The 57,671-nt window shown below is 35.3% G+C and carries 53 protein-coding genes (2 of these 53 running past the window's edge); 22 read left to right on the top strand and 31 right to left on the bottom strand.

Features of this window, described 5'->3' with window-relative positions:
• Nucleotides 1-2,857, bottom strand: the 5' portion of a protein-coding gene (locus G551_RS0105440; RefSeq protein WP_027884599.1) for an AAA family ATPase. Its footprint begins 164 nt before the window's first position; only the first 2,857 of its 3,021 coding nucleotides appear in the window; its start codon is at nt 2,855-2,857; the stop codon falls past the left edge of the window.
• Between the two features lie 152 nt (nt 2,858-3,009).
• Entirely contained in the window at nt 3,010-4,221 is a 1,212-nt protein-coding gene (locus G551_RS0105435; RefSeq protein ID WP_027884598.1) for an exonuclease SbcCD subunit D C-terminal domain-containing protein, read from the bottom strand.
• Nucleotides 4,222-4,360: 139 nt separating this feature from the next.
• On the opposite strand from G551_RS0105435, the gene G551_RS0105430 reads away from it, so the two are divergent.
• The 3 genes from G551_RS0105430 to G551_RS16650 are packed head-to-tail and all read left to right on the top strand — an operon-like array spanning nt 4,361 to nt 5,191.
• Nucleotides 4,361-4,657 carry a type II toxin-antitoxin system HigB family toxin gene (locus G551_RS0105430; protein WP_027884597.1) on the top strand — a complete coding sequence of 99 codons (297 nt, stop codon included), beginning with the start codon at nt 4,361-4,363 and terminating at the stop codon, nt 4,655-4,657.
• A gap of 10 nt (nt 4,658-4,667) precedes the next feature.
• A complete protein-coding gene (locus G551_RS0105425; RefSeq protein ID WP_027884596.1) occupies nt 4,668-5,036 on the top strand; it encodes a helix-turn-helix domain-containing protein in 369 nt (122 codons plus the stop codon).
• Nucleotides 5,036-5,191, top strand: a complete 156-nt coding sequence (locus G551_RS16650) for a hypothetical protein (protein ID WP_169558810.1) — start codon at nt 5,036-5,038, stop codon at nt 5,189-5,191. The genes G551_RS0105425 and G551_RS16650 overlap by 1 nt, the downstream gene beginning before the upstream one ends.
• On the opposite strand, the gene G551_RS0105415 is transcribed toward G551_RS16650, so the two are convergent.
• Complete coding sequence (locus G551_RS0105415) at nt 5,188-5,712, bottom strand: 1-acyl-sn-glycerol-3-phosphate acyltransferase (RefSeq protein ID WP_036243365.1); 525 nt, start codon at nt 5,710-5,712, stop codon at nt 5,188-5,190. The two genes, G551_RS16650 and G551_RS0105415, sit on opposite strands and share 4 nt — an antisense overlap.
• Nucleotides 5,713-5,802: 90 nt before the next feature.
• Nucleotides 5,803-8,418, bottom strand: coding sequence for an ATP-dependent chaperone ClpB (gene clpB, locus G551_RS0105410; RefSeq protein ID WP_027884594.1), 2,616 nt, complete (start codon nt 8,416-8,418; stop codon nt 5,803-5,805).
• Between the two features lie 169 nt (nt 8,419-8,587).
• Here clpB and ytxJ point away from each other — a divergent pair, with 169 nt between their 5' ends.
• Nucleotides 8,588-8,986 (top strand): bacillithiol system redox-active protein YtxJ, encoded by a 399-nt coding sequence (ytxJ, locus tag G551_RS0105405; RefSeq protein WP_027884593.1) that lies wholly within the window; start codon nt 8,588-8,590, stop codon nt 8,984-8,986.
• A gap of 68 nt (nt 8,987-9,054) precedes the next feature.
• On the opposite strand, the gene fahA is transcribed toward ytxJ, so the two are convergent.
• A complete protein-coding gene (gene fahA / locus G551_RS0105400; protein ID WP_027884592.1) occupies nt 9,055-10,335 on the bottom strand; it encodes a fumarylacetoacetase in 1,281 nt (426 codons plus the stop codon).
• Between the two features lie 107 nt (nt 10,336-10,442).
• On the opposite strand from fahA, the gene glyA reads away from it, so the two are divergent.
• A complete protein-coding gene (gene glyA, locus G551_RS0105395; RefSeq protein ID WP_027884591.1) occupies nt 10,443-11,720 on the top strand; it encodes a serine hydroxymethyltransferase in 1,278 nt (425 codons plus the stop codon).
• A gap of 10 nt (nt 11,721-11,730) precedes the next feature.
• Entirely contained in the window at nt 11,731-12,138 is a 408-nt protein-coding gene (locus G551_RS0105390; protein ID WP_027884590.1) for a DUF2059 domain-containing protein, read from the top strand.
• Nucleotides 12,139-12,183: 45 nt separating this feature from the next.
• On the opposite strand, the gene uvrB is transcribed toward G551_RS0105390, so the two are convergent.
• The 7 genes from uvrB to G551_RS0105355 all read right to left on the bottom strand — a co-directional run bounded on the left by uvrB (nt 12,184) and on the right by G551_RS0105355 (nt 25,679).
• Nucleotides 12,184-14,193 (bottom strand): excinuclease ABC subunit UvrB, encoded by a 2,010-nt coding sequence (gene uvrB / locus G551_RS0105385; RefSeq protein WP_027884589.1) that lies wholly within the window; start codon nt 14,191-14,193, stop codon nt 12,184-12,186.
• 102 nt (nt 14,194-14,295) lie between these two features.
• Complete coding sequence (locus G551_RS0105380; protein ID WP_027884588.1) at nt 14,296-16,647, bottom strand: T9SS type B sorting domain-containing protein; 2,352 nt, start codon at nt 16,645-16,647, stop codon at nt 14,296-14,298.
• An 81-nt stretch (nt 16,648-16,728) separates the two neighbouring features.
• Nucleotides 16,729-18,384 (bottom strand): choice-of-anchor L domain-containing protein, encoded by a 1,656-nt coding sequence (locus tag G551_RS15480; protein ID WP_051191284.1) that lies wholly within the window; start codon nt 18,382-18,384, stop codon nt 16,729-16,731.
• Nucleotides 18,385-18,468: 84 nt separating this feature from the next.
• Nucleotides 18,469-20,847 carry a T9SS type B sorting domain-containing protein gene (locus G551_RS0105370; RefSeq protein WP_027884587.1) on the bottom strand — a complete coding sequence of 793 codons (2,379 nt, stop codon included), beginning with the start codon at nt 20,845-20,847 and terminating at the stop codon, nt 18,469-18,471.
• Nucleotides 20,848-20,885: 38 nt separating this feature from the next.
• Entirely contained in the window at nt 20,886-23,897 is a 3,012-nt protein-coding gene (locus G551_RS16195; RefSeq protein ID WP_051191283.1) for a gliding motility-associated C-terminal domain-containing protein, read from the bottom strand.
• A gap of 38 nt (nt 23,898-23,935) precedes the next feature.
• The gene (locus G551_RS0105360) at nt 23,936-24,772 is read right to left on the bottom strand and encodes an ABC transporter permease (RefSeq protein WP_027884586.1); all 837 of its coding nucleotides are present in this window, start codon (nt 24,770-24,772) and stop codon (nt 23,936-23,938) included.
• 1 nt (nt 24,773) lies between these two features.
• A complete protein-coding gene (locus G551_RS0105355) occupies nt 24,774-25,679 on the bottom strand; it encodes an ABC transporter ATP-binding protein (protein ID WP_027884585.1) in 906 nt (301 codons plus the stop codon).
• A 91-nt stretch (nt 25,680-25,770) separates the two neighbouring features.
• Here G551_RS0105355 and G551_RS0105350 point away from each other — a divergent pair, with 91 nt between their 5' ends.
• Nucleotides 25,771-26,838, top strand: a complete 1,068-nt coding sequence (locus G551_RS0105350) for a hypothetical protein (RefSeq protein ID WP_027884584.1) — start codon at nt 25,771-25,773, stop codon at nt 26,836-26,838.
• Nucleotides 26,839-27,381: 543 nt separating this feature from the next.
• Here the strand turns inward: G551_RS0105350 and G551_RS0105345 are convergent.
• The 9 genes from G551_RS0105345 to G551_RS0105305 all read right to left on the bottom strand — a co-directional run bounded on the left by G551_RS0105345 (nt 27,382) and on the right by G551_RS0105305 (nt 36,728).
• A complete protein-coding gene (locus G551_RS0105345; protein ID WP_027884583.1) occupies nt 27,382-28,440 on the bottom strand; it encodes a nucleoid-associated protein in 1,059 nt (352 codons plus the stop codon).
• 157 nt (nt 28,441-28,597) lie between these two features.
• Nucleotides 28,598-29,110, bottom strand: a complete 513-nt coding sequence (locus tag G551_RS0105340; RefSeq protein ID WP_027884582.1) for an IS1096 element passenger TnpR family protein — start codon at nt 29,108-29,110, stop codon at nt 28,598-28,600.
• A gap of 27 nt (nt 29,111-29,137) precedes the next feature.
• Nucleotides 29,138-30,160 carry a COX15/CtaA family protein gene (locus G551_RS0105335; protein WP_027884581.1) on the bottom strand — a complete coding sequence of 341 codons (1,023 nt, stop codon included), beginning with the start codon at nt 30,158-30,160 and terminating at the stop codon, nt 29,138-29,140.
• Entirely contained in the window at nt 30,153-31,595 is a 1,443-nt protein-coding gene (locus G551_RS0105330; RefSeq protein ID WP_027884580.1) for a CCA tRNA nucleotidyltransferase, read from the bottom strand. The genes G551_RS0105335 and G551_RS0105330 overlap by 8 nt, the downstream gene beginning before the upstream one ends.
• A 1-nt stretch (nt 31,596) precedes the next feature.
• A complete protein-coding gene (locus G551_RS0105325; protein ID WP_027884579.1) occupies nt 31,597-32,157 on the bottom strand; it encodes an L-threonylcarbamoyladenylate synthase in 561 nt (186 codons plus the stop codon).
• 342 nt (nt 32,158-32,499) lie between these two features.
• The gene (locus tag G551_RS0105320) at nt 32,500-33,555 is read right to left on the bottom strand and encodes a glycosyltransferase family 4 protein (RefSeq protein WP_027884578.1); all 1,056 of its coding nucleotides are present in this window, start codon (nt 33,553-33,555) and stop codon (nt 32,500-32,502) included.
• A 13-nt stretch (nt 33,556-33,568) separates the two neighbouring features.
• Entirely contained in the window at nt 33,569-34,432 is an 864-nt protein-coding gene (locus G551_RS0105315) for a glycosyltransferase (RefSeq protein ID WP_027884577.1), read from the bottom strand.
• 5 nt (nt 34,433-34,437) lie between these two features.
• Complete coding sequence (locus tag G551_RS0105310) at nt 34,438-35,616, bottom strand: glycosyltransferase family 4 protein (RefSeq protein WP_027884576.1); 1,179 nt, start codon at nt 35,614-35,616, stop codon at nt 34,438-34,440.
• Complete coding sequence (locus tag G551_RS0105305; RefSeq protein ID WP_027884575.1) at nt 35,616-36,728, bottom strand: glycosyltransferase family 4 protein; 1,113 nt, start codon at nt 36,726-36,728, stop codon at nt 35,616-35,618. The genes G551_RS0105310 and G551_RS0105305 overlap by 1 nt, the downstream gene beginning before the upstream one ends.
• Nucleotides 36,729-36,819: 91 nt before the next feature.
• On the opposite strand from G551_RS0105305, the gene G551_RS0105300 reads away from it, so the two are divergent.
• The gene (locus G551_RS0105300) at nt 36,820-37,584 is read left to right on the top strand and encodes a lipopolysaccharide kinase InaA family protein (RefSeq protein WP_027884574.1); all 765 of its coding nucleotides are present in this window, start codon (nt 36,820-36,822) and stop codon (nt 37,582-37,584) included.
• A 9-nt stretch (nt 37,585-37,593) separates the two neighbouring features.
• Here the strand turns inward: G551_RS0105300 and G551_RS0105295 are convergent, their stop codons facing one another.
• On the bottom strand, nt 37,594-38,352 hold the full coding sequence (locus G551_RS0105295; protein ID WP_027884573.1) for a glycosyltransferase family 2 protein: 759 nt from the start codon (nt 38,350-38,352) through the stop codon (nt 37,594-37,596).
• A gap of 172 nt (nt 38,353-38,524) precedes the next feature.
• Here G551_RS0105295 and G551_RS0105290 point away from each other — a divergent pair, with 172 nt between their 5' ends.
• Nucleotides 38,525-39,349, top strand: a complete 825-nt coding sequence (locus G551_RS0105290) for a glycosyltransferase family 2 protein (protein WP_027884572.1) — start codon at nt 38,525-38,527, stop codon at nt 39,347-39,349.
• On the opposite strand, the gene G551_RS0105285 is transcribed toward G551_RS0105290, so the two are convergent.
• Complete coding sequence (locus G551_RS0105285) at nt 39,344-40,429, bottom strand: glycosyltransferase family 9 protein (protein ID WP_027884571.1); 1,086 nt, start codon at nt 40,427-40,429, stop codon at nt 39,344-39,346. The genes G551_RS0105290 and G551_RS0105285 overlap by 6 nt on opposite strands.
• Nucleotides 40,430-40,505: 76 nt before the next feature.
• Nucleotides 40,506-41,321: a 2,3,4,5-tetrahydropyridine-2,6-dicarboxylate N-succinyltransferase gene (locus tag G551_RS0105280; RefSeq protein WP_027884570.1), complete on the bottom strand. Its 816-nt coding sequence runs from the start codon at nt 41,319-41,321 to the stop codon at nt 40,506-40,508.
• A gap of 166 nt (nt 41,322-41,487) precedes the next feature.
• Between G551_RS0105280 and ruvX the strand changes: the two genes are divergently transcribed.
• The 5 genes from ruvX to mazG all read left to right on the top strand — a co-directional run bounded on the left by ruvX (nt 41,488) and on the right by mazG (nt 44,507).
• The gene (gene ruvX, locus G551_RS0105275) at nt 41,488-41,892 is read left to right on the top strand and encodes a Holliday junction resolvase RuvX (protein ID WP_027884569.1); all 405 of its coding nucleotides are present in this window, start codon (nt 41,488-41,490) and stop codon (nt 41,890-41,892) included.
• Between the two features lie 17 nt (nt 41,893-41,909).
• Nucleotides 41,910-42,278 carry a four helix bundle protein gene (locus G551_RS0105270; protein WP_169558809.1) on the top strand — a complete coding sequence of 123 codons (369 nt, stop codon included), beginning with the start codon at nt 41,910-41,912 and terminating at the stop codon, nt 42,276-42,278.
• 25 nt (nt 42,279-42,303) lie between these two features.
• The gene (gene def / locus G551_RS0105265) at nt 42,304-42,894 is read left to right on the top strand and encodes a peptide deformylase (protein ID WP_027884567.1); all 591 of its coding nucleotides are present in this window, start codon (nt 42,304-42,306) and stop codon (nt 42,892-42,894) included.
• A 57-nt stretch (nt 42,895-42,951) separates the two neighbouring features.
• A complete protein-coding gene (locus G551_RS0105260) occupies nt 42,952-43,383 on the top strand; it encodes a DUF5606 family protein (protein ID WP_027884566.1) in 432 nt (143 codons plus the stop codon).
• Nucleotides 43,384-43,733: 350 nt separating this feature from the next.
• On the top strand, nt 43,734-44,507 hold the full coding sequence (gene mazG, locus G551_RS0105255) for a nucleoside triphosphate pyrophosphohydrolase (RefSeq protein WP_027884565.1): 774 nt from the start codon (nt 43,734-43,736) through the stop codon (nt 44,505-44,507).
• 95 nt (nt 44,508-44,602) lie between these two features.
• Here mazG and G551_RS0105250 read toward each other — a convergent pair whose 3' ends face one another.
• The 3 genes from G551_RS0105250 to G551_RS0105240 form a co-directional block, all read right to left on the bottom strand.
• Nucleotides 44,603-44,815, bottom strand: coding sequence for a PLDc N-terminal domain-containing protein (locus G551_RS0105250; protein ID WP_027884564.1), 213 nt, complete (start codon nt 44,813-44,815; stop codon nt 44,603-44,605).
• A 241-nt stretch (nt 44,816-45,056) separates the two neighbouring features.
• Nucleotides 45,057-45,635: a hypothetical protein gene (locus tag G551_RS0105245; protein ID WP_027884563.1), complete on the bottom strand. Its 579-nt coding sequence runs from the start codon at nt 45,633-45,635 to the stop codon at nt 45,057-45,059.
• Nucleotides 45,632-46,276, bottom strand: coding sequence for an alpha/beta hydrolase (locus G551_RS0105240; protein WP_027884562.1), 645 nt, complete (start codon nt 46,274-46,276; stop codon nt 45,632-45,634). The genes G551_RS0105245 and G551_RS0105240 overlap by 4 nt, the downstream gene beginning before the upstream one ends.
• 106 nt (nt 46,277-46,382) lie before the next feature.
• Between G551_RS0105240 and G551_RS0105235 the strand changes: the two genes are divergently transcribed.
• The 5 genes from G551_RS0105235 (at nt 46,383) to G551_RS0105210 (ending at nt 51,717) form a co-directional block, all read left to right on the top strand.
• A complete protein-coding gene (locus tag G551_RS0105235) occupies nt 46,383-46,808 on the top strand; it encodes a PaaI family thioesterase (protein ID WP_027884561.1) in 426 nt (141 codons plus the stop codon).
• A gap of 196 nt (nt 46,809-47,004) precedes the next feature.
• Nucleotides 47,005-48,129, top strand: a complete 1,125-nt coding sequence (locus G551_RS0105230) for a chorismate-binding protein (RefSeq protein ID WP_027884560.1) — start codon at nt 47,005-47,007, stop codon at nt 48,127-48,129.
• 356 nt (nt 48,130-48,485) lie between these two features.
• Complete coding sequence (menD, locus tag G551_RS0105220; RefSeq protein ID WP_027884559.1) at nt 48,486-50,228, top strand: 2-succinyl-5-enolpyruvyl-6-hydroxy-3-cyclohexene-1-carboxylic-acid synthase; 1,743 nt, start codon at nt 48,486-48,488, stop codon at nt 50,226-50,228.
• Between the two features lie 174 nt (nt 50,229-50,402).
• Complete coding sequence (locus G551_RS0105215; protein ID WP_027884558.1) at nt 50,403-50,741, top strand: DUF2853 family protein; 339 nt, start codon at nt 50,403-50,405, stop codon at nt 50,739-50,741.
• Nucleotides 50,742-50,874: 133 nt separating this feature from the next.
• A complete protein-coding gene (locus G551_RS0105210; protein ID WP_027884557.1) occupies nt 50,875-51,717 on the top strand; it encodes a CvfB family protein in 843 nt (280 codons plus the stop codon).
• Here G551_RS0105210 and G551_RS0105205 read toward each other — a convergent pair.
• From G551_RS0105205 to G551_RS0105195, 3 genes are all read right to left on the bottom strand, one after another.
• Complete coding sequence (locus G551_RS0105205; protein ID WP_027884556.1) at nt 51,702-52,241, bottom strand: hypothetical protein; 540 nt, start codon at nt 52,239-52,241, stop codon at nt 51,702-51,704. The two genes, G551_RS0105210 and G551_RS0105205, sit on opposite strands and share 16 nt — an antisense overlap.
• Before the next feature lie 136 nt (nt 52,242-52,377).
• Complete coding sequence (locus G551_RS0105200; protein WP_027884555.1) at nt 52,378-52,752, bottom strand: biotin/lipoyl-containing protein; 375 nt, start codon at nt 52,750-52,752, stop codon at nt 52,378-52,380.
• A 76-nt stretch (nt 52,753-52,828) separates the two neighbouring features.
• Nucleotides 52,829-53,194, bottom strand: a complete 366-nt coding sequence (locus tag G551_RS0105195; protein ID WP_027884554.1) for a hypothetical protein — start codon at nt 53,192-53,194, stop codon at nt 52,829-52,831.
• Between the two features lie 83 nt (nt 53,195-53,277).
• Here G551_RS0105195 and G551_RS0105190 point away from each other — a divergent pair, with 83 nt between their 5' ends.
• Genes G551_RS0105190 through G551_RS0105180 form a run of 3 tightly spaced genes read left to right on the top strand, consistent with a single transcriptional unit; the run spans nt 53,278 to nt 56,169 of the window.
• On the top strand, nt 53,278-54,117 hold the full coding sequence (locus G551_RS0105190) for a 1,4-dihydroxy-2-naphthoyl-CoA synthase (RefSeq protein WP_027884553.1): 840 nt from the start codon (nt 53,278-53,280) through the stop codon (nt 54,115-54,117).
• Nucleotides 54,105-54,635 (top strand): PH domain-containing protein, encoded by a 531-nt coding sequence (locus G551_RS15465; protein WP_051191281.1) that lies wholly within the window; start codon nt 54,105-54,107, stop codon nt 54,633-54,635. Before G551_RS0105190 ends, G551_RS15465 begins: the two co-directional genes overlap by 13 nt.
• A complete protein-coding gene (locus tag G551_RS0105180; RefSeq protein ID WP_027884552.1) occupies nt 54,628-56,169 on the top strand; it encodes a PH domain-containing protein in 1,542 nt (513 codons plus the stop codon). The genes G551_RS15465 and G551_RS0105180 overlap by 8 nt, the downstream gene beginning before the upstream one ends.
• 27 nt (nt 56,170-56,196) lie before the next feature.
• On the opposite strand, the gene G551_RS0105175 is transcribed toward G551_RS0105180, so the two are convergent.
• Nucleotides 56,197-57,671 carry the 3' portion of an alpha-ketoacid dehydrogenase subunit alpha/beta gene (locus G551_RS0105175; RefSeq protein WP_027884551.1) on the bottom strand. It continues 937 nt past the right edge of the window, so only the last 1,475 of its 2,412 coding nucleotides appear in the window; its start codon lies beyond the right edge, outside the window — the gene reads right to left on this strand; it ends in the stop codon at nt 56,197-56,199.

Below are 57,671 nucleotides of genomic sequence, written 5' to 3'. Positions count from 1 at the left end.
GGTCTAAAGTTCCAAAACCTTCATCGATAAAGAGACTATTAATTTCTATATTTCTAGAAGCCAGATCAGAAAGTGCTAAAGCGAGCGCTAAACTTAAAATAAAGGTTTCGCCACCCGAAAGCGTTTTAATAGAACGCCGTTGTCCGCCCATATGCTCATCGATCGCAACTAAACTATCATCTTCTTCATCGGTTGGTTGATCGATGCGATAACGGTCGCTTAAGTTTTCTAAACGTTTATTAGCAAGCAGAAGTAGTTGCGCTAAGGTTAAATCTTGTGCGAAGTTATTGAATTTATTTCCTGTAGAATCTCCAATTAATTCGTTTAAAATTTGCCAATGCTCCGATTGTTTAAGCTGTTTTCCTACTTCATTTTGCAGTTTTTCAATTTGTTTTAAGTTGTCTTTTTGGTTTTCTAAAAGACGAGAAACCGTATTAAACTCAGTTTCATTTGCTTGCAGTTTTTCTTTTCCCTGCTGAAATTGCTCTTGCAGCTTTTCAAGACTTGTTTCGTTATCTTTTTCTTGTAGCTTTTTGATTTCGTCCTGTAATTTTTTCTGAAGTGTTTTTAACTCAATACTTTTTTGTTGAAGCTGTTCTCGCTCTTTTTGCCAAGCCTGAGCTTCTGTAGCGGTAAGTCGTAATGATAAAGCCTGTTCAATACTTTGGTAGCCTTTTTCGGTAAGTTGGGCAGTGAGCGTTCTGGTTAATTTCGCTAATTTCTCGTTTACTTCAGCAAGCGATTTTTCTGTAGTTTCAAGTAATTTTTGCTGCTGAACAATATTTTGTTCATTTCTATTCCAAGAAGTTTCTACAGTGCTGATTTCTTTTTCAAACTCTTTTCCTTTAAAAAGTGTCTCAATCGCTTCACTTTTAGCTTTTCCTTTAGCGATCAACTCCGCTAATTCTCTAGATTTTTTTGCTAATTCTTGAAGTTTAGTTAAGCTTTCTTTGAGTTCTTTAGCTTGATCTAATTCTTTTAAATTTGTTTCTAGTTTCGTTTCCATTTCAGCAAAAGATTGCTCTTTTCTCTGCTGAAGAATTACAGCGAAATTTTCTTGAAAAGCATTTTCTTTTTCAGCTAATAAGCTTTCAGTTGGTTTAATTTCTTTTTCAAGCTTTTCTTGTTGCTGCTGAAATCGCTTCCAGTCGGATTCTTCTCGCGTATGCTGTAGTTGTAATTGCTGAATTGTTTTTTGCAACTGTTCAACTTCTGTTTTTAAGTGATTCTTAACTTCTGGATGCGCTGAAGCAAACGGATGATGCGTCGATCCGCATAACGGGCAAGGTTCATTTTCAACCAAATCTTTACGAAAATCTTCTAGCTGTTTTTGCAATTGCTCAACTTCTAAGGTTTTTTGTTTAGCCTCGAGCTGCGCATTTTTCAGTTTTAATTCTTGCTGAATTTTTTCTACTTGTTGTGGTAAATTTTTTAAAGAATCATTGATTTTTTTAAGCTCTTCCGATTTTTGGTTGAGGTCTTTTTTTAACTGATGTTGTTGAAAATCCTCTTTTTCAGCAGCACGAGTTAGTTTTAATTGCTGCTGAATTTCTTCTTGCCAAATAGCAACCGATTTTTCTTCAAGCTGAAATTTCTTATTCAACTTTTCGAAAGCGCTAGATTTTTCGTGTTGCTTTTCTTTTAATTCTTGCTGAAAAACGACAGTATTTGAAGGCTTTGAACTAAACTGAAAGTCTTTTAGTAGACCAGAAATATGTTGTTCTGAAGTTCTGTAAACCGATAATAATTCACTTCGCTCTGCAATTAAAGTTCTAACTTTTTCTTTATAGTTATTTAATTTTTCTGAAGCATTTTGTGGACTAATTTCCAGCTGAAAAGTTGAAGAAAACTCCGTTTGTAAATGCGTTCGTTTTTCCTGAAAATCTTTTAAATTCTGCTGAATTTCTTCAATTTGCGTTGAGTTATTTTTTTGCTCTTTTTGAAGGTTTTGCCAAGCATTCAAATCTTCAGCGAAAAACTGAATTTCTTCGTGTTGCTTGAGTTTTTTTCCTTTTTCTTTTTCAAATTCAGCAGTAGAAGCTTTAATTTGTGTAATCTGTTTTTCGGTAGCTAGAAGTTCTTTTTGTTGATGCTGTAAGTTTTCTTTCAACTTAATCGCTTCCGAATTTTTTTCAATAGAAAGGTTGAAGTTTTTCTTTTCGAGTTGCAGCTTTTCAGACTGAGTTTGCTTTTCGACATAAACTTCTTTAGCTAATAATTGCTCTTTAAAAGTTTCAATTTTAAGTCGCTTTTCTTCGGTGTCTTTTTTTACCTGATTGTATTTTACATAAGCCTCTTGACCAATTCTGCGGTAAATTTGGGTTCCGGTGATTTTTTCTAAAAGTGCACCGCGTTCTTTTTTAGGTACTTGTAAGAATTTGGCAAATTCGCCTTGCGCCAATACCACAGATTTGATAAATTGATCGTAGTTTAAGCCAATTAATTCTTCGTTTTTACCGGGAACATCAGACTTTTTTAAATCTAAATGTCCGCTTTCTACATTTGCCAATTCCATATGATAATCGCGTAGATTACCGGTTCTGGCAGTAGAAATTTGCCAAGTTGAAGCGAAAATTCCCTGTTTACATTCGTAGGTAATTTTGGCGTAAGCTTCTTTTTGATTACGCGTAAGAATTGCACCTTTTTTTAAAACTTCAGAAGTACTCAATTTTCCCAATCGCGGCACTTGATTAAATAGTGCTAAAGAAATGACATCGAGAATGGTGGTTTTTCCACTTCCGGTGGGTCCGGTAATGGCAAATAAACTGTTTTGCAAAAACGGTTCTTTGGTAAAATCTATTTCGTGCTCGCCACGTAGCGAGTTGATATTTTTAAAAGCTATTTTTAATATTTTCATTCAAGTTATTTTATATCTTGACCTTAGCTATTTTAATTTACGTCATGCTGAATTTATTTCAGCATCTCATCAAAATCATTTACACTTATAATGTGATCTTGAATCAACACTTCGACTTCGCTCAGTATGACAGTTCAGGGTGACGAAAATTTTTAATTTCCGGAATTCACTTCCTCTAATAATTCTTGAAAAGCTAGGTTCACTTTTTCTTTGACTTCTTCTGCATAACTGTGTTGCGACAACAGTTTCTGAAAGACTTCTAGCGGTTTTAAATCTTCTAAATGCTGATGACTTTCAAACAACTTTCCGCTTTCTCGTAACTGATTTTTAAAAGTAGCTCTGTGTTTTACGATCTCGAAATTGGCTTTCTCAAAATTGGTTACTAAATCGTCTAATTGCGCAATTAAATGGGCATCGTAATTTACTTCTTTCAATTCAACTTCAATCAAATTAGTTAAACTGCCTTGCGACTCTAAACTGAATAATTTCTGCTGAATTTCAGCAATGCTTCCACTAATACGAATTAATTTTCGAAAACTTGGGACAGCGATACTTTTGGGTTCAAAACCATTTTCAGTATCGATGAGCAACAACCTTTTTTCATCTTTACGCTCACTAAACGAAAGTGGGAGCGGAGAACCACTGTAAAACGTAGGGATTTGTGCATTTACGCGTTGCGGTTTGTGAATGTGACCTAAAGCTACGTAACTAAATTCTGTACCAAATTGACTGGCTTGAAAAGCCGCTTGATTCCCGATCTGGATATCGCGTTCACTGTCAGAACTTTCAATACCGGCTGCATATAAATGTCCCATCGCTAAAACAGGAAGTTTGGGGTAGAGATCTTTACTGGTTTTTGCGGCTTTCGTAAAAGTTGCTTCAATGCCTTTTCTAATGGCTTCAATTCTGTTTTCGTAAACAACTTCTTCATCGATCGATCGCAAATCACTATCACGTAAAAATGGGATGGCGGCAACGATGAGCTCGTTTTCTCCTTTTTTATTCTGAAGCGGAATTAAACATTCTTCAACTTTAGAAGGCATTCCGCCGATAACGGTCACATTCAATTCATTTAAAATTTCTTTAGGCGCATCGAGCATACTGGGCGAATCGTGATTGCCGCCGGTAATAATGAGTTGACAGTTGGTTTTTCTTAGCTGAAGTAACGCGCGGTAATATTGTTTTCGAGCTTCTGCAGAAGGGTTTGCCAAGTCAAAAATATCTCCTGAGATTAAAATGGCTTCAATTTCTTGTTCGATGATCAACTTGATTAACCAATTGATAAACAAGTCGAAATCTTCGTATAAATAATGTTTGTGCAGTTTTTTACCAATATGCCAATCGGCGGTATGTAGAATTTTCATAAAAATTGAATGTCAAGAAAAAAAGAAAGTTCAATTTACGAAGTTAAGCGATGTCATAAAAGAGAGAAGTTGTGGTTTTGTAAACAAAATATGTTCTTTATTTGAGAACTTTTTGTAATTTTGAAATAGATTTGTAATCATGAAAAGAATTATAGCAAAAAGTACTTTAAGGGAATTTTGGCAGAAACATGCAGATGCTGAACAATACCTGAAAACTTGGTATGAAACTGCGAAAAATTCTCATTGGAAATCGCCAAATGAAGTGAAGCAAACTTACATAAATGCTAGTATTTTAAAGGATAGTCGTATTGTTTTTAATATTAAGGGAAATTCTTATCGGTTAATTGTAAAGTTTAATTTTGAAAGACAATGGGCATTTATAAGATTTGTTGGCACGCATACAGAATACGATAAAATTTATGCAAATACAATTTAAATAAATTATAATGAAGATCAAACCTATAAAAACAGAGCAAGATTACGAAAAAGCTTTAGAAAGGCTCGACGCTATTTTTGATGCTGCTCCAGATACAAAAGAAGGCGATGAAGCAGAAGTATTGTCAATGCTTATTGATAATTATGAAAATATTTACCATCCTATAGAAGCTCCAGATCCTATTGAAGCTATTAAAATAAGAATGGAAGAAATGAATTTAAAGCAGAAAGATTTAGTAGGAATTATTGGTGGAAAAAGTAGAGTTTCTGAAATTTTAAATAAAAAAAAGCGTCTTACAGTAGATATGATTAGGGAGCTTGAGTTAGTGTTGCACATTTCTGCTTCTGTGTTAGTTAGTAATTATAAATTGACTAAATAATGGCAAAGTCGGGTGCGCAAAAAAATACCAAGAATAAAGCAAAGCATTCAAAACTAATGGCGCGAAAAAAGAATAAATTTCGACAAGAAAAAGAAAATAGAAAAGCTAAATTAAAAGAGCTTGCTGCTAAAATGAATGCGCAAAAAGAAAATTAAAGATCGGCTTTTCCTTTTATGTTTTTATAAAAAAGCTGAAGTAATTTATAGTCTTTCTCATAATTTGCGGTAGGGTAGAAGGCTTGCCCGATGCGAACGGTTTTTCTGCCATAATCAAAGGCTACAGGAATAATGGGTACTTTTGCTAAAACGGCGATCCAATAAAAACCGCTTTTCCAATGTTGTACTTTTTTTCGGGTTCCTTCGGGAGCTAAAGCTAATCGAAATTCATCTTTTTCTTGAAAGAGTTTGGCGATCGCTTCAACTTTATTTTGTCCGGCGGTACGATCGAGCGGACTCCCGCCCATCCATTTTAAATAGGCTCCTAGCGGACCTTTGAATAATTCTTTCTTTGCGATATAATTAATATCTACCTGAATGATTTTTCTAGTAAAAGCGCCCACATAAAAGTCGTGCCAACTGGTATGCGGAACAACAATGACAACCGATTTTTTAATCGTCGGATCGAATTTACCTTCAATATTCCAGCCTAATAATTTATAAAAAATGAATTTTACCATCTTCTTTTTAAGAATTCAGCAAAAATAAGAAATAAAAAAAGCTACCCAATTATAATTAGGTAGCTTTAAAATTTAGTTAATGAGTTCTCTTCAATCGGTATTGACCACCGTATCAGATTCATTTCTGAAGACCAGTTGATCGTCGAAAGCATCGATTAAAATAATACTGTCGGTGGTGATCTCTCCAGAAAGAATTTCTTTAGAAAGCTGATTTAGTACTTCTTTCTGAATAGTTCTTTTTACCGGTCTAGCTCCAAACTGCGGATCGAAACCTTGTTTTGCTAAATGTTTTACAGCTTCTGGCGTAGCATCTAACGTAATGTTTTGCTGACTCAGCATTTTAGTGACTCCTTTTAACTGAAGCTCAACAATTTCTGAAATATTTTCTTGCGTAAGCGGTGTAAACATCACGATATCGTCAATTCTGTTTAAGAACTCCGGTCTTACTTGTTGTTTTAATAAACCGAGTACTTCAACTTTTGCGCCTTCCATTGCGGTTTCAACATCCTTGATCGCTTCAAACTTTTCTTGAATAATATGGCTTCCCATATTCGAAGTCATAATAATAATGGTGTTTCTAAAATCAGCTAAACGCCCTTTGTTATCCGTTAATCTTCCTTCATCTAACACCTGAAGCAAAATATTAAAGGTATCTGGATGTGCTTTTTCAATTTCATCTAGCAACACCACCGAATAAGGTTTTCTTCTCACTGCTTCGGTTAACTGCCCGCCTTCATCGTAACCAACATATCCCGGAGGTGCACCAACTAATCTGCTCACGCTATGGCGTTCTTGATATTCGCTCATATCGATACGCGTCATTGCGTTATCGTCGTCGAATAAATATTCGGCTAAAGCTTTGGCAAGCTCAGTTTTACCAACTCCGGTAGTTCCCAAGAATAAGAACGAACCAATTGGTTTTTTCTGATCTTGCAGTCCGGCGCGACTTCTTCGAATCGCATCACTCACCGCTCGAATTGCTTCTTCTTGGCCTACGACACGTTTGTGTAATTCATCTTCTAACTTCAGCAGTTTTTCGCGTTCGCTTTGCAGCATTTTGGTTACGGGAATACCGGTCCATTTTGCCACTACTTCAGCAATATCATCATTGGTAACTTCTTCCTGAATAAGTGATTTTTTACCTTCCGTTTTTTGAGATTCTACTTCTTTTTGAAGTTGCTCTAGGCGTTCTTGGGCTTCTTTTATTTTTCCGTAGCGTAATTCTGCTACTTTACCGTAATCGCCTTCACGCTCGGCACGTTCTGCTTCTAGTTTATAATTTTCAATATCGGTTTTTGCCTGCTGAATATTATCGACCACACCTTTTTCATTCTGCCATTGCGCGCTTAATTCTGCTCGCTCTTCTTTAAGGTTAGCAAGATCGGCTTTTAAAGATTTCAGCTTTACTTCATCTTTCTCACGTTTAATGGCTTCAATCTCAATTTCTAGCTGCATAATCTTACGATCGAGCACGTCTAATTCTTCCGGTTTAGAATTGATCTCCATTCGTAATTTTGAAGCAGCTTCATCCATCAAATCGATTGCCTTATCTGGTAAAAATCTGTTGGTGATATAGCGTTGCGAAAGTTCTACGGCTGCGATAATCGCTTCATCTTTAATTCTTACTTTATGGTGTGTTTCGTATTTCTCTTTAATTCCGCGGAGAATAGAAATCGCACTTTCAGTATCAGGTTCATCGACCGTTACTTTTTGAAAACGACGCTCTAAAGCTTTATCTTTTTCAAAATACTTTTGGTACTCATCTAAAGTTGTTGCTCCAATAGCTCTCAATTCACCACGCGCTAAAGCGGGTTTTAAAATATTGGCCGCATCCATCGCTCCTTGTCCGCCACCAGCGCCAACAAGCGTATGAATTTCATCTATGAATAGTACGATATTTCCATCGCTGGTCGTAACTTCCTTAATGACCGCTTTTAGACGCTCTTCAAATTCACCTTTATATTTAGCTCCGGCAATTAACGCTCCCATATCTAGCGAATAAATCTCTTTGTTTTTTAGATTTTCAGGAACATCACCAGCGACGATACGATGCGCTAAACCTTCTGCAATCGCGGTTTTACCGGTTCCCGGTTCACCTACCAACATCGGGTTGTTTTTGGTTCTACGTGATAAGATTTGAAGAATTCGACGAATTTCTTCATCACGACCGATCACCGGATCTAATTTTCCATTTTCAGCTAATTGGTTAAGATTTTTAGCATATTTATTTAATGAATTATAGGTTTCTTCTGCGCTTTGCGAAGTTACTCGATCGCCTTTACGAAGTTCTTCAATTGCGGCTTTTAGCCCTTTTTCACTAGCGCCTTGATCTTTTAGGATTTGCGCGACTTTACTTTTAGAGTTGAAAATAGCCAAAATGAGATGCTCGATCGAAACATATTCATCATTCATTTTTTTAGCTACCGAAGAAGCATCGTTTAACGTCTTTCCGGCTTCTCGAGAAAGTACGATATCACCACCACTAACTTTTGGGAAACTTTCTAAGGTTTTATCTAAAACTTGATTAAATAAACCTACATTAATATTTAGTTTTTTAAGTAAAAATGGTGTTACGTTTTCGTCTACAGAGGTAATGGCTTTAAAAATATGCTCATTCTCTATTTGTTGATGGCCCATTTCCTGAGCAAGCTGCTGCGCTTGCTGGATGGCCTCTTGCGATTTTATGGTAAAATTATTAAAGTTCATTTTTCTTTGTTTTGAAAAGAGATAATCAAATTATATACCTTTTTTGAAAACCGACAAATTGACACGATTATCGAGTTTTTAACCGACAAAATTTCAGTATTTAAATCTTTTATAAAGTTACTACATTGCCGGTTTTTTATTCTTAATTTTACTTTAAATAATACAAATTATGGGATTTTTAGATAAGATATTTAAAGGAAATGAAGGAGGAGAAGCAGAGCAAAATTCTAAAGCTCCTTGGCATCATTTAGAAAGTGAAATCGACTTGCATCGACTAGAAGAAGAGTCGAAAGAAAAAGTTGTAGTTATTTTCAAGCATTCAACGAGATGCGGAATTAGCCGAATGGCAATGCGACAATTTGAAAGTGAATATAATTACGATGAAGCGCAAGTGAAGTTGTATTACCTCGATTTAATCGCTTATCGAAATGTGTCGAATAAAGTAGCTGAAGATTTCGGTGTTTTTCACGAATCTCCGCAATTATTGATCATAAGAGATAAAAATGTAGTTTATCATACTTCACACAGCGATATTAACGCTGAAAAAATTGCAGAATTTTTGGATTAAATAGTTAGGTAACCTAATAAAAAAAGCCATTCAAAATTTGAATGGCTTTTTTGTTTTCAGAGCTTTACTTAAGCTTTATAAATCGGTAATAATTTGGTACTTACTTCACCAAAACCAATACGAACATTTTTATTTTCACAGTGACCGCGAATAATAACGGTGTCGTTATCATTGATGAATTTGCGATCACCACCTTCTTTTAATTTAATAGGTTTTTCACCATTCCAAGAAAGTTCTAACATCGAGCCAAAACTAGACTCGTCCGGGCCAGAAATGGTTCCGCTTCCCATCATATCTCCACTGTTTACCGGGCAACCGTTAATGGTGTGATGTGCAAGTTGCTGACTCATATTCCAATATAAATACTTAAAATTAGATTTACTAACCACAGTTTCTTCTTTACCTTCGGGTTGAATGGCAACTTCCAGATCTATATCGAATGTTTTCTTTCCTTTAGATTGTAAATATGGTAATTGTTTTTTTACTGGTTTTGGACCTTCGGTTCTAAAAGGTTCCAATGCATCAAGAGTTACAATCCACGGAGAAACCGATGATGCAAAGTTTTTCGCTAAAAACGGTCCTAACGGAATATATTCCCATTTCTGAATATCACGTGCACTCCAATCGTTAAACAACACCATTCCGAAGATATATTCTTCAGCATCTTCCACAGCGATAGGTTCTCCTAACGGATTTGCTGCAGTTGTGATAAATGCCATTTCTAATTCAAAATCTACTAAGCGTGACGGGCCAAAAATAGGATCGTCTGAGCCTTTGGGTTTCTTTTGTCCTTTTGGGCGATGTACCGGGATTCCGCTTGGGATGATCGAAGAACTTCTTCCGTGATAAGCTACAGGAACGTGCAGCCAGTTAGGGAGCAAAGCTTCTTCTTTTCCTCTAAATAATTCGCCAACATTTGTCGCGTGTTCTTTACTTGAATAAAAATCGGTATAATCACCAACTTGTACCGGCAATTGCATTTCAATTTCATCTAACGTGAAAAGTACAATGCGTCGATGCTCGTCGTTATTTTTTAAGCTTGAATTTTTTTCATCAAAAATTTCAGCAATTCTATTTCTTACCGCTCGCCAAGTTTTTCTTCCGTCAGCAATAAAATCATTCAGCGTATCCTGAAGAAAAATATCGTCGGTTAACGGGATACCTTCAAAATAACCTAATTGATGTAAAGCTCCTAAATCTATGGCATAATCGCCAATTCGAGTTCCTATAGTAATAATATCGTCTCGGGTTAAAAACACACCAAAAGGGATATTCTGAATTGGAAAATCTGAATCTTTAGGTACGTCTAACCAAGTTTTTCTTTTTGGGTCGTTAGCGGTAATGGTCATAATTATAATTCAAGTTTTAATAAAGAATGCATTCAAATATATTATTTTCCAACAATTAACCGAATGCTTTTTATATTTTTGACAAATATTTTAATAGATGCTTAACTATGAATACCAGAGATACTGAAATTTTTGATTTAATTGAACAAGAGAAAAATCGTCAACTTAATGGTTTAGAGCTTATTGCGAGCGAAAATTTTGTAAGCGATCAAGTTTTAGAAGCAGCAGGTTCTGTATTAACCAATAAATATGCTGAAGGTTACCCGGGCAAGCGTTATTATGGCGGTTGTGAAGTGGTAGATGAAGTAGAGCAAATCGCTATCGAACGCGCCAAAGAATTATTTGGAGCAGAATATGCTAATGTGCAACCACACTCAGGTTCTCAAGCAAATACAGCAGTTTTTGCAGCTTGCTTAAAACCAGGTGATAAAATTTTAGGTTTCGATCTTTCTCACGGAGGTCATTTAACTCACGGTTCTCCAGTAAACTTTTCAGGGAAATTATATACTCCAGTTTTTTACGGTGTAGATAAAGAAACCGGAAAAATAGATTACGATCACGTTTTAGAAATGGCAAAAAAGGAGCAGCCAAAGTTAATTATTGCCGGTGCTTCTGCCTATTCACGTGAAATCGATTATAAAAGATTTAGAGAGATCGCCGATGAAGTAGGAGCAGTTTTAATGGCAGATATTGCGCATCCTGCCGGATTAATTGCTAAAGGTTTATTAGCAGATCCAATTCCACATTGTCACGTGGTTACAACTACAACCCATAAAACTTTACGCGGACCAAGAGGTGGACTTATTTTAATTGGTAAGGATTTTGAAAATCCATTCGGGTTGAAATTGAAAAGCGGAAAGCTGAAAAAAATGTCAACTTTAATTAATAGCGCCGTTTTCCCAGGAAACCAAGGCGGGCCGTTAGAGCACATTATTGCAGCAAAGGCTGTAGCTTTTGGAGAAGCCTTAACCGATGAGTTTTTACACTATATGGTTCAGGTGAAGAAAAATGCGAAAGCGATGGCAGAAGCTTTTGTGGCGAAAGGCTATGATGTAATTTCCGGCGGAACCGATAACCATATGATGTTGATCGATCTTAGAAACAAGGGCGTAACCGGTAAAGAAGCGGAAGAAACCTTAGTGAAAGCAGAAATCACCGTTAATAAAAATATGGTTCCGTTTGACGATCAATCTCCATTTGTTACTAGTGGAATTCGTGTAGGAACCGCAGCAATCACTACGCGTGGTTTAAAAGAAGAAGATATGAAAACTGTAGTCGATCTAATTGATGGAGTGATCACAAATATTGAAGATGAAGCTGTTTTAGAAGAAACAAAAAATAAAATACACTCGATGATGAGTGATAAACCATTATTTAACCATTAAACGATTTAGAATGAAAAAATATTTAGTAGTAATTGCTTTAGTTAGCATAAGTTTTTCAGGTTTTGCGCAGGAAGATGCAAAGTTTAAAGCAGAATTAACTGAGTTTATTGAAATTCAAACCGGAGCGGGAATAGATGCTATGCTCGTTCAATTTACAGATAGAATACCTGAAGATAAAAAAGAAGAGTTTAAAAGAGATCTAAATGTTCAGCTAAAAGATATGTATAATGATTTGGCTGATATTTATATTGAAAAAATAGGTAAAGAAGATCTAACTAAAATGTTGAATTTTTATAATACCGATGCGGGAAAAAATATTTTAGGAAAAACTCCAGCAATAATCGAAGCAAGTTCTGGATTAACCCAAAAGTATATGTCTAAATTGCAGCCAATTATTATGAAATATATGCAACAATAAAAGTTATTGCAACAAAAAAAGCCTGCTCAATCGAGCAGGCTTTTTTTATACCTCTTTTTCTTTTAATTTCTCCTGAAGCATTTTAATCTCATCTCTAAAACGAGCTGCAGCCATAAAATCTAGGTCTTTAGCGGCTTTTTCCATTTCTTTTCGAACGCTTCGAATACGATCTTCTAATTGATTTTCATTAAAATACGTCACTTCTTCTTCTGCAGCTTTTAAATTGCTAGCCGGCTCAAACTTATAGGGCTCTGTTTTTTTACCATATAAAGAATTTCCGTCTAAAGATTTATTTAAAGCTTTTGGCGTAATGTTGTTTCGCTTGTTATAGTTGATCTGTTTCTCGCGACGATATTCAGTTTCATCGATCGTTCGTTGCATACTGTCGGTAATTTTATCGGCATACATAATCGCTTTTCCCTCTAAATGTCGTGCAGCACGACCAATGGTTTGGGTTAGCGATCGATTACTTCTTAAGAAACCTTCTTTATCGGCATCTAAAATGGCAACCAGAGAAACTTCCGGTAAATCTAAACCTTCACGCAGTAAATTTACCCCAACCAAAACATCAAAGAGTCCGCGACGTAAATCCTGCATAATCTCTACGCGTTCTAACGTATCGATATCACTATGAATGTAACGACATCTAATATCAATTCGGCTTAAATATTTGGTCAGCTCTTCTGCCATTCGCTTAGTAAGCGTAGTCACCAGCGTTCGCTGATCTTTTTCTACACGTGTCTGAATTTCTTCAATTAAATCGTCAATCTGATTAAGACTTGGACGCACTTCAATAATAGGATCGAGCAGTCCTGTCGGGCGAATTACCTGTTCTACATAAACTCCGCCAGTCTGACTCATTTCATAATCTGCCGGAGTCGCACTTACATAAACCACTTGACTTTGTAAGGATTCAAACTCTTCAAATTTTAAAGGTCGGTTATCCATCGCTGCCGGAAGTCGAAAACCATATTCAACTAAATTTTCTTTTCTACTTCTATCGCCGCCATACATAGCGCCAACTTGCGGAACAGTAACGTGACTTTCATCAACAATCATTAAATAATCATCGGGGAAATAATCTAGTAAACAGAAAGGTCGTGTGCCGGGTTGTCTTCCGTCTAAATAGCGGGAATAATTTTCAATCCCGGAGCAATAACCTAATTCTTTAATCATTTCCAGGTCAAAATTCGTGCGTTCTTCTAAACGTTTTGCTTCAAGGGGTTTCCCGATATCTTGAAAATAATTGATCTGTTTTCCTAAGTCTAAGGTAATTTGATTGATCGCATTGTTTAAAACATCGGGAGAAGTCACAAACATATTTGCGGGATAAATATTTAAGCGCTCGTATTTTTCTAGGACTTCGTTGGTAACAGGATCGAAAGCTTCAATTTCTTCAATTTCATCTCCAAAAAAATGAATTCTGAAAGCATCGTCGGCATAACCCGGATAAACATCTACCGTGTCTCCTTTTATTCTGAAATTACCGTGATGAAACTCGCCTTCGGTTCTTGAATATAAACTTTGCACCAAACGATGTAAGAATTTGGTTCTCGAGATTTCCATATCACGTTCAATAGAGATCACATTTTTCTGAAATTCTACCGGGTTACCAATACCGTACAAACAACTTACTGAAGCTACCACCAAAACATCTCGACGTCCCGAAAGTAGGGAAGAAGTGGTGCTTAAACGAAGTTTTTCAATTTCATCATTGATCGATAGATCTTTTTCAATATACGTTCCGGAAGTTGGGATGTAAGCTTCCGGTTGGTAATAATCATAATACGACACAAAATATTCTACTGCGTTATCGGGAAAAAATGTTTTAAACTCGTTGTAAAGCTGAGCCGCTAAAGTTTTGTTGTGCGCTAAAACCAGCGTTGGGCGTTCCACTTTTTCAACGACATTCGCCATCGTAAAAGTTTTCCCGGAACCTGTAACTCCTAAAAGTGTCTGGTAACGTTCACCATCTTCAATCCCTTTTGTTAGTTTTTTAATGGCAGTGGGTTGGTCGCCGGTTGGCTTATAATCAGATTTTAATTTGAATTTCATCGAGTGCGTTTGATTGAATTTTTATAGCTGAATTATACAACTACAAGCGCTTTTCTGTCGGAAAAACTTCCGAAGAATTACAACTTTAAAATTAGCAATTTACTAGCGTTTTAATGTGAAATGTCCCTTAAAATCTGGAGCGTCTTTAAAAGTAACTAAAAACCAATATTCGTTCGAGGGCATTTGTTTGCCGTGGTAAGTGCCATCCCATTGTCCTACGTGAGAAATAGAAGTGAGTAATTTACCAAAACGATCAAAAATATAGATATTTTCAACTCTTCGGTTAAAACGTTCGGTGCCAATTAATCCCCAAGTATCGTTGATGCTATCTTGATTTGGAGTGAAAAATTTTGGATAACCTAAGACTATTATTTTTTCAAATGAAATTCCGCAGCCATTCAAATCTTTTACATAAATACGATGTTCTCCTGCACCAACATTATAGAAGATAGGTGAAGATTGGTAATTATCGAATTGATCGTCTAGCGAATACACATAATCACCAATACCTTCTGCTGAAATAATCACCGAATAATTATCGAAACTCCCTTGAATCTCATAACTGAATTGTGCTTTTTCTGAACCATTTACGGTGATCGAATTTGTGGTCGTACACTCGTAAGTTTCTCCGTTAATCACTTCGGTTTTCGTAATATCTACCTGATACGTTCCTAAAGAATCTGCTTGGATCGTTGGTGTAGTTTCACCATTTTCCCAAAGAAAAGTATAATTTGTCGGGTTATCGATTACGCCAGATTCGATCGTTACTCCGTCGAGGTTTTCTAAACATAAAAACGGAGCTTGGTAATTCGGGTCGATTTCCGGTTCTTGAATTCCTCGTAAAACAACTTCAATAATACCTTGACAACCTGCGGGATTTTGTAATTTCCCATAAATAGTTTTAGGCGTTTCTATTGTTTCAACTTGTATAGTATTTGGTAAAGGATTTTGATTACTCAACGCATCATTTTCAGTTTCAAAATAAGTAACCGAAAAATCTATTAAACCGGTTTCAGCTTCAATTAAATTTTCAGCATTAGTAAGGTTAAAACTTATACTTGTATCTGCTGTAGCATAGCAATTTACTAAGTTTACAGGATTGTAATACGTGTAAGAAGTTTCAAGCGTTAACTCAACTATCGCAAAGCAATCGGCAGCGGTTTCTACTCGAGCAAAAACCGTTTGATTGGCAACTGTATTACTAAAATTATCGGGATCTGGAATCGGATTTTGATTGGCTTGAGCTTCAGCATCCGTTAAAAAATAATTAGTGACCGTAAAAGCTTGGTTGTTGGTGGTAATGTCTTGTGAAGCTTCGTTTAGGTTAAAAAAACTAAGTCCGTCGTTATCGGTATCGCATTCGTAAATCGTTCTGTCGAAGAGCGAATCAAATTCCACATAATCTACAACAATAGTATCTTCTGCTGTACAATTTGCACCAAACGTAAGCACGACTTTATAAGTTCCTGCTGAAGTAACTTCATATTCATCTTCAGTAGAACTAGAGGTTAATAGTGTTTCTGAACCATTATCGTTTACCAAAAACCATTCATAATTATCTGGTGTATTACCATTATCGGTTACCGAAAGTGTATAAGTTTCGTTATCGCAAAGTGCATCTGCGCCGGTAACATCTTCACCTAAATCTGCACCAATATTAAAACTGTTTCCTTCTAAAAATACAGCCGAATCGTAACGATAGTTGTGATCGTCTGCAATAACTAGTTTGATATGGTAAGTAGTACCCGCTGTAACATTTGCTTGAGCAACCATAGGTTTGGTTTGCCCATTAAAATTGATCGAATGATTGCTACCATTAAAGGAGTCGAAATATTGCTCATTTTGTGCCGGGCAACCATCATTACCGTCTACAATTTCTGGATGAACGGTGGTTACTTTAACCGGAGTGTTCGTGCCGGGAACCACTGCAATATTTTGGTAACTGCCGCCAAGAGGTCGAATTAAAAAGCCAAAAACATCTGAGTACTGACAAGTATTTGCATCGCCTACCTGATATTCTTCTGAAGCAAAAATATACCGAAATTGTATGGTATTGGCATTTGGCGTAAAATCAAACTCAATAACCGTCGCATTTAGGGTATTAGAAATACCCAAAACTTGTTCTAGATCTTGGTCGGGTCCCCAACCCGGAGCATCATCATCACTCAAATTATTATTTGGTCCGGGAACATTAGAAAGTCTTCCGGTAGACATGGCGATTCCGTTTTCAAATGGAAAATTGCTACCGTTTCTTTCAAAATAACCATAACTTTCGTCGTTGCTGAAGTTCCCGCCAACGACACCGTTAACCATTACATTGTCGATACAACCACTATTGATAAGAATATCTTCAACTAATTCTTGTGGGGTATAAAGATTTGCATCTACCGAAATGTTTTGACTAAAACTTAAAGTAGTACTGCAAAGAAATAAAGCGAAAAATAACTTTTTCAAATCAAAAATTTTGGGGTTGCAAATTTAGACAATTTTAGAAAGTTGTAGGCTAAAAATCATTTAAATTAACTATATGATAATTTAGCGATTTAAATAGACCCAACCTTTGTAAATACTGTTGTCGGCATCGTTCAAATTTAGTACATAATAATAGGTCGCGCTGGGGAGTTGATTACCGGAGTTGATCCCGTGAGAGCTTATACCATTAAATTCTGGTTGATTTGCATTGCCTTCGTAAACCAGATTGCCCTGTCTTGAATAGATTTTTAAGTTGAATTGAGGGTAACTATTATATAAATTTTCAATGTGAAACGTATCGTTGACGCCGTCGCCATTTGGTGAAAATCCCTGCGGAATAAATAATTCACAGTTTTCGATCGCTAAGTTGAAAGAATAAATTTCATAACAATTTTGGGTGTCTTCAACTCTTATAAAAAGTTCTTGATCATCATTATTTGCTTCAAAATCTTCAGGAGAAGCAATAGGGTTTGTCTGAAAACTAGCCTCTTGAGCGGTTAAATAATACGCTTCTATTTGTTGAGTTGAATTTAATACGATAAAATCTTCAATGGTGGTAAGGTCAAAATTTACAGAAGTGTTTGGACTTCCGCAGTTTTCTAATATTTCATCTAGCGTATTTATCTGAATGCTGTTCACCGAAATTTCAAATGAAGAAGGCTCGTAGCAACTGCCTGAGTTTTGGTTAACGATTCTTGCAAAGATTTGCTGCGGATTTGAAGTATTGGTGAAAACTTCCGGATTCGTGATTTCATTTTGTAAATTATCAGCATCGTTTTGGTTGAGGTAATAATTCACCTGTCCAGAATTTACTGAATTTAAAATAACATTATCGTTTTCAGTTAAATCAAATTCAGCTATTTCATCATTACTAAAATCGTCACACATCACAATATCATTAGCTTGCGGAGCTTCACCAATATTAAAACTATTGGCTTCTATAAATACCGCAGAATCATAACGGTAATTAGAATCGTCTGCAATTACCAATTTAATGTGATAAGTGGTTCCTGCATTTACATTAGCTTCTGCGGTTAATGGTATTGTTTGACCGTTGAAATTGATAGGGTGAATAATGCCGTTGAACGAACCAAAATATTCTTCATTGATCGCATTACAGCCGTCATTACCGTCTATAATTTCCGGATGTACTGTAGTCACTTGTACCGGGGTATTTGTATCGGGAACCACGGCGATATTTTGATAATTGCCACCGATGGGTCGAATTAAAAACGCAAAAGCATCTGAATAGAAACAAGTACGCTCGTCATTCGCGCGATATTCTTCTGAAGCAAAAAGATAGCGAAACTCAATGGTATTGGCGGTTGGCGTAAAATCGAATTCGATCACCGTAGCGTTATAGGTATTGTTTAGTCCTAAGATTTGCTCTAAATCTGTATCGCCAGTCCAGCCCGGAGCATCATCGTCGCTTAGATTATCGTTAGGTCCGGGAACATTTGAAAGTCTTCCGGTACTCATGACGATTCCATTTTCAAAAGGAAAGTTGGTATTGGTATTTTCAAAATAGCCAAAACTACGATCGTTATTGAAGTTCCCACTTATGGTACCGGTTACTTGAATATTTTGAATACAACTGTTATTAATTAAAATGTCTTCTACCAATTCTTGAGCGGAATAGGTATTGGCATCAACAGTAAGGTTTTGAGCTATTACAATATTAGTAATTAAAAATGCGAGGGTAAATAAAGTGTTTTTCAAGGTGTTTATTTTTTGCGGACGCAAAACTAGATAAATCCCTCAGAAATTTACTTTAAATTCTTCGATTTAATTATTTGGTAACATCTACCTTTTTAAAGTAAAATGGCTTTTGAATTGAGAGCCATTTTTAAAGCTTATAACAAACCAATAATCTGTAGAAGGCATGTTTTTGCCGTTATAAGTACCATCCCAATATTCGTGAGATCTTATCGATTTTAAAAGTTTACCAAAACGATCATAGATGTAAATTTTTTCAATATTATTATCGAATCTTTCAACATTTATTAAATGCCAAATGTCGTTAATACCATCTTGATTTGGAGTGAAAAAATTTAAGAATCCAACTACTTTAAAATCTTTTGAAATAACACCACATCCATTTTCATCTTTTACATAAACCGTATGTTCTCCGATAGTAACAGGAAAAATATTAGAACTTTGGTATTCTCCAAACTCATCGTCTAAAGCATAAGTATAATTACCTGTTCCATAAGCAAAAACTTCAATTTTCTGATTATTTAGTTCGCCATAGATGCGGTAATCTATATTTGGACTTTCTGAACCTATTACTTCAACTTCATTAGTATATGTACAAGAGTATGTGTCCCCACCTAATTGTATTTCTTTTGTAATTTCAACGGTATATTCTCCAGGTTCTGTTACTGTGATATTATCTGTGTTTTCTCCAGTATTCCAATGATAAGATATATTAGCGTCATTTTCTTCTAAAAGCCCAGAAAACAATTCGGCTGTATCACCTTGATCAATACATATTATGGGAGATTCTTGATCGTAATTTATATCGGGTTCTTCTATACCATCTAGAATAATTTCTACGGCTCCTAGACAACCTTGCTCATTAGAAACTTTTGCGAATATTGTTCTTGGTAAAAGACTTTTATTTACTTCATAAAAATTAGCAATTGGGTTATTGTTATTATTCGCGTTGGTTTCATTAGAGTAATATTCAATAATTAAATCTTCTAGTTGTACAGATTCTTCAATTTGATTATTTAATTCAAAAAGAGGGAAAACTAGGTTATATTGATTACTTGCGTAGCATTGTACCGCATAGATAGGATCAATATCTAAACTATCTGTAGATAAGGTTATTTTTTTTGTAGAAAAACAAGCAGAGGCGCCAAGCATTGGTGGAGCCACAACCATTTTAGCATAAATTTCTTGATTAGGAAATTCGTTTTGAAAGGTGATTATATTCTCAATTTCATTTATTCCTGCTTCTGCTTCTGCTTCTGTATAATGAAAAGACATTACTTGAAAGTAAATTTCATAATCTGTAAATAAACTTCTAACCATGTTTAAATCGAAAGTACCTATACCATCACCATCAATATCACAAGCATATAAGGTTTGATCTTCGATTTCTTCAAAACTTACAAATTGTACTTCGATTATATCTTCTACTACACAGCCGGTATTGTAAGTAACAATCGCTTTATAAAAACCAGGTTCTTCAATAGTCAACTCATTAGTATTATTGTTAGGAATTTCTGTGTTTATGCCTGACGAGAAATCTAAATTATAGAACCAATCAATATTTTCAATTCCATTATTTGGGTCGGGAATTGAAATTTGATGGTTTTCTTCCGGGCATAACGCATAAACATTATCTCCAAAATTTATTCCGTTTCTTAAACTCTTACCTTCTATAAATACGGCAGAATCATATTTATAATCAAAATCATCTGCTATCGCTAGTTTAATAAAATATTTTTCTCCAGGGATTGTATTAGTGCCGGCAGTAAAAGAGAAAGTTTCCCCGTTAAAATTAGTATGGTGAAATTCAGAGTTAATAGAATTAAAAAATAGTTCTCTTTCTGCGGCGCAATCTTCAAACTCAGGTCTAATATTTTTAACCATTATGGGAAGTTCTTCTAAATAAAGCAATGGTACTATTGGGGTTACTGCAAAATTTTCATAAGAGGTACTATCTTCGTGTCTAATAAGTGCAACAAAACCATCTTCACTAGTACAAGAAGAGCTATTACCTTGAGGATAAGCATCTGAGGCAAAAATATAATTAAAGCTTATATAGGAAGAAGTGGCTGTAAAACTAAACTCAATAGATGTAGCGTTGGTAGAGTTACCAGATGACATCCCTAATGCTTCTTCCAGGTCTGTATCGCCACCCCAACCTAGAGCATCATCACTATTTGTAATATCATTAGGTCCTGCTGCTTTAAGTGCATTACCCGTACTCAGAATAACGGCGTCTTCAAAAAAGAATGGACTCGTATCTCTAGTTACGTACCCGTAGCTTTTTCCGTTATCAAAATCACCACTTTTCACATTCACGACATCTACATCTAGGCAAGTAGGATCGGCTACTAAAATATCATTTATAAGTTCTTCAGCAGAATAAGTTTCTGTATCGACTACAATATTCTGAGAAAATGATAAATAGCAGCTTAGGAAAAATAATATTTTTAAGCAAATCTTCATTGGTACTTATAAATATAATATATAAATAATAATTTAAACTATCTATTCAAATAAACCCAACCTCTGTAGATATCGTAATTAGGATCGTTAAGGTTTAAGATATAATAGTACGTACCTGTCGGTAATTCTTTACCTTGATTGTTTAAACCTTCGTTACTAGTGCCGTCCCATTCCGGGATGTCGTTATTTCCTTGATAAATAAGCGTTCCGTAACGATTAAAGATCTTTAATTCGAAATTTTCGAAGATGTTATAAAGTCCACTAATTTCAAAAGTATCGTTTATACCATCGTTGTTAGGCGAAAAACCTTCAGGAATAAAGGGCGGACAGTTTTCTACGGCGATATTAAAATCGTAAATTTTGTAGCAGTCGTCTTGTTCTTCAACCCTAATAAATATTTGCTGAGGATCAGAAATCGAACCATAACTACTCGGCGTGGTGATTGGGTTCATAAGAAAACTAGCATCTGCGGAAGAAGTATAGTAATTCTCTATAATTTCGGTATTGCTAAGGGAGAGGAATTCTTCAATTTCAGTTAAATCGAAGGTTGCTAGATTAAACCCTTCGTCACAATAAAGCAAAGTTTCATTTAAAGGAATATTATCTATAGAATTTATATTTAGTGTAAAGCTTGTTGTGGTGTAGCATTCGGGCAATTCTTCATTAGAAAGTCTCACGAAGATTTCTTGAGGATTACTGATGTTGGTGTAGTTAGTTGGAGTAGTAATTTGATTCTGATCTAAATCTGCATCTTCTTGCGATGTATAATAATTTATGGTAGCATCTTGTCCATTAAGGATTGTAGATTCATTATCAGTTAAATTAAATAGAGCAATTTCATCATTAGTACTATCATCACAAAGAGTTATATCTGCTGGCTGGTATGCTTCCGGAGTATCAACAACAGAAATTAAAAATGAGTCAATGATATAGCAGTCTTCATTGTTGCTGGATGAAATTCTAATAAAAATCTCTTGCGGATTATTTTGATTGGGATAGGATGATGGATTAATGATAAAATCTGAATTATTATCAGCTTGAGAGAATGTTTTAAAATAGTTTACTTCAACGTTTGTTTGTGTACCAATTGCTATTGATGTATTTGGAGTTAAATCGAAAGTTGCTTGTAAACCGTTAGGGTCACAGGCTTTAAATTCTTCAATAATATTTCCCATAGAAAGAGAAGTGACTTCTAGCTCAAAGCTTGAGATTGTATAGCATTCAGGATGATCACTATTAAAAAGTTTGGTGTAAATAGTCTGAGGATTTGTAGTGTTTTCAAAATTTTGAATATCCTCAATTTCATCGATAGAATTAGCTAGATCTTCTAAATTGGTATAATAATCTAAACTCGTGTTATTTTGAGCATTAGTCATAAGATCATCATTAACTGAAAGATCGAAAATAGATATTCCTGAATCGTCTTGATATTCGCAAGCAGTCAAATTATTTGGCACACCAGAGATGGGAGTGCGATTCACGTTTAAGAAAAACGAATCGGTGAGGTAGCAGTCTTCATCTCCTTCAAAAGTAATACGAACAAAGATTTCTTGAGGGTTAGAGCTGTTTTCAAAATTTGTAGGATCATCTATTGGAGTTTGATTATTTTCTGCTTGGCTTTCGGTAAGAAAATAATCGATATTTATATTTTGTTGTTGCCCAATAGCGATTGGAGTATTTTCTGTTAAGTCGAAAATGGCGACATTAGGATTAGAGGTATTTTCACAAGCTTCTAAATTTATTACTGCATTTTCAAAATCGAAAATAGGAATAGCTATTGAAAACTCTATAGAGTTATTATCATTATTAATTTCAGGAACTATAATATTACCATCTACATCTTCATTAACGATCATTGTGATTGTATTTGTTGCAGAAACATTATTAGGTAAAGTAATATTAATTTGTCCTGCTTCAGAACCATCTATAGGAATCGAGTTTTGAGTTGAAGTTTGCCCTACTAATTCATCTTCAATATAAAATAGAATAGGCGTGTTTGGTGGTAAGGCTCCAGTACAATTGAAGTTATTGACGGTGTAATCCAATTGAAATTCTGAAGAAAAACAAGTAGTATTAATAGTATCAATTTGAGGTGAAGGATCTGGTAAAATACTATTAAGTACGGTAACTACATTATTTATTAAAATTAGATCGCCTCTAAGTTGAAAGACTGGATTTTCAGGAGTTCCTACATTTACTACCCCTCCTGTATGAAGTTGAATAGTTGCAGAAGTATCGCCGACATCAATATTATTTTCAATATTAAAAAAATCTAAATCCATATTATATAGCTCATCGCTATTCGTAAAACTATTGGTGCCATTAAAAACGTTACCTTCGGGGTTTAAAGGTTCGTTGAAGATCTCATTTCCATTTACCAATAAATTTTCACCTATGCCTAAGTCAGAATCACCTTCCCATGCTAAAAAACCAATTTTAGCACCTTCATTATCTATAACACTTAAATTATTTAATTGAATAGTGAGATCTGGTTCGTCGACAGAAACTCCTTGCAAACCATCAAAAATACTAAGTTGATTGAGTGGTAGCGAAGCATCTTCATATACAACTGTGATCGACCAGCCTCCAAAATTTGTTGCATTATTGCAGTAAGGTACTATAGCTTCTTGTAAATCTAATTCTGAAAGTGTATAGTCTCCATTTCCTGTATTTTGAAGGATAGAAGTAACATCTGCAAAAGCTGAAAAAAATAAAAGATCTGTTCCGTTTGTTTCAAGCGTATGATTAAATGTTCTTTCAGCAGTTATATCAAACCCATTTAGATTGACTTCAAAATCGCCTTCTCCCGAGCCAGCCCAATATAAATAAGCAGCAACTACATTTTGACTCGGTTCTAAAGTTAATGTAGCTGCTGCCGATGTATCTATTTCACAAACTCCGCAAAGATTATTTTCACAGGAGTTTAGTGTTGCTCCAATTGCGGTATAATCGTATCTCCCATTAAATTGTGAGTATAATTCAATATCCTGCGCAGACAGAGAATGAACTGAAAACAAGAAAAATAAGAGGTTGAGTAATTTTATCTTCATAAGGCTAATTCTCCTTAAAGATAAAACAAATATCTATACTACAAATCTCTCTTTTTCAATAATGCATAAGAACCCCAAACAAAAATTGTTGTCCAAACCAAGACGATCAAAACGCTATACCAATGTACAGCATAATCTGTAGATATATCTGTCTGTAATTGATTTGCAGCAGATTGTATAAAATTGAGTCGGGTAACAGGTTGTTTTATTAAATTATAAGTAGCTTCTAACGGAAAAAACTGCATCACACTATCGGCTCCACTGTCAGTATGAGTTATTTTAAACCGAACCACTACATGCACAATTTTTTCAATAATCCACCAGACAAATAGAAAGCCTAGGGCAAAAGCAGATCGTTTAACTAAAATGCCTAAAAACATACAGAAAGAAAAGAAACCTACCAGTTTAATAAAATAAGCTAGTAAAAATTCTAATTCAGAAAAAATGATCGAAAATTCTGTATAATCTGAAAAGGATAAACCTAAGATCATTGACAATAAGAAAACAAATACGGTAGAAGCTGCCGAAAATGCTAAAACGGTATAGAACTTTGAGAGAATAAACTCTTTTTTGCTCATCCCGTCAATTAAATTCTGTTTAAGCGTTCGGTTGCTGTATTCGTTAGACATCATCGATACGATCACGATAGCTAAAAATAACTTTAAGTAAGAAATGATGAACGAATTAAAATGCCAGATATAAGGAAAGTTAAAAATTCCTTGATCGGCCACATGAATATTAAAACCGATAAAATTAAAATCTATGGAAGCTAAAAGCGCTATAAATAATGGTAGAATAAAATAAATAAGCGTCAAAATTTTTGTTGACTTGCTATATCTAAGTTTATGAAATTCTATATTGAGTAATCGTAACATATTAGGCGTTTTGTTTGGTTAGTTCTAAAAATTGCTGTTCTAAACTCTCTTTTCTTTTCACTAAATGAGAAAGCACAATTCCTTTTTCAAAAAGCATTGCATTGAGTTCTTCAGCTTCAATAGGTTGGGTGAGCATTGCTTTGGTGAGTCCGGTTTCTTCATCGATAGAAACTTTTTCAAACCAAGGATGGTTTTTTAATGCGGCAAGTAATACTTGATCGTCTTTGGCTTGCATTTCAACGTAACCGTGACTGGCATTCATTTCATCAACGCTTCCCGAATAAAGCATCACACCTTTTCGAATAATGATTACGTGAGAACAAACTTTTTCAACTTCGTCTAATAAATGTGAAGCCAAAAGTATGGTGGTTCCCATAGCGGCAATTTTTCGAATAATTTCTCGAATTTGATGAATCCCTTGCGGATCTAACCCATTGGTCGGTTCATCTAAAATTAAAATTTCAGGATCGTTAAGTAGGGCAGAGGCAATGGCCAAACGCTGCTTCATCCCTAAAGAAAAGGTACTAAATTTGCTGTTTTTTCGATCTAATAAACCTACGATCTCTAGCTTTTCTTCGATTTTAGCATTTTTTACATTCTTAATTTTACAGACTAAATTAAGATTTTGCATCGCCGTCATATAAGGATAAAAATTAGGCCGCTCGATAATAGCTCCTACTTTTTTTAAGGCATCGTGTGTAGTTTCATTCCCATTAAACCACTGGAAATCTCCACTGGTTTTATTTACCACATTTAAAACCATTCCTAAAGTGGTTGATTTTCCACTTCCGTTAGGTCCTAAAATTCCGTAAACATTTCCTTTTTCTATGGTGAATGAAAGATTATCGACCGCTGTAAGCGCACCGTATCTTTTCGTAAGCCGATTAATTTGTAGTATTGTATTCAAAATAGTATTGGTTTTGTAAATGTGACGACCAAGTTGAGGTTTTGTTACAAAGTTTAGCAATTGACTCTCTAAATTTTATTAAATTGTCGCTATGGAAGAGAAACTGATGTCTAAGAAAAAGCCCATTTTTCCGATCACCGAAAAATTGAGCAAATACTTAACAAAATTCAATCGATACACTAAAATACCGGTCTTTTACGACGATTTACTTCGTTTTTCGGGCTCTATTGTGGTTTACAACAAACACGATGAAGATACGCTTTGGGTGCGCTGCTATTATCCCGATCACGAACGTACCGAAATTGATAACAGCTTAAAACGGGTATATACCATTTTACATTCTGATGGGAGTGACGATGCATTTCAGTTTTTAAATGTCGATGCGATCGATTATTGCACCTTCGGAAACTCGAAACCCTTTCGTATAAAAGTTAGAAATGTACTTAATGATAACTTCACCTATTTTTATGTGAAGAAAGCCGATGCTTCTCGAATCTACGGTTTAGAGTTAGAGCATATTTTATCGCCACATCGAATTAATTTTTTACTCTACAAAGACACCTTAATCGAAGCACATATTGCCGGAATACCCGGAGATGTTTTTATTGAAGAACAATTAGAAAGCTGTAGCGAATACACCAAGAATCTCATCGCGAAAGAATTTGTGAAATTCAACGAACGTTGTACTATTCGGCTTTTAGGCGATATGCGTTCGTATAATTATGTGATTATCCCTACGCACGATTTTGATCACGTCGATTATCAAATTAGAGCGATCGATTTTGATCAGCAATGTTACGAAGGAAATTTAAAAGTGTATCGACCACAGTTTTTCAAAGAAAATTACCCGATGGTGAAGTTGGTCACCACGCATTTAGAAGAATCTTCTATCGAGCAATACCGAAAAGAAGAACGCTCCCAAATGGCAAAACGATTAATTACCAGCCAAAAGCGTTTCAAGCTTTTAATTGCTTGTATGACGGCCGATCATATTTCAACCAAAGAGAATTTAAAACAATTAAAATTTGATCTTGTTGAATATTCTAAAGACATCAAGTTTAAACGTGCTCGAAGTATGGGCGGAATTTTAAAAACCGCACTCGAATTTGTAAAACGAAATTACGTCGATACCAATTCAAAAGAGATTATGGAGTTTTAAGTTTTGAGATTGAAGTTGAAACTGAAGTCGAAATTGAAATTGAGTTCATTTTGATTCCTTTGTCTAGCCGTCCTGCTTCAAAATAAAATTCAGCTAGTAAAACCACCCTTCCGACTTATTCCGCTATCGCTTTATAAGCCACCTTCCCTCAAGGGAAGGGACGTTTTAAAATTTAATATTTTATCGTCATGCTGAACTTGAGGTCATTTCGAGCGGAGTCGAGAAACAGCATCGCATCCTCAAAAAAACTGAAATAGAAATCGAAAACATCGTGGTTCCTATTTCAAAACGTCCTGTTTCAAATCGATCAGTAAGTGAAACACCCTTCCGACTTACTCCGCTATCGCTTTATAAGCCACCTTCCCTCAAGGGAAGGAACTTTTTTTGAGTTTGAAGTTGAAACTGAAACTGAAGTAGAAATCGAAAACATCGTGGTTCCTGTTTCTAATCATCCTGTTTCAAAAAAAAAATCAGTAAGAAATAAAAAAAGGATTTAAAAGCCTCAACTTCTAAATCCTTTTTAATCTTTCAACGGAACTCGTTTTATTTTTTCTCTTCTTTGTTGAAATACACCAAGTAGTAATACATTTGGCGCTCTTCGTCCCATCCTTTTTCGATAAATTTTTCAGCACTGTCAGAGTTTACAAAGTCCATTTTAATTTGAACGTTCGTATCTAAATTAATTACACTTTTAATCTTTTTACGCGCAGCAGAAACCGCGGTATTCGATACAGGAAATTCTGTTAGATCTTCAATTTTATATTGAGGAGCTTTCTCTGTTTTATAATGCTTAAACTCTGGTATCAACTCCGGGTTTTCCATCACTTCATTTAAAAAGCTACTTTCTTCAAACTTATCGTTTTTCGCAAAGTGATTCACCGCTCGGTTCATAAACATCACTTCCTGTTGTTTATCTTCCGCAGGCAAAACCACGTCTTTCGCGAAATTCTGACAAAATTTTAGGTAACTCTTCGTGTTGAAATTTTCATCGGCAAAAATATCGACGCCTAAAAATTGCTCTAACCAATATTTAGTATCGTAACGGTTAGAATCTACCGATAAGATCTTGTAACCTTCCTCTTTACTTTTATTAAAAATTAGCGCGCCCTTATCTAATTTATTCAAGTTCACACCTTGCTGAAGTACGGCTTCCAGATTAGAAGATTTCTCTTCAAACTGTAGGAAATCGTGTTTTAATTCAGATTTAAAAATTCCGATCGCTTCTACTTTTTCATTATCGAGCAAAGCATTTTCAAAATACACCACGTATAACTCACCACTTTTAATATGTGGGTGCTTCCCTTCATTAAAAAGCAACTGAGCAATTTTCTTCGATTGCTCGTGAACCGTGCTTGGGTCTGAAAAAACAGTTGAAGCAATTTCATATAGATCGTGAAACTCCAAATCGGTCTCGTGCGAAAATTGATAGTAATTTTCTTCTTTCTCCCGAAAAGATTTCAAGAAATATTCCTTCAACAGCGCGTTCATCTCATCGTTAAAAGCAAAAGGCTGCTCCGATAAGAAAACCCCTTCATTTCTACTTTTATTCCCAACTCGGTGAATAGAAAGCGATTCAATTTGGGCATTATATAAATTAATCATAGTCGGTTTTTTAAGTTAATTAGGGCATTTCCCTCCTTAGGTCGGGTCGGGCTATTCGCTATATCTTTTTTGTTTGTCACTTCGAGCGGAGTCGAGAAGTTTTGACAAAACAAAAAAGGATGCCGCTGCTATCCCTAATGCAAAAGCGGTTTGTTAATTAATTCCAGTTTTGGTCAAAATCGTAATCATCTAGATTTTCAAAATCTACATCATCTTCACCAAATTCATCTTCCAGTTCTGTTTCTTCAGCTTCAAAATTTTTCTCCGGTGGGCTGTCGGGTAACTGTCCGTGCGCAAACATCAAGTTAGGATAATCGCGACCGTCTTCAGCTTCAGTAACATCTGCAAGTTCAACGTAGAACGTCCACATACTAAAGAAATCGTATACATAAATAAGCTTGGTGTTTTTCTCGTCGACTACAGAATCTAGCGATGTTTCATTCATCATTCTAACCGAGTTCATCCCTTCGCTCATATCAAACAAAACGATCTCTTCACCTTGGTTCCATTCTTCATCGGTTAAGTAAAATGAGGCCATTTCTGTACCATCAAAACCAAAAGCTTGCGTTACCGAATTATGAAGATCTTCTAAAGTCGCACTTTCTTCAATCTCAATATCTCTAAAAACGTCATCTAAAGTATCTAAAACTATTCTGAATTTATAAATCATAATTCTTAAAAATTTAGGGCTGCAAAGTTAGGCTTTTTTCAATTGAATCTTCGCCTTGTTGGTCTGCAAAATTAGATAATATTGAACACCAAACAATACCGAAGCGATCACTAAATGTAATGCTTGTGTCGAAAATGGGAAATCTAAATAATACATCAAAATTCCGGTGGCAATTTCAGCTAAAATTAAAACAATCACCCAGTTGGTAAGCGAATAACTTAAGTGATGTTTTTTGTTTTTCCACCAGATCAACAGATTCACAAATAATACTAAAAATGAAAAACTACGATGAATGTAAAATTGTAGGTTAGGATCCTCGAGCCATAAGCTTTTTTCGTACCCTAATTGTTTTACTTGCAGGTCTACAAATTGCCTAACTTCTGTACCAAGAACTACTTGAATAAGCGTAAGAACCGCCGAAAAAATCACCAAATTTCTAAAAGAAGCCAGGTATTTTTTTGAGGTATTTTTTTCTCCTGCTAGATATAAAATGTATAAGATCACGGCAACAATAATGAGTGCAACCACCATATGTAGTGTAATTCTTACCGGAGCCAAAACCGAATAAACTACCGTGGCGCCAAGCCAAGCCTGAAAGCCCATTAAAAAAGTAGTAAACCAGGCGAGAAGCGTAATTTTTTTATTCTTTTTCCATTTCCAAATCGAAAGAATAGCCATTAAGAGAACGGCTAAACCTGCTAAAGCACCCACCAATCGGTTAATATATTCTACCCAAGTATGTGTTGGGTTAAAAATGGCATAATCGTGTTTAGTATAAAGTTCCCAATTCGATTTTTGAAAAGCCTCGGCTGAGGTAAAATTTTGCTTGGCAACTTGCAAAGTTTCGTCTAAAATGATTACTTGCCCTTTTTGGTAATCTTGATGAGCGTGCCATTCTAATTGTGATTGTTCGGTTGGCGGAATGTAATACCCAAAACATTTTGGCCAGTCGGGACAACCCATTCCGCTGCCGGTCATTCTTACTACCGCTCCGGCAACGATGACTAAATACACCAGAATGAGCGATATTTTTACAGTATTTCTAAACATTATTAGTTTTGTTAGCTGTTAGCCCGAGTTCTTTTCCTTTTTTCAACATAAATTGTTGTGCGGCTTTATATTCATTTGGGATTTCTCCTTCTAGAATTGCTTCTTTAATCGCACTTTTGATCATCCCGATTTCTTTAGAAGGTCGAATATTGAAGGTTTCCATAATTTCTTCTCCAGAAACAGGCGGCTGAAAATTACGAATATGATCACGCTCTTCAACCTCTTTTAATTTTTGACGAACAATCTTAAAGTTGTTGTGGTATTTTTTAAAACGTTTCGGGTTTTTTGTAGTAATATCTGCTTCGCAAAGCGTCATTAAATCTTCAATATGATCTCCGGCATCAAAAATAAGTCGGCGTACGGCAGAGTCGGTCACGTGATCTTCTGCAATTACGATAGGGCGGGAGCTCATTAATACCATTTTTTGCACGAACTTCATTTTTTCATTCAACGGCATTTTTAAACGCTTAAAAAGTTTAAACACCATTTTTGCACCTACAAATTCGTGGCCGTGAAACGTCCATCCAATTTTTTTATGAAATTTCTTTGTGGGTGCTTTACCAATATCGTGTAATAATGCTGCCCAACGCAACCAAACATTATCGGTATTCTCTGAAATATTATCGACCACTTCTAAGGTATGCCAGAAATTGTCTTTGTGACGCTGACCTTCTTTTTCGTCTATACCTTGTAAGGCAGAAAGCTCCGGTAAAATAATCGGGAGCAATTTGGTTTTTCTAAGTAACGCAAAACCAATAGAAGGTTTTTCTGAAGATAAAATCTTATGGAGCTCTTCAACGATTCTTTCTCTAGAAATGATCTTAATGCGTTTATGATTTTCGGTAATCGCATCGAGAGAAGCTTCTTCAATTTTGAAACCTAATTGGGTCGCAAATCGAATAGCGCGCATCATTCGTAAAGGATCGTCTGAATAGGTAACACCCGGTGCTAACGGAGTTTTTATGAGTTGCTGTTTCAGGTGTTCTAATCCGTTAAACGGGTCGAGCAGTTTTCCGAAGTTTTCTTTATTTAATTGAAGTGCTAACGCATTGATCGTAAAATCTCTTCGGTTTTGATCGTCTTCCAACGAACCTTGTTCAACTTCAGGATTACGAGAATTTTCGTTATACGATTCTCTTCTTGCGCCAACAAATTCAACTTCAAGATCAAAAGCACGTAACATAGCGGTGCCGTAAGTCTTAAAAACTTGTACTTTGGGTTGGTGTGGCAAAAGTCTCGAAACTTCTTCAGCAAGGGCAATACCGCTGCCAACCGCAACAATATCGATATCTTTAGCTTCACCACGCTCTAAAAAATAATCGCGTACAAACCCGCCAATAGCGTAGGTTTCTAGAGATAGATTTTCTGCGGCTTCGCTGATGTATTCAAAAATTTTATGTGATAAGGCTTCTTTGTAAGTATTCTCCTCAGGCATTTTATTTTCTGATAATTTGCACTTTTCCGTCTAAACTCAATTTAATAATTACAGAGGGTTTAGCGCTTTTTTTAGCTGAGGGCAAATTTACAACATAGTCTACTCCTTTTAAAATTTCCGGACTTATTTGCTGAAAAGATTTTGGAGTCGGTTGCCCGCTGATATTAGCAGAAGTAGAAACAATAGGTTTCTTAAATTTTCTAAGAAGTTGGTTACAGAATTTATCTTTACAAACGCGAATGGCCAGCGAATTATCTTCGGCAATAAGGTTTTCTGCCACGCGAATAGGATCGTCGTAAACGATCGTGGTGGGTTGAGCCGCGTATTTTAAAATATCGTAAGCGACTTCAGGAATTTCTTCTACGTACTGGTTAAGCATCTTAAAATCGGATACCAAACAAATTAGAGATTTACTTTCAGCTCTTTTTTTAAGTGCAAAAATTTTATCTACCGCATCGGCATTGGTCGCATCACAACCAATTCCCCAAACGGTATCGGTCGGGTAGAGTATGAGTCCGCCACGTTTTAAAGTGGTAAGGCAATTGTTAATTTCGTCGATCATTTTAGATATTTAAATAGTCAAAAACTTTTTCTGCAAAGTTGTGATTAATTTCTCTACATTCTTCTAAAATACCGGAGTAATTTTGCGTGTTATAAAATCTGGGATTTGTTTTTTTTTGAAGTTTGGGAAAAATATTTGATTATCTGTTATTTGTAATAATTAATCTCTGCATCATTCTGAATTTATTTAACTCCGTTGAATCTTCGATTTTAGAATCTCATATCATGCTAAAAATCAAAGCTAATTAGATAAGATCCTGAATCGACACTTCGACTGCGTTCAGGATGACAGTTCTGGATGACGAAACATTTTATGATGATTGCGCACATTCAGAAAAATAATTTAGTTGTATATCAATTCATTATAAATTTTCAAATAATCTTCTGCTGCATTTTTCCAACTAAAGTATTGAGCTCTGTCTTTTAAAGCTTTAAGATAAAATTCTTTTTTAGTATTAAAAATTTTCATTCCGTTTTCAAAAGCATCTTTCATAGCTTCTGCTTGAAAATTTTCCCAATAAAAAACTAAATCTTGTCCAATTTCGGGTAATGAGGTTTTGTTGGAAGAAAATATTGGTTTTTGAAAAAACATGGCTTCTACAATTGGTAAGCCAAATCCTTCTCTTAAAGATGGGAAAACAAAGGCTTCACAATTTTTATAATAGAATTGTTTTTCGGTATCACTAATTTTGCCAACTAAGTGAACTCGGTTTTCTAATTTTTTTTGCTGAATAACTTCTCTCATTTCTTCGCCATAAGAAGTGTTGTTTTTTCCGGCTAATACTAGATTGTGATCCGGCAATATTTCAATTAGATCAAGTAAACATTTTAAATTTTTTCTAGGAGCAAACTCCCCAATAAAAAATAAGTAAGGCTCATGAGGGATTATGTTAGGTTTGAAATTTGTCGGAATCATCAACTCTTGGATAGGATTACCATTATAAACCACATATTCTGGCACATCTGGAATTTCGAAATATTGATGAGTCGAACTTTTGGCAAATTCTGAAATGTAGGTAATGCCTTTACTTTTTAAAAGCTTTTCTTGAAAACGAATATGGTTGGGATGTGTTTTTTGTTCGGGAAAAACGGTATTGTGAACGGTTAATAAATAAGGAATGTCATGATAGGGCTCGATCTTAGTATTTTGATTTAATGAATGCCATAAATCGTATTTTTTTCGAATTCTTAGATTTTCATAACGTCGAAAAGAAAAGTATTTTTTGTAGTTAAAACTATTCCCAAATTGTTTTCTGTCTTGTAATATGTTGGGAGAATGTATGGTAAGTTGTACTTCTTTGGGTAAGTTTTTAAAAGCCTTTAGTAATTGAATATTGAATTGGCCAAAACCAAAATAAGGGTTTTTAAGGTTATGAGATTCTAAAAAGACTTTTTTCATAATTTCTGTTTTTTTAACTAACAGTTTTTTGTTTTTTCTTCTTTTTTCGAAGTCGAATCGAACGTTTAAGATCTTTATAAATACATTTAAATTGCGTATCTAAATAATTACCGATACTTAGAAACATCCATTTTGGTTGTGCTTCTAGACTTTCTAAGATCTCTTCTCTTTTTTCGGCGTTCATCTTAAAGTTTTGCAATTCTGCTGCAGCAACCTTACCATAACCCGTAAATTCGTTCACTTTATTTTCTTGATGAATAATCGACATCCAAAGTCTTTTATCATTGATTCGTTCAACTAACGGATCAAGTTTCCAATCTGCATGTCCTTTTTGCCAAACAGATTTTGGCTGTTTATTTTTTTCAATTAAACTAATAAAAGGATTCCAAAGTTGGCGCTTTTTACCTAAACGAAACTTTGGTGAGATCTGTAGCGTAAATCCATCGGCATAATCAAAAGCCCAATGATTTTTTTCTACAAAGCGTTTTTGCACATCGGCTATAAAATTATAAGCAATACAATCGTCATTATCAATTCTGCTGGTTATAAGATATTCTGCAGTTACTTTGCTTAATTCTTCTTGAATAGCAGGGACAAAAGCTTGCATATTCTCTACAAAACGAGGTTGAAATTTAGGGTAACCCAGTGATAAACCCAAGATTCGATCTTTAAAAGTTTTAGGTGTATCTACATCAAAATAAACCAACCAAGTGAAATTTTGATTGCTTTGATGTTTAACCGATGGAAAACAAAAGGATTCGAACAACTTAAAGCGTCTTTCTAACCATTCTTCGGTTAACACCGGAATATTATTTTTAGAAGTGTTCCAACCTTCTTTTTTTAGGTTAAATCGTGTAATGAGGTAATGCTGAAACATAGTTTTTATTTTTTCTCCGCTAAAATTTCTTCGTAATACTTAAAGGAGTTGTTCACCATTAGTTCTTGTGAAAAATTCTTTATTACTTTTTCTCGAGCTTTATTTTCCATTTGTGAAAATGCTTCTGGATTTTGAAAAACTTCAGAGATATGATTTATAAAATCTTCATCGGTATTAGCTATAAAACCGTCTTCTTGATGAGTAATTATCTCTTTTGCTACCGGTATGTTAGAGACAATTGTGACCTTTTCTAAAGCCATAGCTTCAACAATTGTAAAGCCAAAAGTTTCACCTTTCGAAGGAACGATTACTAATGCAGCTTTAGCAATATGTTTGGGTAAATCTAATAAAGAAATATGACCGTAATAGTTGACACTACTTTTACCATTTTTATTTATTACTTCTGTTTTGAGATTATTGAAATAATTTTCGTTTTTGCCAATTATATGAAGTGAAGCTTCAGAAAATTTTTCATGAACTTTATTAAAAATTTTTGCTAATCGGTCTACACCTTTGGCGTCTGATAAAGTACCAAAGTAAAATATTGATTGCGGTATTTTTTCTTGTTGCTTTATTGGTTTAAATACTTCGGTATTAATGCCATTATGAATGACTTTTTTTACTTCAACATCATAATACTTTTTGATAAATGATTTTGAAAAGTGAGAATTCGCAACAGTATAAGATGTTTGTTGTAAAGCTTTTTTTTCTAATTGAATTTTCAATTCATTCCCGGTATGACCCAAAAAGTGATTCCAAAATCCACGTGAGCCGTGATATCTGGTAACTAGTGGGATACTATTATCCCAATATGCTGTGAAGCCATTAAAGGTAAAAGATTGAATAATATCTATATGATGCTTTAATGCAAATTGTTTGAGTTTTTTCGCTAAATATTTACGCTCTTTTTTTAGCCAATAATATTCTAGTTTTTGATTATTTAGCTTAGAACTTAACGAGCGACCTAATTCTGCAAGAGGAAATTTTTTATTGTATTGCTTGAAAAATTCAACTTCAATTTGACCATCAAAAAAATGATGTTTTTTCTTTGAAAAGCCATAAATCTTAATGCTATGACCCTCTTTAACAAGTTGAGTTGCCATAATTTTAAAAAAAGAACCCACTCCACCGGCAGCCGGTAAATTAGGGTGTGCATACTCATTTGTAAAAAAAAGAATATTCATTAGCGATTATTTTTTACCACTTCATTTAATTCGTCAAACATTTTTTTGGCAATAACATCTTTGGTAAAATTATCGATTAAATATTGATAACCGTTTTCTTTAAACTTTTCTTGTAGTGCTTGGTCTGCAAGTAACTGCATCACTTTATCGGCAAAATCTTCAGGATTGCCTACTTCAGCTAGAAGTCCGGTTTTTTGATCGATCACCACTTCTGGTATTCCGCCGGCGTTTGCAGCTACGATAGGAACTTTACAAGCATACGATTCAAGTAAAACGCCACCGGTAGGTTCGTTATTAGAGGTAAACATAAAAAGATCAAAATCGGGTAAGATTTCTGGAATATCTTTTCTGAAGCCGGCAAATATGATATGATCTTCTAAATCAAGTTCTTTTACCAAGTTGCGAATTTCTTCTTTTAAAGCGCCTTTGCCTACTAAAATAAATTTAGCCTGAAGTTGATGTTTTTTTACTAAAATAGCAACAGTTTTTACCCAGGTATGATGATCTTTAAACCCGGTAAATTCGGCGATATTCCCAATAATAGGAAGCGAATTATCAATACCATATTCTTTGCGTAATTTTCCGGTAGGTTCTTGATGTGGAAATTTATTGATATCGGTAACACTCCCGACCACACATAATTTACGATGATCCTTTACGGCATATTTTAAAACATCGACCACCGGATGTGAAACACAAATTATTTTTTTAATGCCATTGTAATTGTATTTCCATTTTCTAAGAAAATTAGTATCTACCCGTCTAATTAATGTGCGGCAAAGTACAAGCGGAGTTTTCATTCGGTAAATAAAAGAAGAGAGTACCGCGAGAGTTTGTGCTTTGCTGCTATGCAAAAATACGATATCGGCATTTTTATCTTTAGCGATTTTTTTAAATTCTTTGGCGAATTTAAAGTCGTATTCAGACTTGAAATCGAAACCGATAACCTGCATATTTTTGGCAGTAGCTCGTTTGTAAACTTCAGAATTATTAGGGCATACAATCCACTGATCTTCTACGTAGCCAAAAGCTTTAAAAGCTTCGTATAAATAAATAATTTTCTGTTCGTGACCTCGCCAACCATCGGCAGCTGTAAATTGTATTAACCTCATGTATTACTAGAATTGGATGCAAAATAACCAAATTTATATTAATACCTACCGAAGTTTAAATTTTGTAAGTTTAAAAATATACTTTTGCAGTATGGTTGAAGTTTATAGCGAAAAATACAATTACCTAAGTTCTTTTGTTCAGCAAAAAATTGAGAATTTTCAGCAAGAAGGAGAGAAATTAGGTAATGGAGATCGAAATGTAATTAAGTTATTTCCTGTTGAAGGAGAAGACCTGGTGCTTAATATCAAATCTTTTAAGATTCCTAATTTAGTGAATCAAGTTGCTTATAAGCATTTTAGAAAAAGTAAAGCCAGAAGATCTTTTGAATATGCTCAAAAACTACAAGAGTTAGATTTAGGTACTCCAGATCCTATTGCTTATTTTGAATATCCTAGTGCTTCATTATTCAAAGAAAGCTTTTATGTAAGTGAACATTTAAAAGCAGATTATACATTTCGAGATTTAACGCATAACTTCGATATTCCAGATCACGAAGAAATATTGCGTGCATTTACTCGCTTTACTTTTCAGTTACACGAAAATCAAGTATTGTTTTTAGATCATTCACCGGGAAATACACTTATAAAAAAAGAGGAGGGAAATTATAAATTTTACTTAGTCGATCTTAACCGGATGGATTTTAAGCCGTTATCTTTTAAAGACAGAATTAAAAATTTTGCCAGGCTAACCGATAAACAGTCGATTATAGAAACGATGAGTGATGAATATGCGCAATGTTTAGGGGAAGATTATTTAAAAGTATATCAAATGATGTGGAGTGAAACGCAGCAATTTCAGCAAAAATTTCACAGGAAACGTAAAATCAAAAAAAAGATAAAATTCTGGAAAAAGTAAATCAACACTTTACTTTCGATCCCTTCTAAGCAACCAAACTTTTACGAAACGCATAAATACGGTATAGCTTTGTATGTAGCTAATGGTTAGTCCTACGACACCATCTCTAAAACCACCTTGAATAATATAATGCTTAAAAAAGCTCCACATTGGTTTAATTACAAAATGATAAGGGGTTAGTTTACCTACTTTTTTGTCATAATCACTCGCTTGCCACCATCCATAACGATTCATTTTTTCTAAATGTTTATCGATAGTGATATAGGTATTGTGATAGAATTTATGTTTTAGTTTCCCAACCTTACCCTTTGCTATAATTTCAGCATGTACTTTTTTGTCTTCGTATTTACAAAAATCTCTTTTAAATAGTCGAATAACTTTATCGTTTTTCCAACCACTATGGTTTACGGGTTTTCCCATAAAATGGTTTTTTCGGCCTATCCAATAAGCAACTGTATCGTCTGTAGGAGGGTTTTTGAGTATGCTTAGAATTTCTTCTCTTAATTCTGGAGTAACACGTTCATCGGCATCGATCAAAAGTATCCATTCGTGTTTCGCTTGGGGAATTGCCCAATTTTTTTGAGAGGAAGAATAATGATATTCACGTTGTATGACCTTATCTGCAAGTTCTACAGCTTTTTCGTAAGTCCCGTCACTGCTTAGACTGTCTACCACAAGAATCTCATCAGCAAAGTCTACTGAAGAAATTACTTCTTCGATATTATGAATTTCATTACCTGCAGGTATTAAAGCTGTAAGTTTTTTCAAAAGGTTTTATTTGTATATTTATAACAATTCAGCAATGCATAGCCTACAATATATAGATTAGCTCACTGTTGAAAAGTTGCGTCAAATTTCAAGTTTTTTTTAATTCTGAAAAAGAAATTCTCAAAAATAATTACTTTTGACTTTTAATTAGACTTATTTCTTAAAAAATTAAATGGAATCATTACCTAAAATTACTTTAATTGTTGCGACTTATAATGCCGTTGAATGGCTTGAAAAAGTGCTTTACGGTTACAGTGTTCAAAATTATAAAGACTTCGAGATTATAGTTGCAGACGATGGTTCTACAGAAGAAACTAAACATCTAATTGAAAAATTTAAAAAAGATTTTCCGGTTCCTATTACTCATCTTTGGCACGAAGATCAAGGCTATCGACGCCAAACTATATTAAATAATGCGATCGTAGCTGCAAAAAATGAATACATTGTTTTTACCGATGGTGATTGTATACCTAAAAATGATTTTCTAAAACGTCACGCGATTTATGCTGAAAAAGGACGTTTTTTGTCTGGAGGTTATTGTAAGTTGGATATGGAATTAAGTACGTTTATTCAAAAAGAACATATAATTTCAGGCGATTGTTTTGATGTAACTTGGCTTAAACAGAATGGTAATTTAGGTTCTTCTCAACAACGAAAATTAGCTAGCGGAGAGTTAGTTTCTAAACTTTTAGATACATTTACACCCTCAAATGCTTCGTTTAATAATTGTAATTCTTCCGCTTGGAAAGAAGACCTAATCGCTATAAACGGTTACGACGAGCGAATGCGTTACGGCGGTCCCGATCGTGAACTGGGAGAACGTTTAGAAAACCTTGGTGTAAAAGGTAAACAAATACGTCATCGAGCACTATGTTTACATTTAGATCACGCGAGAGGTTACAAAACTAAAGAATCTTTAGACGCAAATTTGGCTATTCGTAAAGAGACGAAACAAAAAAGAATCATCAAAACACCATTCGGGATCGAGAAATTATAAAACCTCCTTTAAGTAATTTTTCAATTTTTCTAGAAAATATTCGGCTTTAAAAAACTGGTAATACTTAGAAGCATCTTTTCTTATCTCTTTTAAACTCAATTCGCCGTAAGTTTCCGGTTGGTAATCTTCTAAGTGTACGCTGACATTTTTGGCATTTTCATAGAGGGCCCAAGCTGCCCGTTTAGTAAATGGTGCAAATATAGAAAAGGTAGGTATGTCTAAGGCTTTTGCCATATTCACCGCGCCACCTTCATTCCCGATAAAAGCTTTACAAAGAGAAGTTAATGCCATAAAATCTCGCAAACTTTTGCCGTAGATCGAAAGATGAATGCGTTTTTGAGTTTCCGGTTCACAGAGATTTACCAGTTTTTGAACAGTTGTAAGTTGTTTCGGAATATAATTGAATAACAATTCTGCATCCGTAGTTTCAACAATCGTATCTAAAACTTTGGCTAAATAGGGTAGCGGATAACTTTTTTCTTCTGAAGACCCCAAAACCCCGATCATTAATAAATCTTTGTCTGCTAAATTTTCTTGCTGAAGTATTTTTTTGGCGGAAGCTATTTCTGCTTCGGTTAAATAAATTTTTGGTTTTAATTCTTTAGCATAAGATTTATCTAGAGATTGTAGCAGATGCATCCTATTTTCAATCGCTAAACCTGCCTGAGTTTCTGCTTTTGCTTTATAGGTGTAAAGTTCATTGTAGGCTAACTTTGTATACCATTTTTGGTAACCAATTTTAAGTGCAGCTCCAGAAAATTTCCCAATAAGGGTACTTGCAGGTTTCGAATAAACATCGATCACAACATCGTAGTGCTCTTTTTTTATTTGCTGAAGAAATTGAAAAAACTTTGCGGTCGACTTTTCAACTTCTTTCGTGAAAACGACCATTTTATCAATGTAAGGGTGGTTTTCAATTACCGGAATGGTATGTTGGTTGACTAAAAAATGAACTTCAGCATTCGGATTTTTCTTTTTAATCGCTTCACATAAAATCGAAGAGGTAAGCACATCACCAATCATTTTCTGCTGGATAATCAAGTATTTAGCATGAGTTAAAGTCAGTTTGGAAGTATTCATAAGCAAAAAATGAAAATCATAAAAATAAAAAAACCTTCTCACTAGCGAGAAGGTTTTAAAGATAATATTCTAAAGTTTAAACCGCTACATCATATTCTCTAAGCGCGTCGTTTAAAGAAGTTTTTTTGTTCGTACTTTCTTTACGTTTTCCGATAATTAAAGCACAAGGAACGTTAAATTCTCCTGCCGGAAATTTCTTGGTATAAGAACCAGGGATCACTACCGAACGTGCCGGTACTACACCTTTCATTTCAACAGGCTCATCGCTGGTTACATCAATAATTTTGGTAGAAGCCGTTAATACTACATTGGCACCTAAAACAGCTTCTTTTTCTACACGAACACCTTCAACCACAATACTTCTAGAACCTAAAAATGCATTGTCTTCGATAATTACGGGAGAAGCTTGTAAAGGCTCTAAAACCCCACCAATACCAACACCACCAGAAAGGTGAACGTTTTTACCGATTTGGGCACAACTTCCTACCGTTGCCCAAGTATCGACCATGGTTCCTTCATCTACGTAAGCACCAATATTTACATAACTTGGCATCATAATTACACCGCTAGAAATATAAGCGCCGTGTCTTGCTACTGCGTTTGGTACGACACGAATCCCTTTTTCTTTATAGCCGGTTTTTAAAGGCATTTTATCGTGGTATTCAAAAATTCCTGCTTCTAAGGTTTCCATTTTCTGGATCGGAAAATATAACACCACGCCTTTTTTTACCCATTCGTTTACTTGCCAGCCGTCTGCAGTAGGCTCTGCCGTACGTAATTCTCCGGCATCGATCAAATTAATTACTTGTCGAATGGCTTGTTGGGTTTTATCTTCTTTTAAAAGTTCTCGGTTATCCCAAGCTTCTAAAATTGTATTTTTTAAGTCTTCCATTGGTAAAATTTTGCGCAAATATAAGGCTTCCTTTTCAAAAGCAAAGTATCGGTTTAAATACTTGATTGTTCTTATAGATGCTGAATTATTTCAACCCTAAACGCATTATCAACTTGTATTTTAGGGTAAAACCTGTAGATGTGTTACCTTTGCCAAAAAATTGAATATGGCTAGAATTTTGGCCCTAGATTTCGGAACTAAACGTACTGGTGTTGCAGTAACCGACGAGTTAAAGATGATCGCTTCAGGTTTAACCACGGTAGAAACACCTAAGCTTATTTCTTTTTTAGAAGATTATTTTTCTAAAGAAAAAGTAGAATTGGTGTTGGTAGGTGAACCCAAACAACGCGACGGTGCGGCTTCACAAAGTGAAGAATTTATTCAGGAGTTTTTAAAAAAGTTTGCTGAAAAATTTCCGCAGATGAAGGTAGAACGTGTCGATGAACGTTTTACGTCTAAAATGGCCGTACAAACCATGATCGATAGCGGACTCAAAAAAAAGCAACGCCGCAATAAAGCTTTAGTAGACGAAATTAGTGCCACGATTATTTTACAGTCGTATTTATATTGATAATTTATTAATTAATATTGATTATTACTGAATTGAATAGTGAAATATTAAAAAATAGAACTAAAAAATTCGCTCATCAGTGTGTGAAGTATTCACTCGATTTACCATCGTCGGTTTTAGGAATTCATATCAAAAGACAATTAACAAGGTGTTCAACCTCTGTCGCAGCTAATTATAGAGCGGCTTGCTTATCTCAATCAAAAAGAGGTTTCGTTTCAAAATTAAGTATTGTAATTGAAGAATCAGATGAATGTATCTTTTGGTTAGAATTTGCTTTGGATGAAAATTTACCCAATAAAAATTTGGATCAACTTATAAAAGAAGCTAAAGAATTAACCTCTATTTTTATAGCTTCAAGAAAAACGATTCAGAAAAATTTAAAATAATCAGTACAAAATATAAAATTTAAAAATGATATTACCAGTTGTCGCTTACGGAGATCCCGTGTTAAAGAAAAAAGCCAAAGAGATCCCGCAAGATTATCCTAAGCTTAACGAGCTTATCGAAAATATGTTCGAAACCATGTATGCAGCTTACGGGGTTGGTATTGCTGCTCCGCAAATTGGTTTACCAATTCGGTTATTTGTGATCGATGCGGCACCTTTTGCAGAAGATGAAGACTTGAGCGCAGAAGATCAAGCACAATTAAAGTCATTAAAGAAAGCCTTTATCAATCCAACCATTGTAGAAGAAGTAGGAGATGAGTGGGCATTTAACGAAGGCTGTTTAAGTATTCCCGATGTGCGTGAAGACGTGTTTAGAAGACCAGAAATCACCATCGAATATTACGATCAAGACTTTAATAAACATACCGAAACTTACGATGGTTTGGCGGCAAGAGTAATTCAGCACGAGTATGATCATATAGAAGGTATTTTATTTACCGATAAACTGTCAACCTTAAAGAAACGTCTCATTAAGAGTAAATTACAAAAAATAAGCAAAGGCGACATTCGTGTAGATTACAGAATGCGCTTTCCTAATGCAAAAAAAGCACGCTAATCTTTTTGTAAATAAACCAAGAGATTAGATATTTGCGACCTTTAAAAAAATTAAAACATGAGTTTAGAAAAAGTATTAGCTATTTCAGGAAAACCGGGATTGTATGAATTAAAAGCGCAAACCCGTGGTGGTTTTGTGGCAGAATCGTTAGCAGATGGCAAAAAAATATCGGTAAACGTGCGCCATAATGTGAGCATGCTTAGTGAAATTGCAATGTATACTTATACAGAAGAAGTTCCTTTAAGAGCGGTTTTTGAAAAAATTGCAGAAAAGGAAGATGGTAAAGAAGCCATTAGCCACAAAGAATCTAAAGCAAAATTAGAAGAATATTTCAAAGAAATTTTACCGGAATACGATGAAGATCGCGTGTATGCAAGCGATATTAAAAAAGTATTTCAGTGGTATAACATTTTGGTAAACGCAGGAATCACCGATTTCTCTGAACCGGAAGCTGAAGCTAAAGAAGAAACTTCTTCAGAAGAAGAATAAATTTTTTTACTATTTCAAAACAGGAAGCCTTGTAATGATTTGCAAGGTTTTTTTTATGGCAAGCCCTAACGGGCCGGGCTATTCGTTATATCTTTTTTGATTGTCACTTCGAGCGGAGTCGAGAAGCTTTTATAAACAAAAAAGGATGCCGCTGCTATTCCTCTTGCAAACTCCTTACTGCTTTAAAAAATGCCGTTATCTTGAAGCCGTTTTAAGTTAAAATTAAAAATTCCTTCCCTAAAACTAGGGAAGGTGGCATTCCGAAGGAATGACGGAAGGGTAATACTAAAATCTCACCACTCAACTCTACTCAATAAATTGTACTTTTAAACTTCCAAATTTTTCAAAAAATGAATACTAGAAAAGACCAACTACAAGCTTTTGACCGTTTACTCACGATCATGGATGAACTTCGCGAACATTGTCCTTGGGATCGCAAACAAACTATGGAAACCCTTCGACACTTAACCATCGAAGAAACCTATGAGCTTGGAGATGCTATTTTAGATAACGATCTCGAAGAAGTGAAGAAAGAACTGGGTGATGTATTGTTGCACATTGTTTTCTATTCAAAAATCGGAAGCGAGAAAAAAAGCTTCGATATTGCCGATGTTGCCAATAGTATTTGTGAGAAACTCATTTCTCGCCACCCGCATATTTACGGAGATGTGGAAGTAGAAAATGAAGAAGATGTCAAGAAAAACTGGGAAAACCTAAAACTTAAAGAAGGCAAAAAAAGTGTATTAGAAGGTGTACCACGCTCGTTGCCGGCTTTGGTAAAAGCCAGTAGAATTCAAGATAAAGTAGCCGGAGTTGGTTTTGATTGGGAAGAGCCACAACAGGTGTTTGAAAAAGTAAAAGAAGAATTAGAAGAACTTCAGGAAGAAGTGAACCAACAAAATCAAGATTTGATCGAAGCAGAATTTGGCGATGTCTTATTCTCGATGATCAATTATGCTAGATTTCTCAACATCAATCCTGAAAATGCTTTAGAACGTACCAATAAAAAATTCATTAAACGCTTTCAGTATTTAGAAGAAAAAGCCAAAGAAAATAAGAAATCGTTAAAAGAAATGACCTTAGAAGAAATGGACGTCTTTTGGGAAGAAGCGAAAAAGGCTTAACTAGAAATTGAAGTTGAAAATGAAATCGAAACTGAAGTTGAAGTCGAAGCTGATTCTTTTTCTTCATTCCGGATCTGATCCCGAATCGCATCACTCTAACTTTTAATGCCTCGAAGTTCTTTTTTGTTAATTTGAAACTGTATTAAATATAAAGCACTACCCAGCAATGGTAAAAATATAGCTAGAAGACTCCAAATGACTTTCATGTGCTGTTTCTCATATTTTAAGGCTAGATAAATCGCATTTATAGTCATTGCTGCATATAAAATTAACAATCCTGTACGAGTATGGGCATCGATTAATATCATGTATAAATTGTTTATAGATTCAAATATATAAAACAAAAAGGGCAACTAAAAAGAATATGAAACTGAATTTGAAGTTGAAGCTGACTCGTTTTCGTCATCCCGGATTTGATGCGGCATCACGTCTTGCGAAGTATAAAAAATAACTTTTGAAAAGTTTGAATGTAAAAGCTTTGCATTGAATTCAAAACATAAAACTTTCCTAATACCTAATACCTAATACCTAATACCTAATACCTAATTCCTAGCCTAGTTGTTCAGCAATAAAAACAATTGCAAAAATCCATCCGGTGTAAAGTAAAGTATAGCCTAAGGCAAAAGCAATCGACTTGAAGAAGTGTCCCTGAGTAATTTTAGCTTTGCTAAATACCAATTTTAAAGCTCGAAAGAAAACCCAATACAACATTGCAAGAATCACGAAGATCGATAACCATAAAACAGCTTCAAGAAAAACGAGGAAGATCACGAAAGCGATGGTGAGTAAAATCCAAGAAACAATAGAGAAGAGTAAACCTTCAATACCGTCGCCGACATCAACACTAGAAACCGAATTTTTACCCACCGGGAGATCAATCATCTCGCCGGACTTAAATTTTTTAAACTTCGGAAAATTATTCACCAAACCAATTCCTTTAAAAAGTCCGTAGGTTATAAATACGAATAGTACGATCGCAATGATCGATAAGGAAATGAGCAGGTTATCATTTACACTTCTCTGGTAATGAATGCCAGTAAAATAAACGGTAAGCGAAGTAACGGCGATCACTATAGCAGAAACAACAAAAACAGATTTTCCTTTTAAATAGGTTTTAGAGGCTTTCATAAGTTTCCGAGTTGATTGATTAATTCGCGATTCACAACATGTTTTCCTTCAAACGGAACGATTTTTAAAGCTTCTCCGAACATTTCTTTGGCGCGACGGGTTTCTTCATTAAGTCGTTTTTCGGTTAAATATTCGTCTTCGGTGCCGTACCACACTTCAACCTGAGTTGTGGTTAAAAAATCAAAGTCTTGCGGACTCAATTCTTTCGGGATCCCGCCGGAATGGATCACCAAGGTATCCACATTTAATTTTCGAGAAGCCAACCAACGCATCGCTACCGAAACGCCTTGCGAATAGCCAAGCAAAATCAATCGTTTATCTTCAGGTATTTCTTCCGAAGCAAAAACCGCATCTAAGTAATTCAACACATTTTCAGTTTCTTGTTTTGTTTCTTCACGCGTAAGCCAACTGGCTCCTACGTGCTTAAAATCTGATTTTTGATAATATTTAGAAGGTGCTTGCGGAGCGATAATATAATTCTCATCGGCATCCAATCCGTTAAAATATTGAATAAAATACCGACTTAAAAAACCGAGTCCGTGGCAGCAAAACCAAACGTTTTTAGTTGCTGAAGTCAATTTATTTCTAGTAGAATAAGAATTGGTGGTCGTGTATGAAACTTTTTTTTCTTCGGTCGCCATGTAGTTGCTATTTTGTATTTTTACTCGATCATCGAGATTTAGATATTTTTCGAAACTAAATATTTAATTTCAATTATGTAATAAGATTTTATAGAGATATTAAAAAATGAAATATTCTAAAGAAGAAATACTAGCCGGTTGTGCAAAAATGTGCAAAAACACTTTAATGGAAACCTTAGAGATAGAATTTATCGATGTTGGTAAAGATTTTCTGGTGTCAAAAATGCCGGTGACTCCAAAAGTACACCAACCCGATGGCGTATTGCACGGTGGTGCGATGGTAGCACTCGCAGAAAGTGTGGGGAGTGCGGCCAGTTTTATCTTTTTAGACGGAGAGCATTTCTATATTCGCGGTATCGAAATTTCTGCTAATCACGTAAAAAGTATCGCCAGCGGAGAGGTGTTTGCGCGTGCCGAATTTATACACAAAGGCAAAACCACACAGGTTTGGGATATTAAAATTCGAGATGTCGAAGACAACTTAATTTCTGCCGTAAAATTAACCACCATTGCCCTACCCAAGAAAAAGTAACTGTGGAATTAAGAGAATATAATAAGTAAAGCTGCGTCATTCTGAATTTAATTCAGAATCTTATCCTGCTAGATAATAATCTAAGTGAGAACCTGAAACTAAAGTTTCATTGAGAATTAAAAAAGTTCAGATTATCGTAAGAAACAGTTGACAAGCATCTTATAGTTGAAATGTATTTCAAATTTAAAAAATCCAAATGACCCTACCTATATATTTTCAAAAATTAGAACAACAACTCGAAGCACAATTACCTTTTGTGGCTTATCGTCATCCCAATAGTGATGAGCTTCACTTGCAACTTCAGCAGGACGCTAAATTAGAATATTTAGAAAACTTTCAGCAAGAAGGTTTTGTATTCGCTCCGTTTGATGATCAACAGAACACCATTTTTTTTGATCGAAAAAAAGCTGAATTTTCGAAGCTGAATTATGCTGCGGAAGAGCTAATTTCGGAAAAAACAACTTCTACGACCACTTTCGAAACCACGCTTCAGCAAAAAAACTTTCATGAAAATTTAGTGGAAAAAGGAGTTGAAGCCATTAAAAATTCAGCATTAGAAAAAGTCGTACTTTCCAGAAAACAAGTTTTAGTGGTAAAAACACAACCCATCGAATATTTTAAGCGATTACTGAAAAATTATCCGACGGCTTTTGTGTATTGTTGGTACCATCCGCAGGTAGGCTTATGGTTGGCAGCCACACCGGAAACCTTAGTGAAAACGCAAAATAATCGTTTTAAAACGATGGCATTAGCGGGAACACAGGTTTTTGAAGGAACTACCGATGTTTCTTGGGGCGAAAAAGAAAAAGAAGAGCAAGCCATTGTTACCCGAACTATCGAGAATGCATTAACAACTATTGAAGGGATCGAGCGTTTGCAAATTTCAGAAGTGCATACCCATCGCGCAGGAAATGTAGTCCATTTAAAAACTGATATTAGCGGAGTTTTTCTAAAAGATAGTTTAGCTGAAATTGTGACCAGTTTGCACCCAACACCGGCGGTTTGTGGTTTGCCTAAACAAATGGCGAAAGAATTCATTTTAAAAGAAGAAGCTTACGATCGTACGTTTTATTCAGGCTATGTGGGAGAATTGAATATCCAGGTAGAAAAACCTCGAAATCCTCGAAAGCGAAATGTAGAAAATTCAGCTTTTAACTTAATCGAGCGACAATCTAATTTATACGTGAATTTACGTTGTATGCAACTCCTAGAAAACAAAGCGATGCTCTACATTGGCGGCGGAATCACAATAGATTCGAACCCAAATGCCGAGTGGGAAGAAACACTTAGAAAAGCAGAAACGATGCAGAAAGTTCTTTAAGTTAGAAGTTAAAGATGAGGTTTGAGCTTTTTATTAAATAGGTTGTCACACTGAGCGGAGTCGAAGTGTTATTTCATGATCATATGATCCGTATTTTTTTTCAAAGTAGGATGAGATTCCGGATCAAGTCCGGAATGACGAGAATAATCATGATTATACTATAGAAATTTGAAAATCTTTCAAGTTGATGAAAGGTATTGAGGTTTCATAGGTAAACGTAATTTCTTTAGTTTTTGTTTTAAAATCCATAATTCAAACAAAGTTTTTGCTTGAAGCAAACCATACAAAAACTTATAAACGCACAGATAAATTAACGAATAAGCCGTATTTTTGTAGGAGAAAATTCTATAAAAACAATGCAATACTCCAGCATACCGCTTGCCCAATCGATTACCTTATTATGTTTGTCTAAAGGAATAAAACACGTTGTGATCTCTCCGGGTTCACGCAATGCACCTTTAACGATCAGTTTTTCCAATCATCCAGAGATGGAAGCCTATAGTATTGTCGATGAACGTTCGGCGGCATTTTTTGCCTTGGGGTTAGCGCAGCAATTGCAAGAGCCGGTGGCTTTATGTTGTTCTTCCGGGAGTGCGTTGTTAAATTATTATCCGGCCATTGCCGAAGCTTTTTATAGCGATGTGCCCTTGGTGGTAATTTCTGCCGATCGTCCTGTAGAGCGTATCGATATTGGTGATGGGCAAACTATTCGACAAAAAAACGTCTATCAAAATCATATTTTATATTCCGCTAATTTGTACTCAGAATTAGTTTTGGAAGAAGCAGTACCCATTGACCCTAAGCTTAAACAAAAGCTTTTTGAAGCGCAAAAACATAACGAACGTGAAATTAATTTAGCCTTAAATACGGCGATCGAGCAAAATGGTCCCGTGCATATCAACGCTCCGTTTTACGAGCCTTTATATCATTTAGTTGAAAAGCCAACGGTAAATCCGTTAACCATAGAACCGATTCGAGAACCAAAAACGACCTCAGAAAAAGCATTACAATCTTATGCTGAAATGTGGAATAAGGCAAAGCGGAAATTGGTTTTAGTGGGAGTAAATAAACCCAATGCCGTAGAGCAAAAGTTTTTAGATGAATTGGCAGAAGATCCTTCTGTATTGGTATTTACAGAAACAACTTCTAATTTACACCACGAGAAATTCATTACGAGAATCGATAAAATTATCGCTCCGATTGAAGCTTCAGCATCTCGAGAAGAAGAATTTGAACAATTGCAACCGGATATTTTATTGACTTTTGGCGGACTCATTATCTCCAAAAAGGTAAAAGCTTTTTTACGCACTTATCAACCCCAACAACATTGGCATGTCGATGCAAAGAAAGCTTTCGATACTTTTTTCTGTTTGAATAAACATTTGGATGTGAGTGCGAATGAGTTTTTTAGCAAGTTTCTTCCTTCAACGCAGCCTGTTGAAAGTGATTATCGAGATAAATGGTTACAAGTAAATGCGCAACGCGATGTGCATCACGATAAATATATGGAAGAAATTCCGTTTTGTGATCTACAAGCTTTTCGTCAGGTATTACAGCAAATGCCCGAGCAACAGGTGGTTCATCTCTCTAATAGTAGTGTGGTGAGGTATGCGCAATTATTTCGACTGTATCCAAGTTTACAGGTGTATTGTAACCGCGGAACAAGCGGAATTGATGGCAGTTCTTCAACAGCCGTAGGCGCTGCGGTAAAAGCAAAATTTCCTACGACGTTAATTACGGGAGATGTAAGTTTCTTTTATGATAGCAATGCGTTGTGGAATAATTATATTCCGAAGAGTTTCAGAATTATTATCATCAATAACCAAGGCGGCGGAATTTTTAGAATTTTACCCGGAGCTAAAGAAACCGAGCATTTTTCAACCTTTTTTGAAACTACGCATAATTTGAGAGCAAATCATTTAGCTGAAATGTATGGTTTTACTTACCAAGCAGCCACCGATAAAGCTAGTTTAAAAGAAGAATTGATTCAGTTTTATGCGGAAGGCGATCAACCTAAAATTTTAGAAATTTTTACACCTCGAGAAGAAAACGATCAATACTTAAAAAATTACTTCAAAGTATTACTACCGAAAGATTAAAAGCTATAACGACGTCACCTTGAACTTGATTCAAGGTTTCATCAAATAAGTTTAATTTTTAATATTTCATTTTCTTAACAGTACTTCTTAAAACCTTGTTATTTAGCGAATTGATAACAGTTTCTAGCAGATGATTTATGTAATTTTATTTCAACTAAAAAATCAGAAATTGTTATGAGTAAACTAGATGAGAAAGTAGGACAATACATTGAAGATGTAAATAAGATTGAAGATAATCCTGATGTCGATCTGCTTCGAAAGATTGCCGAAAGCATGGGGCCTTCGATTTATAACAGTGATGCTAATACCGTTTCATCATCAGATCAAGAAGAATTAGATCGTGTTCGAAAAAACTTTTTGGTAAAGAAATTAGGCCTCGAAGATACCGATGAGCTAAATGTGGGAATCAATGCCGTCATTGAAAAATATGGAAAATCGAACCGCAATAAGCATCGAGTAGTAGTCTATTATTTATTGACGAAACACTATAATAAAGAACAGCTTTTTAAATAAAAGTTAACAACTGCCCCGCCCAAGAGGAAAAAGAAATGATTGCAGATGACGTGATGACCGAAACGGATTTCTTTTGCTTTTTGGGCATTTTTGTGTCTAAAAAGCACGTATCTTTGCAACCTAAATTAGTATTATGCTTAGCATTGGTGAATACCATACCTTAACGATAGATCGCGACACTCCCCCCGGACTTTTTTTAAAAGACGATAGCGGAGAGAAAGAAAATGAAGTTTTATTACCCAATAAATATAAACCAGAGAGTTTTGAAATTGGTGATGAGCTAGAGGTTTTCGTGTATTTAGATCACGATGAGCGTCCGGTAGCAACTACTTTACAGCCTTACGTTCAATTAGATGAATTTGCTTTTTTAGAATGTGTCGATGCTAATAAAATGGGTGCCTTTTTAGATTGGGGTTTAGAAAAGCATTTATTTGTTCCGTTTAAAGAGCAAGCTTACCCTATGAAAGAAGGGGAGCATTATTTAATTTTTTGCTATTTAGATGAAGAAACCCAACGTTTAACGGCTTCAAGTAAAGTAAATCATTTCTTAGATAATACCGAACTTACCGTAGAACCTTACGAGAAAGTAGATTTAATTGTAACGAATAAAACAGAGATTGGTTTCAATTTAATCGTGAATGAGTTGCACCAAGGTTTAGTGTACCACGACGATGTTTTTCAAGACTTAAAAACCGGAGATAAATTAACCGGTTGGGTAAAGAAAACTAGAAAAGATAATAAGATCGACATTACCTTACAGCGTCCCGGTTATCGTAGCATAGAACCTAATGCCGATGCTGTGATGAATGAGCTGGAAATGAATAAAGGCTTTATACCACTTACCGATAAATCTTCCCCTGAAGATATCAAAGCGAGATTAGAAATGAGTAAAAAGAGTTTTAAAAAGGCGATAGGAATGCTTTACAAAGAACGACTGATTTCGATTGAAGACGATGGCATTCACCTAGTCATGTAAAATCCAAAATTACCGGAACCTCTTCTTCGCTGATAAGGCGAAAATCCACGCATATAATAAGGATTAATGAGCGGCTGACTCACATCTTGATATACTTCATTACGTATACCACCATCGGGAGTGCGTTGCCCGTCGTAATTCATGTTAAAGTTGGTACGGTATTTAAAATTCTCTCGGTTATTGTAAAATACCTGAACATTACTATTAATTTGTTGTAACTGTCGCGTAGGGAAATCCATATCGACTATGCCACTTTGGCGTTTCCAGCGTTCAGATTCTGCAATCGCCATCATATTAATTTCACGATTGTATTCATCTTCATACACATTACCTTGCGGAAGCGTAAACTGCGTGCGCTCCGGTTTAATGTAGCCATCAAATTGCGATAAAGAAACCGCGCGACCACTATATAGATTTGCTCTTATAATTTGATTATTGGTCGCAAAAAGATTAGGATCTTCTAACTCCTGAGCATAAGCCGAGCAGCCAATGAGCAAAACGAAGAGGAAGTTTCTAAAATTCATAAGTTTCTTTTACGCTTTAAAGGTATCAAATATGATGCTAAAATAGAATTTTTGAAGGTTAATACTTAAAAAGTTGAGTCTGTTATTCTTGTAGGTTGTCTTTGATCTGAAAGATAATCTATCAGATTCTAATATTCTAAATACCTTCTATTTTAAAAAGTTCGGTTCCGTTCGATAGATTTTGATTTAGCTTACAAGTTGAAATTATTTTTCCGCTATAAAAGCTTTCAAATTCCATGGTAATATTTTCATTTTCAATAAGACAAATAATATCTCCATGTTTTACGAGATCATCTGGTTCAACATACCATTTTTTCAATATTAAACCTTTTTGATTTCCTAAATTTGGCGAATAGATTGTTTCAACTTTTCCTTTCTTCAACTTAAAATCAGCTTGATTGAAGTCAGTTTTACTTTGAGTTTGAATATTTTGATTACTTTTTAGTTCATTTAAAATTTCATTTCTTTTTTTAGAAGATTGAAATAATTTATGAATTAAGGATTTGATCATGTTTTCAAATTAGTGACAACGAACAAATGTAATCGAGCTAAATATGCTTCAAATTTCTAAGTTGCCAACTTTTTTATCAGTATTGAAAATCACAATAAGAAAGTGTATAAATATAGTTAGGATCAGAAAGCTGACTTCCTACATAATTATAATTCGGGTTCATTTGTCGTAAAAGCGGTCGCTCAACAAATAAATATTCTGCGACATCATTAGCTGTATATTTAAACCTATAATTACTCACTCTTTCTCTTATCGGGAAATAATAAAGATCATTTTGCTCACCATAACCTATATTTTGTAAATGTTTGGTCAATTGAATAGGTTTAAAATTCTTGTGAATAAAATTCAACGAATCTTTCGGCGTAGAAAATCGGGTAAGACGCTCTTGTGCCGTTAATTGAATTCCGAAAAGCAGAACTCCCAAAAACAATAAGTTTTTCATCTTTACTGAAATAATAAGTATACCTTTAAAATTACACAATTTTGATTTAAAACCGTAATTTTACAGAAATAAATACCAAAATTATGAGTGAAATAAAGTGGGAGACTGCTAAAGAATACGACGATATTACCTATAAAAAATCGAATGGTGTAGCAAGAATAGCTTTTAATAGACCCAATGTTCGAAATGCGTTTCGTCCAAAAACTACGAGTGAATTATTAGATGCCTTTCACGACGCCCACGAAGATACCTCGATAGGAGTGGTGCTACTTTCTGCCGAAGGTCCTTCGACCAAAGATGGCGTGTGGTCTTTCTGTAGCGGCGGCGACCAAAAAGCACGTGGTAAAGAAGGCTATGTAGGAGAAGACGGTTACCATCGTTTAAATATTTTAGAAGTACAGCGTTTAATACGTTTTATGCCCAAAGCGGTGATTTGTGTAGTTCCCGGTTGGGCAGTAGGTGGCGGCCATAGTTTACATGTCGTTTGCGATATGACGTTGGCGAGTAAAGAACACGCGATCTTTAAACAAACCGATGCCGATGTAACGAGTTTCGACGGGGGGTACGGTTCTGCCTATTTAGCCAAAATGGTAGGGCAAAAGAAAGCACGTGAAATCTTCTTTTTAGGAAGAAATTATTCGGCGCAGGAAGCCTTCGATATGGGAATGGTAAATGCAGTGGTTCCGCACGACGAGTTAGAAGCGACGGCTTACGAATGGGCGCAGGAAGTGCTGGCAAAATCACCAATTTCTATAAAAATGCTAAAATTTGCAATGAACCTAACCGACGACGGTATGGTAGGGCAACAAGTATTTGCCGGTGAAGCAACGCGTTTAGCATATATGACCGACGAGGCAAAAGAAGGTAGAAATGCATTTTTAGAAAAACGTCAACCAAATTTCGATAAGAAATGGATTCCGTAGAGAGTGAGTTTACCAATCAACAAATCAATATTGATCTACTGCCTGATCATCAGGCAGTAGATTTTGAAACGATTTCTAAGAAAAAGCAAACCAAAAGTTTTTACCAAATCACCATTGGGCTGGTCATACTTTTGGCGGGTTGGGGAGTGCTGTTTTATTTTTTACCCGCGCATTGGAGTTTGTATTTAGTCTTGGGGATTCTTTTGTTGTTTTTTGGTTTTGCTTACCTAAATGCTTCCTTACTTCAAAAAAAATATGGCTATGCCTTGCGCGAAAAAGATCTTATTTACCGTCGAGGCTATTTAATCACCAAAACAACAGTAATCCCATTTAATCGTATTCAGCACGTGTCGATCTCTCGCGGAGTTTTCGATAAAGCTTTAGGAATTTCAACCTTGAAGATTTTTACCGCCGGCGGACAAGGAAGTGATGTGAGTATTCCCGGTTTGTTACCCAATTTAGCAGTGAATTTAAAAGAAGCCGTAGCAAAAAAATTAACCGTTGAAGAATATGAATAAGGCTTTTGCGAAACCACAGCTACAATCTAAAATTGGAATTTTAGTGATATTCACATCTTCATTCTATAAGGTGTTAAAAGCGGTTTTAATTTCATTTGCCTACCTATTATTCAGTAGCAATGCTAAGGCAAAACTTTATATTTTATTGGGTTTTGGCGTTGTAGGTTTGTTATCACTTATTTATAGTTTTTTTTACTACAAAAAATTCAAGTTTCATATCGATTACGAGCAGAAAGAATTTGTCTTGCAAAAGGGAGTTTTTTCTACAGAATTTATCAATATCCCGTTCGATAAAATTCAGCAAGTTTATTTTAAACGTTCCATAGTTCAGAGAATTATCAATGTATATGAAGTCGCGATCGATACTGCCGGAAGTTCGCAAAAAGAGGTGACCATTAAAGCGCTTTCTAAAGAAAAAGCAGATGCTTTACGAAGTATTTTAATGGATTTAGCTGCGGAAAAAACCACCGACGAAATTGAAAATAATGTTGAAGTTGAAACCGATGCGGTACACACTTCAAAATCTAAAAAGAAGAATGTAGAATGGAAGCACCAACTCAGCATCTTCGATTTATTAAAACTAGGCTTAACCTCTAATTATCTACGCGGAATTTGGTTAATTTTTCTGTTTTTCGGTACGATCATGAATGAATTGAATCAACTGAAAATAGAAAATACCTATGTAGAAGATTCTGCCAATTACCTCGCAGAGAATTTTTCAGATAGTTCCGGCATCATCTTAGTGGCGTTCGCAGCTTTGATCTTTACATTTCTGGTGGGAATTGTGATTTCTACTATCGAAATTTTTATCAAATATTTCAACTTAACACTTACCCAAACCACATCGAGCTTAGATTTAGAAATGGGTCTCAAAACCAATACAAGAACTTCGTTAAAACCAAGACGTGTTCAGTTGTTGAGGTTAAGCACCAATCCTATCCAGAAACGATTAGATCTTTATGAAGCTGAAGTTTCGTTAGCTAGCAGCGCTGATAATATTCAGGCGCAAAAAGGAAAAATTAAAATTCCGGGACTCGCAAAAGAGAAGCTTCAAAAAATAAAAACTTTTTTATATAACCGAGCAGAAGAAACTTCCGAAGCGATCAAACCGCATCGACTTTTGATAGTTAGACGCGTGATGCTGAGTTTAATTCCGGTGGTGATCGCATTTATTCCGGTGGTTATTTTTTCTTGGTACGAGTGGCAGATCATTGCACCAATGGTGTTGATCTACGTTGCTCTTTCGGTATTTTTAAATAAAAAGTATTACGATTCGGTCGCAATTGAATTCACCGAAAACTTCATCATTAAAAAACAAGGGATTTGGAATCAGGAAACCGAAATTTTAGAGCTGTTTAAATTGCAATCGGTTACGGTTAAACAACCGCTTTGGTTTAAAAAGCGCAAGCTTTACAATTTAGAATTTCATACCGCAGGGGGCGATCTGTCATTTCCGTTAGTGCACGAAGAAGTATTGAAAAATCTAAATTACAGTTTCTATAAAATAGAAACATCCACAAAAGCGTGGATGTAACTATCAAAAATTATTTTTCTTTTTCAATTATCGTAAGCTTGGGAATTGCTCAGGATTTACTTCATTAAAAATGCTATATACTTTCTCAAATATATCTTCTGCTGAAGGTTTAGAGAAGTAATCTCCGTCGGTTCCGTAAGCCGGTCTGTGTTCTTTAGCAGTCAGCGTTTGCGGTTTGCTGTCTAAGAAACGATAGGCATTTTGCTTTTCTAAAATTTCTTGCACAATGTAGGCAGAAGCTCCACCGGGAACATCTTCGTCGATCACTAGCAAGCGATTGGTTTTTTCAACACTCTTTACAATATCGTGATGAATATCGAACGGTAAAAGTGATTGTACATCGATCACTTCAGCATCAATACCCACCTCTAATAATTCTTTAGCGACGTCTTCTACAATTCTTAAGGTAGAACCGTAAGAAACCAGCGTAATATCATTTCCTTCTTTTACCGTTTCAACCACACCGATTGGTGTTTTAAATTCTCCTAAGTTATTCGGTAGTTTTTCTTTTAAACGATAACCATTTAAACATTCTACGATCAAAGCAGGCTCATCACTTTCTAATAAGGTATTGTAGAAACCGGCAGCTTTGGTCATGTTTCGAGGGACTAATACGTGAATACCTCTAAGCAAATGTACTAAACCACCCATTTGTGAGCCACTATGCCAAATACCTTCTAAACGGTGACCACGAGTTCTTACAATTAGCGGTGCTTTTTGTTTTCCTTTGGTACGGTAATGTAGCGTTGCTAGATCATCAGTCATAATTTGCAGCGCATACATAATATAATCTAAGTACTGTATTTCTGCGATCGGACGTAAACCACGCATCGCCATCCCGATACCTTGACCTAAAATCGTAGCTTCACGAATACCGGCATCGGCAATTCTTAGATCGCCATATTTTTCTTGTAAACCTTCTAAACCTTGGTTTACATCACCAATATTACCGGTGTCTTCTCCAAAGATCAAAGCTTCCGGATGGTTGGTGAAAATCTTATCGAAGTTTTCTCGCAGTACAATACGACCGTCTACCATTTTGGCATTCTCATCGTAGGCAGGGGCAACTTCAGCAATCGATAAAGCATTATTATCTTGTTCGCTGTGTAAATGACTGCTATATTCGGGTTGTGTGTCTTCTTGAAATGTATTGATCCAATTGACGAGATTGGTCTTTGCTTCAGAAGTTTCTTGGTAAATGTATTTTAAAGCTTTTCGGGCAGTACGTAAAACTTCAAATTTTTGAGGCTCTTTAATGTTCGATAATTCATCAACTAAAGGCTGAATAAAGTTTTTGTTACTACTTGTATTTGCTACTTGTTGCAATAGATCGACGACCACTTTTTTCTGTTGAAGCGGTTGCTCGGTAAAAGCTTTCCAAGCGGCTTTTTTACCGTCACGAACCGTTTTCTTAGCGTCTTTTTCGATCTGTGTTAATTCATCTTCGGTAGCGATGTCGTTGGCCAACATCCACTCACGCATCTTTACATTACAATCGGTCT

The sequence above is a fragment of the Mesonia mobilis DSM 19841 genome, assembly GCF_000423405.1.
GTDB lineage: Bacteria > Bacteroidota > Bacteroidia > Flavobacteriales > Flavobacteriaceae > Mesonia > Mesonia mobilis.
Note: the sequence above shows the minus strand (reverse complement) of the source record. Positions and strands in the feature narration are given on the sequence as shown.

What these genes read in the sequence shown, in the direction of transcription:
- G551_RS0105305 (WP_027884575.1), bottom strand. Translation starts at nt 36,728, where the DNA reads ATGAGGTTAATACAATTTACAGCTGCCGATGGTTGGCGAGGTCACGAA.
- G551_RS0105180 (WP_027884552.1), top strand. Translation starts at nt 54,628, where the DNA reads ATGAATAAGGCTTTTGCGAAACCACAGCTACAATCTAAAATTGGAATT.
- G551_RS0105195 (WP_027884554.1), bottom strand. Translation starts at nt 53,194, where the DNA reads ATGAAAAACTTATTGTTTTTGGGAGTTCTGCTTTTCGGAATTCAATTA.
- G551_RS0105280 (WP_027884570.1), bottom strand. Translation starts at nt 41,321, where the DNA reads ATGGAAGACTTAAAAAATACAATTTTAGAAGCTTGGGATAACCGAGAA.
- G551_RS0105350 (WP_027884584.1), top strand. Translation starts at nt 25,771, where the DNA reads ATGGAAGAGAAACTGATGTCTAAGAAAAAGCCCATTTTTCCGATCACC.
- G551_RS16195 (WP_051191283.1), bottom strand. Translation starts at nt 23,897, where the DNA reads ATGAAGATAAAATTACTCAACCTCTTATTTTTCTTGTTTTCAGTTCAT.
- G551_RS0105370 (WP_027884587.1), bottom strand. Translation starts at nt 20,847, where the DNA reads ATGAAGATTTGCTTAAAAATATTATTTTTCCTAAGCTGCTATTTATCA.
- clpB (WP_027884594.1), bottom strand. Translation starts at nt 8,418, where the DNA reads ATGAACTTTAATAATTTTACCATAAAATCGCAAGAGGCCATCCAGCAA.
- G551_RS0105360 (WP_027884586.1), bottom strand. Translation starts at nt 24,772, where the DNA reads ATGTTACGATTACTCAATATAGAATTTCATAAACTTAGATATAGCAAG.
- ruvX (WP_027884569.1), top strand. Translation starts at nt 41,488, where the DNA reads ATGGCTAGAATTTTGGCCCTAGATTTCGGAACTAAACGTACTGGTGTT.
- G551_RS16650 (WP_169558810.1), top strand. Translation starts at nt 5,036, where the DNA reads ATGGCAAAGTCGGGTGCGCAAAAAAATACCAAGAATAAAGCAAAGCAT.
- G551_RS0105205 (WP_027884556.1), bottom strand. Translation starts at nt 52,241, where the DNA reads ATGAATTTTAGAAACTTCCTCTTCGTTTTGCTCATTGGCTGCTCGGCT.
- G551_RS0105230 (WP_027884560.1), top strand. Translation starts at nt 47,005, where the DNA reads ATGACCCTACCTATATATTTTCAAAAATTAGAACAACAACTCGAAGCA.
- G551_RS0105290 (WP_027884572.1), top strand. Translation starts at nt 38,525, where the DNA reads ATGGAATCATTACCTAAAATTACTTTAATTGTTGCGACTTATAATGCC.
- G551_RS0105345 (WP_027884583.1), bottom strand. Translation starts at nt 28,440, where the DNA reads ATGATTAATTTATATAATGCCCAAATTGAATCGCTTTCTATTCACCGA.
- G551_RS0105425 (WP_027884596.1), top strand. Translation starts at nt 4,668, where the DNA reads ATGAAGATCAAACCTATAAAAACAGAGCAAGATTACGAAAAAGCTTTA.
- G551_RS0105200 (WP_027884555.1), bottom strand. Translation starts at nt 52,752, where the DNA reads ATGATCAAATCCTTAATTCATAAATTATTTCAATCTTCTAAAAAAAGA.
- G551_RS0105320 (WP_027884578.1), bottom strand. Translation starts at nt 33,555, where the DNA reads ATGAAAAAAGTCTTTTTAGAATCTCATAACCTTAAAAACCCTTATTTT.
- glyA (WP_027884591.1), top strand. Translation starts at nt 10,443, where the DNA reads ATGAATACCAGAGATACTGAAATTTTTGATTTAATTGAACAAGAGAAA.
- G551_RS0105260 (WP_027884566.1), top strand. Translation starts at nt 42,952, where the DNA reads ATGAGTTTAGAAAAAGTATTAGCTATTTCAGGAAAACCGGGATTGTAT.
- G551_RS0105325 (WP_027884579.1), bottom strand. Translation starts at nt 32,157, where the DNA reads ATGATCGACGAAATTAACAATTGCCTTACCACTTTAAAACGTGGCGGA.
- G551_RS0105340 (WP_027884582.1), bottom strand. Translation starts at nt 29,110, where the DNA reads ATGATTTATAAATTCAGAATAGTTTTAGATACTTTAGATGACGTTTTT.
- G551_RS0105235 (WP_027884561.1), top strand. Translation starts at nt 46,383, where the DNA reads ATGAAATATTCTAAAGAAGAAATACTAGCCGGTTGTGCAAAAATGTGC.
- menD (WP_027884559.1), top strand. Translation starts at nt 48,486, where the DNA reads ATGCAATACTCCAGCATACCGCTTGCCCAATCGATTACCTTATTATGT.
- G551_RS15465 (WP_051191281.1), top strand. Translation starts at nt 54,105, where the DNA reads ATGGATTCCGTAGAGAGTGAGTTTACCAATCAACAAATCAATATTGAT.
- G551_RS0105250 (WP_027884564.1), bottom strand. Translation starts at nt 44,815, where the DNA reads ATGATATTAATCGATGCCCATACTCGTACAGGATTGTTAATTTTATAT.
- G551_RS0105335 (WP_027884581.1), bottom strand. Translation starts at nt 30,160, where the DNA reads ATGTTTAGAAATACTGTAAAAATATCGCTCATTCTGGTGTATTTAGTC.
- G551_RS0105390 (WP_027884590.1), top strand. Translation starts at nt 11,731, where the DNA reads ATGAAAAAATATTTAGTAGTAATTGCTTTAGTTAGCATAAGTTTTTCA.
- G551_RS0105245 (WP_027884563.1), bottom strand. Translation starts at nt 45,635, where the DNA reads ATGAAAGCCTCTAAAACCTATTTAAAAGGAAAATCTGTTTTTGTTGTT.
- G551_RS0105315 (WP_027884577.1), bottom strand. Translation starts at nt 34,432, where the DNA reads ATGTTTCAGCATTACCTCATTACACGATTTAACCTAAAAAAAGAAGGT.
- G551_RS0105310 (WP_027884576.1), bottom strand. Translation starts at nt 35,616, where the DNA reads ATGAATATTCTTTTTTTTACAAATGAGTATGCACACCCTAATTTACCG.
- G551_RS0105215 (WP_027884558.1), top strand. Translation starts at nt 50,403, where the DNA reads ATGAGTAAACTAGATGAGAAAGTAGGACAATACATTGAAGATGTAAAT.
- G551_RS0105330 (WP_027884580.1), bottom strand. Translation starts at nt 31,595, where the DNA reads ATGCCTGAGGAGAATACTTACAAAGAAGCCTTATCACATAAAATTTTT.
- mazG (WP_027884565.1), top strand. Translation starts at nt 43,734, where the DNA reads ATGAATACTAGAAAAGACCAACTACAAGCTTTTGACCGTTTACTCACG.
- G551_RS0105240 (WP_027884562.1), bottom strand. Translation starts at nt 46,276, where the DNA reads ATGGCGACCGAAGAAAAAAAAGTTTCATACACGACCACCAATTCTTAT.
- G551_RS0105210 (WP_027884557.1), top strand. Translation starts at nt 50,875, where the DNA reads ATGCTTAGCATTGGTGAATACCATACCTTAACGATAGATCGCGACACT.
- G551_RS0105285 (WP_027884571.1), bottom strand. Translation starts at nt 40,429, where the DNA reads ATGAATACTTCCAAACTGACTTTAACTCATGCTAAATACTTGATTATC.
- G551_RS0105415 (WP_036243365.1), bottom strand. Translation starts at nt 5,712, where the DNA reads ATGGTAAAATTCATTTTTTATAAATTATTAGGCTGGAATATTGAAGGT.
- G551_RS0105190 (WP_027884553.1), top strand. Translation starts at nt 53,278, where the DNA reads ATGAGTGAAATAAAGTGGGAGACTGCTAAAGAATACGACGATATTACC.
- G551_RS0105430 (WP_027884597.1), top strand. Translation starts at nt 4,361, where the DNA reads ATGAAAAGAATTATAGCAAAAAGTACTTTAAGGGAATTTTGGCAGAAA.
- G551_RS0105300 (WP_027884574.1), top strand. Translation starts at nt 36,820, where the DNA reads ATGGTTGAAGTTTATAGCGAAAAATACAATTACCTAAGTTCTTTTGTT.
- uvrB (WP_027884589.1), bottom strand. Translation starts at nt 14,193, where the DNA reads ATGAAATTCAAATTAAAATCTGATTATAAGCCAACCGGCGACCAACCC.
- G551_RS0105435 (WP_027884598.1), bottom strand. Translation starts at nt 4,221, where the DNA reads ATGAAAATTCTACATACCGCCGATTGGCATATTGGTAAAAAACTGCAC.
- ytxJ (WP_027884593.1), top strand. Translation starts at nt 8,588, where the DNA reads ATGGGATTTTTAGATAAGATATTTAAAGGAAATGAAGGAGGAGAAGCA.
- def (WP_027884567.1), top strand. Translation starts at nt 42,304, where the DNA reads ATGATATTACCAGTTGTCGCTTACGGAGATCCCGTGTTAAAGAAAAAA.
- fahA (WP_027884592.1), bottom strand. Translation starts at nt 10,335, where the DNA reads ATGACCATTACCGCTAACGACCCAAAAAGAAAAACTTGGTTAGACGTA.